43 protein-coding genes and 2 pseudogenes (2 of these 45 running past the window's edge) are annotated in these 57,671 nt (G+C 71.5%); 17 read left to right on the forward strand and 28 right to left on the reverse strand.

Annotated elements, in window-relative coordinates; translation table 11 throughout:
- Both IF12_RS0114735 and IF12_RS0114740 read left to right on the forward strand, forming a co-directional pair.
- On the forward strand, window positions 1-1,116 hold the end of the coding sequence (locus IF12_RS0114735) for a beta-galactosidase (protein ID WP_197034734.1). 1,470 nt of this gene lie to the left of the window's left edge; only the last 1,116 of its 2,586 coding nucleotides appear in the window; the start codon falls outside the window, past its left edge; its stop codon occupies window positions 1,114-1,116.
- Between the two features lie 24 nt (window positions 1,117-1,140).
- Window positions 1,141-2,364 carry an ROK family transcriptional regulator gene (locus IF12_RS0114740; protein ID WP_030159602.1) on the forward strand — a complete coding sequence of 408 codons (1,224 nt, stop codon included), beginning with the start codon at window positions 1,141-1,143 and terminating at the stop codon, window positions 2,362-2,364.
- 54 nt (window positions 2,365-2,418) lie between these two features.
- On the opposite strand, the gene IF12_RS0114745 is transcribed toward IF12_RS0114740, so the two are convergent.
- Window positions 2,419-3,147, reverse strand: coding sequence for an NUDIX domain-containing protein (locus tag IF12_RS0114745; protein ID WP_081913620.1), 729 nt, complete (start codon window positions 3,145-3,147; stop codon window positions 2,419-2,421).
- Window positions 3,148-3,347: 200 nt separating this feature from the next.
- Here IF12_RS0114745 and IF12_RS0114750 point away from each other — a divergent pair, with 200 nt between their 5' ends.
- Genes IF12_RS0114750 through IF12_RS23135 form a run of 3 tightly spaced genes read left to right on the forward strand, consistent with a single transcriptional unit; the run spans window position 3,348 to window position 6,315 of the window.
- Complete coding sequence (locus IF12_RS0114750) at window positions 3,348-4,226, forward strand: hypothetical protein (RefSeq protein WP_051704420.1); 879 nt, start codon at window positions 3,348-3,350, stop codon at window positions 4,224-4,226.
- A gap of 20 nt (window positions 4,227-4,246) precedes the next feature.
- Complete coding sequence (locus IF12_RS0114755; RefSeq protein ID WP_030159609.1) at window positions 4,247-5,887, forward strand: hypothetical protein; 1,641 nt, start codon at window positions 4,247-4,249, stop codon at window positions 5,885-5,887.
- 14 nt (window positions 5,888-5,901) lie between these two features.
- Window positions 5,902-6,315, forward strand: a complete 414-nt coding sequence (locus tag IF12_RS23135; RefSeq protein ID WP_035749169.1) for a hypothetical protein — start codon at window positions 5,902-5,904, stop codon at window positions 6,313-6,315.
- A 65-nt stretch (window positions 6,316-6,380) separates the two neighbouring features.
- On the opposite strand, the gene IF12_RS0114765 is transcribed toward IF12_RS23135, so the two are convergent.
- Entirely contained in the window at window positions 6,381-7,097 is a 717-nt protein-coding gene (locus tag IF12_RS0114765; RefSeq protein ID WP_030159612.1) for a hypothetical protein, read from the reverse strand.
- A gap of 49 nt (window positions 7,098-7,146) precedes the next feature.
- Window positions 7,147-8,058: a phosphotransferase gene (locus tag IF12_RS0114770; RefSeq protein WP_030159615.1), complete on the reverse strand. Its 912-nt coding sequence runs from the start codon at window positions 8,056-8,058 to the stop codon at window positions 7,147-7,149.
- A 159-nt stretch (window positions 8,059-8,217) separates the two neighbouring features.
- Here IF12_RS0114770 and IF12_RS27270 point away from each other — a divergent pair.
- Both IF12_RS27270 and IF12_RS0114780 read left to right on the forward strand, forming a co-directional pair.
- Window positions 8,218-9,762, forward strand: a pseudogene (locus IF12_RS27270) (pectate lyase); the annotation flags it as partial.
- Window positions 9,763-11,024: 1,262 nt separating this feature from the next.
- Window positions 11,025-11,645, forward strand: a complete 621-nt coding sequence (locus tag IF12_RS0114780; RefSeq protein WP_030159618.1) for a GyrI-like domain-containing protein — start codon at window positions 11,025-11,027, stop codon at window positions 11,643-11,645.
- On the opposite strand, the gene IF12_RS0114785 is transcribed toward IF12_RS0114780, so the two are convergent.
- Entirely contained in the window at window positions 11,639-15,700 is a 4,062-nt protein-coding gene (locus IF12_RS0114785; protein ID WP_030159620.1) for a bifunctional nitrate reductase/sulfite reductase flavoprotein subunit alpha, read from the reverse strand. The two genes, IF12_RS0114780 and IF12_RS0114785, sit on opposite strands and share 7 nt — an antisense overlap.
- Before the next feature lie 286 nt (window positions 15,701-15,986).
- Between IF12_RS0114785 and IF12_RS0114790 the strand changes: the two genes are divergently transcribed.
- The gene (locus IF12_RS0114790) at window positions 15,987-17,183 is read left to right on the forward strand and encodes a molybdopterin molybdotransferase MoeA (RefSeq protein ID WP_051704421.1); all 1,197 of its coding nucleotides are present in this window, start codon (window positions 15,987-15,989) and stop codon (window positions 17,181-17,183) included.
- Between the two features lie 13 nt (window positions 17,184-17,196).
- On the opposite strand, the gene IF12_RS26240 is transcribed toward IF12_RS0114790, so the two are convergent.
- Entirely contained in the window at window positions 17,197-17,973 is a 777-nt protein-coding gene (locus tag IF12_RS26240; protein WP_197034735.1) for a hypothetical protein, read from the reverse strand.
- Between the two features lie 20 nt (window positions 17,974-17,993).
- Window positions 17,994-18,635: a metalloregulator ArsR/SmtB family transcription factor gene (locus tag IF12_RS0114800; RefSeq protein ID WP_030159626.1), complete on the reverse strand. Its 642-nt coding sequence runs from the start codon at window positions 18,633-18,635 to the stop codon at window positions 17,994-17,996.
- 194 nt (window positions 18,636-18,829) lie between these two features.
- On the opposite strand from IF12_RS0114800, the gene IF12_RS0114805 reads away from it, so the two are divergent.
- The 7 genes from IF12_RS0114805 (at window position 18,830) to IF12_RS0114840 (ending at window position 27,360) form a co-directional block, all read left to right on the forward strand.
- On the forward strand, window positions 18,830-19,405 hold the full coding sequence (locus IF12_RS0114805) for a DUF2249 domain-containing protein (protein ID WP_035749269.1): 576 nt from the start codon (window positions 18,830-18,832) through the stop codon (window positions 19,403-19,405).
- Between the two features lie 38 nt (window positions 19,406-19,443).
- Entirely contained in the window at window positions 19,444-20,790 is a 1,347-nt protein-coding gene (gdhA, locus tag IF12_RS0114810; RefSeq protein WP_030159630.1) for an NADP-specific glutamate dehydrogenase, read from the forward strand.
- Between the two features lie 90 nt (window positions 20,791-20,880).
- Complete coding sequence (gene manD / locus IF12_RS0114815; protein ID WP_030159632.1) at window positions 20,881-22,119, forward strand: D-mannonate dehydratase ManD; 1,239 nt, start codon at window positions 20,881-20,883, stop codon at window positions 22,117-22,119.
- Window positions 22,120-22,349: 230 nt separating this feature from the next.
- Complete coding sequence (locus tag IF12_RS0114820) at window positions 22,350-23,420, forward strand: iron ABC transporter substrate-binding protein (RefSeq protein ID WP_030159634.1); 1,071 nt, start codon at window positions 22,350-22,352, stop codon at window positions 23,418-23,420.
- An 80-nt stretch (window positions 23,421-23,500) separates the two neighbouring features.
- Window positions 23,501-25,021: an iron ABC transporter permease gene (locus IF12_RS0114830; protein ID WP_133884307.1), complete on the forward strand. Its 1,521-nt coding sequence runs from the start codon at window positions 23,501-23,503 to the stop codon at window positions 25,019-25,021.
- Window positions 25,018-26,061: an ABC transporter ATP-binding protein gene (locus IF12_RS0114835; RefSeq protein WP_030159638.1), complete on the forward strand. Its 1,044-nt coding sequence runs from the start codon at window positions 25,018-25,020 to the stop codon at window positions 26,059-26,061. Before IF12_RS0114830 ends, IF12_RS0114835 begins: the two co-directional genes overlap by 4 nt.
- Window positions 26,062-26,142: 81 nt before the next feature.
- Window positions 26,143-27,360 (forward strand): GAF domain-containing protein, encoded by a 1,218-nt coding sequence (locus tag IF12_RS0114840; RefSeq protein ID WP_030159641.1) that lies wholly within the window; start codon window positions 26,143-26,145, stop codon window positions 27,358-27,360.
- Window positions 27,361-27,364: 4 nt separating this feature from the next.
- Here IF12_RS0114840 and IF12_RS0114845 read toward each other — a convergent pair whose 3' ends face one another.
- From IF12_RS0114845 to IF12_RS0114880, 8 genes are all read right to left on the reverse strand, one after another.
- A complete protein-coding gene (locus IF12_RS0114845; protein ID WP_030159643.1) occupies window positions 27,365-27,994 on the reverse strand; it encodes a response regulator transcription factor in 630 nt (209 codons plus the stop codon).
- 147 nt (window positions 27,995-28,141) lie between these two features.
- Window positions 28,142-28,678, reverse strand: coding sequence for a DoxX family membrane protein (locus IF12_RS0114850; RefSeq protein WP_051704422.1), 537 nt, complete (start codon window positions 28,676-28,678; stop codon window positions 28,142-28,144).
- Window positions 28,679-28,946: 268 nt separating this feature from the next.
- Window positions 28,947-30,209 carry an NAD(P)/FAD-dependent oxidoreductase gene (locus IF12_RS0114855; protein ID WP_030159647.1) on the reverse strand — a complete coding sequence of 421 codons (1,263 nt, stop codon included), beginning with the start codon at window positions 30,207-30,209 and terminating at the stop codon, window positions 28,947-28,949.
- Between the two features lie 116 nt (window positions 30,210-30,325).
- Window positions 30,326-31,258 (reverse strand): BadF/BadG/BcrA/BcrD ATPase family protein, encoded by a 933-nt coding sequence (locus tag IF12_RS0114860; RefSeq protein WP_030159649.1) that lies wholly within the window; start codon window positions 31,256-31,258, stop codon window positions 30,326-30,328.
- Between the two features lie 8 nt (window positions 31,259-31,266).
- Window positions 31,267-32,211 carry a hypothetical protein gene (locus tag IF12_RS0114865; RefSeq protein WP_030159651.1) on the reverse strand — a complete coding sequence of 315 codons (945 nt, stop codon included), beginning with the start codon at window positions 32,209-32,211 and terminating at the stop codon, window positions 31,267-31,269.
- Window positions 32,208-33,065 carry a carbohydrate ABC transporter permease gene (locus tag IF12_RS0114870; protein WP_051704423.1) on the reverse strand — a complete coding sequence of 286 codons (858 nt, stop codon included), beginning with the start codon at window positions 33,063-33,065 and terminating at the stop codon, window positions 32,208-32,210. Before IF12_RS0114870 ends, IF12_RS0114865 begins: the two co-directional genes overlap by 4 nt.
- A complete protein-coding gene (locus IF12_RS0114875; RefSeq protein ID WP_030159655.1) occupies window positions 33,062-34,036 on the reverse strand; it encodes a carbohydrate ABC transporter permease in 975 nt (324 codons plus the stop codon). The genes IF12_RS0114870 and IF12_RS0114875 overlap by 4 nt, the downstream gene beginning before the upstream one ends.
- A gap of 32 nt (window positions 34,037-34,068) precedes the next feature.
- Window positions 34,069-35,385 (reverse strand): ABC transporter substrate-binding protein, encoded by a 1,317-nt coding sequence (locus IF12_RS0114880; protein ID WP_030159656.1) that lies wholly within the window; start codon window positions 35,383-35,385, stop codon window positions 34,069-34,071.
- Between the two features lie 290 nt (window positions 35,386-35,675).
- Here IF12_RS0114880 and IF12_RS0114885 point away from each other — a divergent pair.
- A pseudogene (locus tag IF12_RS0114885) lies at window positions 35,676-36,653 on the forward strand (LacI family DNA-binding transcriptional regulator); the annotation flags it as partial.
- Between the two features lie 89 nt (window positions 36,654-36,742).
- Here the strand turns inward: IF12_RS0114885 and IF12_RS26670 are convergent.
- Window positions 36,743-37,114 carry a nuclear transport factor 2 family protein gene (locus IF12_RS26670; protein WP_081913621.1) on the reverse strand — a complete coding sequence of 124 codons (372 nt, stop codon included), beginning with the start codon at window positions 37,112-37,114 and terminating at the stop codon, window positions 36,743-36,745.
- Window positions 37,115-37,337: 223 nt separating this feature from the next.
- Complete coding sequence (locus IF12_RS0114890; protein WP_081913622.1) at window positions 37,338-38,432, reverse strand: non-reducing end alpha-L-arabinofuranosidase family hydrolase; 1,095 nt, start codon at window positions 38,430-38,432, stop codon at window positions 37,338-37,340.
- A gap of 179 nt (window positions 38,433-38,611) precedes the next feature.
- Between IF12_RS0114890 and IF12_RS0114895 the strand changes: the two genes are divergently transcribed.
- Window positions 38,612-39,637: a LacI family DNA-binding transcriptional regulator gene (locus tag IF12_RS0114895; RefSeq protein ID WP_030159662.1), complete on the forward strand. Its 1,026-nt coding sequence runs from the start codon at window positions 38,612-38,614 to the stop codon at window positions 39,635-39,637.
- Between the two features lie 3 nt (window positions 39,638-39,640).
- On the opposite strand, the gene IF12_RS0114900 is transcribed toward IF12_RS0114895, so the two are convergent.
- The 12 genes from IF12_RS0114900 to IF12_RS0114955 all read right to left on the reverse strand — a co-directional run.
- Window positions 39,641-40,804 carry an ROK family protein gene (locus tag IF12_RS0114900; protein ID WP_166659601.1) on the reverse strand — a complete coding sequence of 388 codons (1,164 nt, stop codon included), beginning with the start codon at window positions 40,802-40,804 and terminating at the stop codon, window positions 39,641-39,643.
- A gap of 165 nt (window positions 40,805-40,969) precedes the next feature.
- Entirely contained in the window at window positions 40,970-42,391 is a 1,422-nt protein-coding gene (locus IF12_RS0114905) for an RICIN domain-containing protein (RefSeq protein ID WP_030159665.1), read from the reverse strand.
- 118 nt (window positions 42,392-42,509) lie between these two features.
- Window positions 42,510-43,472, reverse strand: a complete 963-nt coding sequence (locus IF12_RS23145; RefSeq protein WP_197034737.1) for an RICIN domain-containing protein — start codon at window positions 43,470-43,472, stop codon at window positions 42,510-42,512.
- Between the two features lie 449 nt (window positions 43,473-43,921).
- Window positions 43,922-45,289: a glycoside hydrolase family 43 protein gene (locus IF12_RS0114915; RefSeq protein ID WP_030159666.1), complete on the reverse strand. Its 1,368-nt coding sequence runs from the start codon at window positions 45,287-45,289 to the stop codon at window positions 43,922-43,924.
- 30 nt (window positions 45,290-45,319) lie between these two features.
- Complete coding sequence (locus tag IF12_RS0114920; protein WP_030159667.1) at window positions 45,320-46,747, reverse strand: glycoside hydrolase family 43 protein; 1,428 nt, start codon at window positions 46,745-46,747, stop codon at window positions 45,320-45,322.
- Window positions 46,748-47,142: 395 nt separating this feature from the next.
- Window positions 47,143-47,397: a hypothetical protein gene (locus IF12_RS0114925; protein WP_030159668.1), complete on the reverse strand. Its 255-nt coding sequence runs from the start codon at window positions 47,395-47,397 to the stop codon at window positions 47,143-47,145.
- A gap of 162 nt (window positions 47,398-47,559) precedes the next feature.
- Entirely contained in the window at window positions 47,560-51,363 is a 3,804-nt protein-coding gene (locus IF12_RS0114930; protein ID WP_030159669.1) for a hypothetical protein, read from the reverse strand.
- A 161-nt stretch (window positions 51,364-51,524) separates the two neighbouring features.
- The gene (locus IF12_RS0114935; protein ID WP_030159670.1) at window positions 51,525-53,243 is read right to left on the reverse strand and encodes an ABC transporter ATP-binding protein; all 1,719 of its coding nucleotides are present in this window, start codon (window positions 53,241-53,243) and stop codon (window positions 51,525-51,527) included.
- Complete coding sequence (locus IF12_RS0114940) at window positions 53,240-55,828, reverse strand: ABC transporter ATP-binding protein/permease (protein ID WP_030159671.1); 2,589 nt, start codon at window positions 55,826-55,828, stop codon at window positions 53,240-53,242. Before IF12_RS0114940 ends, IF12_RS0114935 begins: the two co-directional genes overlap by 4 nt.
- The gene (locus IF12_RS0114945) at window positions 55,828-56,517 is read right to left on the reverse strand and encodes a TetR family transcriptional regulator (protein WP_030159673.1); all 690 of its coding nucleotides are present in this window, start codon (window positions 56,515-56,517) and stop codon (window positions 55,828-55,830) included. Before IF12_RS0114945 ends, IF12_RS0114940 begins: the two co-directional genes overlap by 1 nt.
- 97 nt (window positions 56,518-56,614) lie before the next feature.
- Window positions 56,615-57,214: a TetR/AcrR family transcriptional regulator gene (locus IF12_RS0114950; RefSeq protein WP_166659602.1), complete on the reverse strand. Its 600-nt coding sequence runs from the start codon at window positions 57,212-57,214 to the stop codon at window positions 56,615-56,617.
- Window positions 57,198-57,671, reverse strand: partial view of a PH domain-containing protein gene (locus tag IF12_RS0114955; RefSeq protein WP_051704425.1) — the 3' portion only. Its footprint extends 1,095 nt past the window's final position; 474 of the gene's 1,569 nt are visible here — the last part of the coding sequence; the start codon falls outside the window, past its right edge; the stop codon is at window positions 57,198-57,200. The genes IF12_RS0114950 and IF12_RS0114955 overlap by 17 nt, the downstream gene beginning before the upstream one ends.

Below are 57,671 nucleotides of genomic sequence, written 5' to 3' on the forward strand. Positions count from 1 at the left end.
CCGAGCGCGCCCGCCGCCACGGGCGAACCCGAAGCGCTCACCGGCGCGGTCCGGCTCGACCTGGCGACCCGCTCGGGGGAGGCGTCGAGCCACGAGCTGGCGCCGGTCTCGGAGGCCGTGGGCGTCCACCGGGGACGGACGCATTACGCGACTTCGCTTGAAGAAGAAAGAGAACTGCTCATCGAGGGCGCGGCCGACATCGTCGACCTCGCGTTCGACGGCCGCGCCCTGCCGAGCCTCGTGCCGTACGGGGCGAGCGTGCTCGTGCCGGTCGAAGGCGGCAGATTCGCGGCGACCGTGGAGACCTGGGGGCACGCGAACTTCGACGACGCCCGCCTCCCCGGCCTCGCGATCGGGTCGCTGCGGGGCCTCGGACGGGTCTGGTCGGTGACCGCCCGCGAGGACGTCACCGCACTGTGGACGGTCGAAGGAGACGAGCAGTGGGCGGGCGATCCGGCGCCGGTGCGCTCGCTCGGCGGCTGGAGCAGCACCAGGATCGGACGCCCGGCGACCTACCGGCGCGCGCTGCCGGTCGACGGCGTGCACCACCATGCGCTGCACCTGAACGGACTCGAGCGGCCGTGCGAAGTGAACGTCGACGGGTCCGCCCGGGTCGTGAGCCCGCACGACCCCTGGGTGCACCTGGCGCCCGGCGAGGGCCGGGACGTGGCCGTCACGCTGCCGCACTGGCCGATCACGCAGGGAGGTGCGGACCTCCTTCGGCTTGCGTCCGTGCGAGACTGGACGGTGGAACCCCAGCCCGACCACGCGATCATCGCTCTGGCCCAACGCGAGAGCGGCGGCGAGCGCGTCGAGCTGCCGGTCGAGGTCGCACCGGGCGAGGAGATCTGGCTCGACGTGGCCGTGCCCTCAGGCGGCCGCTCGCTGCGGTTCGAGGGCGCCCAGGTCCGCGTCAGCGCGTTCGCGGGCGGGGAACTGCTCGGACGCGTGTGGACCGACGACGCGGCCCGGCCGCGGTTCACCGGCGGCGACCCCGGCCGGCTGTGGCTGCCGGGCGCGTGGAACACCGGCGCGATCCGCCTGCTGGTCCGCGGGACCGCCGGCGGCGCGAGGCCGCGCCTGACGCGCGTGACCGCCGCGAGCACACCTGAATGACCCCGTAGCGAACCTGGAGCGGACATGTCCATCAACCGGCGCACCTCCCGTGACATCCGCAGCGAGTCGCGGCTCGACGTGCTGCACGCGCTGCTGCTGGCGGGGGAGGCGAGCCGGGGCGACCTCGCGGGCGTGACCGGGCTGAGCAGCGCGACCGTCGCGACGGTCGTCAGCGACCTGCTCGAAGGCGGGATCGTCACCGAGGCCGGGCTCACCAGCGGGCGCGTCGGCCGGCCCACGACCACGTTGCGCCTCAACGGGAACCGCGGCCGCATCGTGGGCATCGACGTGGCCGAGACCTACGTCCGGGCGGTCGTGTTCGACGCGGCGCTCGACGAGCGGGCCTCGGCCGAGGTCGCCACGGACGAGCACCACGAGGAGACCGACTACGTCATCGACGCGATCGTGCTCGCCCTCGACACCGCGCTGGGCCGCGCGGGCGCCACGCGCGAGGACGTGCTCGGCGTCGGCGTCTCGCTCCCCGGGGGGATGCAGCGCTGGGGCGCGGTGTCGGTGGTGGTGCCGAACGCGACCTGGAACCACATCGACCGGCTGCGCGAGCGCATCGACCTGCCGATCGTGGTGGACAACCCGCTCAAGGCGATCGCCACCGCCGAGCTGTGGTTCGGCGAGGGGCGGCGCAACGCCAGCATGATCACCGTCAACCTCGGCACCGGCGTGGGCGCGGGGATCGTCCTGGAGGGCACGATCCTGCGCGGCGCGACGAACTTCGCGGGCGAGTGGGGACACAGCCTCCTGTCCCTCGACGGGCGCGAATGCCGCTGCGGCAGACGCGGCTGCGTCGAGGCCTATGTGGGCGCGGCGGGCATCCAGCGGACGCTGGGAGCGATCTCCCCCGAGCACCCGCTGGCGGCGGTGCCGATGCAGCGCGAGTTCATCGGGGCGCTGGCGGCGGCGCTCGCGCCGCCGGCGGACCCGGCGGTGATCGAGACGATCGAGCAGACCGCGCGCTACCTCGGGTCGGCCATCGCCGACCTCGTCGCGATCGTCAACCCCGAGATGATCGCGCTGACGGGATGGACGGCGTGGGCGCTGGGCGATCACCTCGTGCCGGCCGTGCGCCGCCGGGTGCGCCAGGAGGCGCCCGGCGACTCGGCGGCCGACCTGGCGATCGCCGTGTCCACGGTGCGGGGCAACTCGGTCGCGACCGGGATCGCCACCATCGCCCTGGAGCGGTTCCTGGGCGACGTGGGCCTGGTGACGACGAGGGTCCCGACGGCGCTGTGACGGGCGGGCGCCGATCGATGCGGCGCCTGGGTGATCCCTTGGGGCCGTTGCGGATCAGCCGCGGGTGGGGGCCGCCTTGCGGTCCTGCGGGGCCGTCCGCGGGATCGGGAGCGGCACGTCCAGGCGGCCCTTCGCGTCCGCGCGGTAGAGCAGGGCCGGGCGGCCGGCGTCGCGCACGGCCGTGCGGCCGGTGGACTCCAGGAACCCGTTGATCTTGGTGATCTTCCGGTGGAAGTTCCCGGGGTCGAGCGTGGCGCCCCAGACCGCCTCGTAGACGTGCCGCAGCTCGCTGACGGTGAACTCCTCGCCGCAGAAGGCCGCGGCCGCTCCGGTGTGCTCCAACTGGTGGCGGGCGTGCTCGACCGCGCGCTCCAGGATCCGGTCGTGGTCGAACGCGAGCTTCTCCCCCAGCGCCCGGTCCACCGGGACCCACCGGGCCGCCGACGCGTCGCCGCCGGCGGCAGGCGCGGCCGCGTCGGGGACCATCGCCGAGAACGCGACGCCGACGATCCGGCCGCGCGGGTCGCGGTCGACCTCGGAGTAGACGCCGATCTGCTCCAGGCGCGCCCGGGAGGGGTCCAGCCCGGTCTCCTCCTGGAGTTCGCGCGCGGCGGCCTGGTCGACGGTCTCACCGGATTCGAGGAAGCCGCCGGGCAGCGCGAGCATCCCCTTGAACGGCGGTGTGCCGCGCTCGACGAGCAGGACCGCGAACCGGCCGTCCCGGATGGTCAGGATGACCACATCTGCGGCGATGGCGACGGGGGCGGCTTCGGGGACGATCAAGACTGCTCCTTATTGGCGACTTGACAAAAACTGCGGTCCGTGCGTACGCTGGGATCACGTTACAGTCAAACAAACAATATATGCTGATCCATCAGCATACGACATGACTTCTCGAATGCCCAGCGTTCGTCACATCCACACCACATCCCCCTTCCCTGCGGCAGCCGGAGTCTGCGTTGCTTCCACACACGAAAGGACCCGTGGCGGTCCTCGCCATGCCCCTGCCGGTCGAGTACCAGGCCGTCCTCGGCCTCCTGCCCGACCACCAGTTCACCGAGCGGACCGTGCGCGGCACGGTCTTCAAGACCACCGAGTTCCAAGGGCGCCACGGCGTCTGGACCCTCGCCCTGACCATGACCGGACGCAACAACGAGGCGGCGGCCGCCGCCGTCGAACGCGCCGTCGCCGAGTTCGAGCCGCAGGTGGTCCTCCTGGTCGGCGTCGCCGGAGGCCGCCGCGACTCACGCGTCGGCGACGTCATCGCCGCCACCGAGGTCTACGGCTACGAGTCCGGACAGGACACCGACGAGGCGTACCTGACCCGGATCAAGACCCTCCAGTCCACGCACCGGCTCGCGGAGCAGGCGCACCAGGTGGCGATCGAGGGCGCCTGGCTCGACCGGATCGGCGCCGGCGAGCGCCCGCGGGTCCACCACCGGCCGATCGCGGCCGGGTCCAAAGTGATCACCGGGGTGGACTCGGGGACCGCCGCGCTCATCGACCGGCACTGCGGCGACGCCCAGGGGATCGACATGGAGGGCTTCGGGGCGCTCGCTGCGGCCTGGCGCACCGGGGGCATGGACGCCATGGTCGTCCGCGGCGTCTCCGACCTCCTCTCGGACAAGACCAAGGCCGCGGACGAGGACCGGCAGCCGCGAGCGGCGAGGCACGCGGGGGCCTTCGCCCTGGCCCTGCTCGAACGGCTCGATCCGCGAGAGGAACCCGGCCGCGGCGACGCCGAGGCCGGCGGGACCACCTACATAGGGGCCATGGGGCAGGGAGCGGTCGCGACCATCGCCGCTTTCGGCGATCGCGCTCACGGCACGATCCACCTCAACCAGGCCCCGTCCGAGAAATGACCCATCGAAGGAACCGGACCATGCACGAGATACCGATTCAGACCCGGCAGCACGCGCCGCCGGGACCCCATGCGCCGCAGCCGGCGCCGCCGCAGGCCGTCCCGGCGAACACCACCACCCGGCACCTGTGCGCCGGAGCGTGGCTCGACAAGGAGTACCGGGACGCGATCCTCGACAAGATCTACCACCAGCCGATGCGCGCGGTCGCCCCGAACCACGGCGCCGACGGCGCGCGGGTCCTGGCACACGCCAGGTCGGCCCGCGCGACCTCGACCGCTCGGCACGTGGTCGCCGCGTCCACCGCGCTCCTGCTTTTCCTGGTGATCCCGTTCGTCCACATCCCCGTGGCGTTCGCGGGCCTGCTCCTGGTGTGGGGTCTGGTCGGAGCGGTCGCGCAGCGCGCGTTCGGCGCCGACCCCGACACCAGGGCCCGGCCGGTCCCGCTGATCATCGGCGCCGTGGTCCTGCTGCTGCTCTTCGCGATGGGACCGGCGTTCCAGGCGATGGAGTCGAGCGGGTCCGGATCCGACTCGGACCGGGAGGCCGCCGCGGGCAACGGCGCCGGCGTGGTGCTGATGGTCCTGGCCCTCGGCGTGCTCCTCGCCTCGAGCGTCGTCGCCGAGCTCACCCGGGCCCGCCGCGTCGCGAACCTCGTGAACGGCCAGAACGAGCCCGCCACCGACCGGCGCATCGAGTTCGTCCGCGGTCTTCAGGGCGGGTCCGACGTGGTCAACTACAGCCCGCACCGCGATCCCTTCGTGGGCGCCGGGGAGAGCATCGCCACCTGGCAGTTCGCGATGCCGCTGCGCACCGTCGGCGGCGACCGGCCGAAGGTGTGGCCCGGCTTCGACTCCGCGGGGCTCAACGCGCACGTCCGCGCCGCGGTCGCCGCGCTCGCCGAGGACCACGGGCACTCGCGGTTCCTGCCGGGCCTGGAGCTGTCCGACCAGCTCTACGTCTCCGGGACCGCCACGACGTGGCCGGTGCACACGCTCGCGGACCTCGCCCAGGCCGGGCTCCCCGCCGAGTTCCCCGTCGTGCAGGCCGACCCGACCGGGCCGATCCGCCACTACCTGCGGTGCCAGGCGACCTCGTGGGACGGGGAGACCGTGACGACCTTCTTCATCCACACCGCGGTGCAGGGGGACACGCTCTACATGGAGTTCCACAGCTACGCGCTGCCGCCCACCTCCGAGGCATACCACGTGTTCGGGCCCGCGGCGAACGCGCCGAACCCCGGGACCGGCCTCGCGGTGGCCAAGGGGATCACCAGGGCGCCGCTGGCGCTGGTCACCGGCCCGATCGGCGCGGTGAGGGCGATCAACTCGGCGATCCGGAACAAGCTCGCCGCCTCGGGCGGCACCGACGACACCGGCGCGCTGGTCAGCATCCGCGAACTCGGCAGCCGCGGGCGCGAGAGCTACTTCCAGAACCGCGACGCGGTGAAGTACACCGAGATCCTGGAGGCGCAACTGCTCAAGGCCGTCAAGGCCTTCCTCGACGGCAAGGTCGACATCCAGCAGCTCACCGGATTCGCGCAGACCATCATCAACAACGGCATCGTCAACTACGGGCAGGTCAACGCGGGCGCCATCGGCGAAGGCGCCCAGGCCACCATCGGAGCGGTGGGCGACCACAGCCGCGGAAGCGTGAACGCATGAGAAGGGAACGATTCATGTCCGGACAGGACGACACTCAGATCGACGCGAACCCCGGGGGCTACAGCGTCAGGGACGTGCACACCGGCGCGTTCGGCACCGGCTCCTCGGCGATCGTCGGCGCGATCGGCGAGCGCTCGCGCGGGTTCGTGACCACCGCCGGCGACGCGGCGGCGCAGCAGCGGCTCGCCGAGCTCCTCGACCTCCTCGAGACCCTGCGCGACGAGCTCGAGGTGCACCGCAGCCAGGTCGGCGAGCTGCACGACTCGCTCACCGACCGGGTGGACGAGATCCAGGAGGACCTGGAGGAGCGCAAGCCGCCAGGGCGGGTCCTGCGCAAGCTCGGCGACTTGGCGAAGGCCGTAGAACCCTTCCGGGCCATCGCCGAGATCGTGGAGAAGCTGGTGGCGATGGTCCGCGGGGACGGCTGACCGGCGCCTCCACGATGGGCGACGGCCGCGCCAGTGGGTGGCGCGGCCGTCGTTCGCCTTGTGCCCTACTCGATGTCGGTCCCTTCGGGAGGGTGCTCGGCGTAGACGCCGATCCCCTGCTCCGCGAGGTCCAGCAGGACGGCGGCGGCCTCTTCGGGGGTGCGGCCCTCGGGGGTGCGGCTCAGGTCCGCCGAGACGATCGTGGTGCCGTCGAGGACGCACAGGTAGAGGTAGGCGTCGCGGTCCGCGGCGGTGTAGAGGAACCCTTCCCCGGCGGGACCGGCGTAGTCCTCCACGGCGCCGTCGCCGGCGGACTCCCAGTTCCCGCGTTCCCAGGCGAGGCTCTCGGCCGCCGCGGCCGCGTCGGGCTCGGCCCACACGGTGACGCCCGCCTCGACGCCGTCGTCGGGGTCGCCGACCAGGAACTCGCAGTGGATCATCCCGGTCCCGTACAGGTCGAGGTACGACCAGTACGCGTCTTCGAGGGCGTACCCGTCGTTGACGGCCCCGCCGGCGAACGCCTCGAATCCGGTGACGTCGTAGGCGAAGCACGCGTAGTCCTCGGGCAGGGCCTCGGCGGTCGCGGTCGCGGTGGCCTCGGCGGGCGCGGCCGGGTCGGCGCCGTCCCGGGTCTCGCCGATCGGGTCGCCGCGTCCGACGAGGACGATCACGGTCGCGCTCACCGCGACGACGACGAGGCCGATCGCGATGAGCACGCGGACGGCGAGGCGGCTTCGATTCGTCTCGGGCGGGAGGTCGGCATCGGGCTCCGACGAGGACATGCGCATTCCCTTCGGGGGGTTGGGCGGGGGTTGCAATGGGCGGGACGGCTCAGGCGAGGGCGTTCGTGTTGCGCAGGTAGGCGCTCCAGCTGTGGCTTTCGTCCACATGGGTCAGACCGAGTCCGGCGGCGTCGTGTTCCAGGAAGAGCGCGGTGTCCACGAGGCCGGCCAGGTCGAGGGCGAGCGGCAGGAGTTCGCGCTCGGCCCCGGACAGGGGGCGGGTCCGCTCGTAGCCGGCCAGCGCTGCGTCGGCGACCGCGCGGGGCAGGCGGAGGTCCGGGCGGTCGAGGGCGGCGTACTGGAGTGCGCGGGCGAGGTCGATGACGAGCGGGCCGCGGTTGAGCTCATCGAAGTCGAGCACGGCGGTGACCTCGCCGTCGGCGACGAGGAGGTTGTGGCGGTGGAGGTCGTGGTGCAGCGGGCCCGAGGGCAGCAGGGCGAGGCGGTCGAGCTCGTCGGTGCGCTCGTCCAGGAAGCGCCGCGTGGCCTCGTGCCAGGCGTCGACGCCCGCGAGCGGGGGTCGGAGGTCCAGTGAGTCGCGCAGGAGTCCGTGGCGGTCGATCACCGGGACGCGGTCGTCGTCCCAGTCGGCGGTGAGCAGGTGCATCCGTGCGAGCAGTTCGCCGGCGCGCTCGGCGAGGGGCGGGGTCATCGCCTCGGGCACTTCGCCTGCGACCCAAGGGAAGACGGCGACGGGCCGTTCGGCGTCGAGGACCGGTTCGCCGCCGGCGGCGAGCGGCGGCGGGGTCGGGTAGCCGTGCTCGGCGAGGTGGGCGACGAGGCGCAGTTCGGCGCGGACCTTCTCGATCCCCGAGACCCGGTACTCGCGCACGACCATCGCGCCCCGGTCGGTGGGGACGCGGAAGTTGCCGTTGTCCCAGCCGCCTTCGAGGGGTTCGGGCCTGCCGAGGAGGCGCAGGCCGAACGCGGCGAGCGTCTCGGGAGAGGCGATGTGCTGCATACGTTCAGTATCGTTCGCGGGCCGTCGCCGGGCGCGGGCGGGAGGGCGGCGCGAAAAGTTTTTGGCAATCGGTTGCGCATTGCCCTTGACTCTGTGAAAGCCCTTGCCTTAGATTCATTGAAAAGCCTCAATGTCTCCCTCAGCGAGAGGTAGTAATCGATGAGACGTTCATTCAAACTTAGGCTCGGGGCGGCGGTGGCCACGTTCGCGCTAGTGGCGGCCGGCGCCTTCATGACCTTGACACACGCCTCCGCGCAGCAGACCGGTCCCACCGGTTACGCGACGCAGAACGGCGGCACCACCGGCGGTGCGGGCGGACAGGTCGTCCAGGCCTCCACCGGCACCCAGATCCACCAGGCCCTGTGCGGCAGGGCCAGCAACTCCACCCCGATCATCATCCAGGTCTCGGGGACGATCAACCACGGCAACACCAGCAAGGTCTCCGGCAGCTGCAACACCGCCGACGACGTCATCGAGATCAAGCAGGTCAGCAACGTCACGATCGTCGGTGTCGGCAGCGGCGCGGTCTTCGACCAGATCGGCATCCACCTCCGCGAGGCCAGCAACATCATCATCCAGAACGTGACCGTCAAGAACGTCAAGAAGTCGGGCTCGCCCACTTCCAACGGCGGCGACGCGATCGGCATGGAAGCCAACGTGCGCAACGTGTGGATCGACCACAACACGCTGGAGGCCTCGGGCGGTGAGAGCGACGGTTACGACGCGCTCATCGACATGAAGAACAACACCCAGTACGTGACCGTCTCCTACAACATCCTGCGCGGCTCCGACCGCGGCGGCTTGATCGGATCGGGCGACAGCGACACCGGCAACTCGTTCATCACGTTCCACCACAACCTGTACGACAACCTCAAGTCCCGCACGCCGCTGCTGCGCGCCGGCACCGCCCACACCTACAACAACCACTTCACGGGCGTCTGGGACTCCGGGATCAACTCGCGCCTCGGCGCGAAGGTCAAGGTGGACAACAACTACTTCGAGGACTCGAAGGACGTTCTGGGCACCTTCTACACCAACCAGACCGGCTACTGGCAGGTCAGCGGGAACATCTTCGACAACGTGACCTGGTCGAGCCCCAGCAGCGACACCAACCCGGCCGGTCCGAACCCGACCTCCACGACCACCGTCAGCATTCCGTACTCGTACTCGCTCGACGACGCCGGCTGCGTGCCGGACATCGTGGCGGAGACCGCCGGCGCCAACAAGGGCCTGAAGGTCTCCGACGGCAACTGCTCCTCGACGCAGCCGACCGACGGCCCGACCGAGGGCCCCACGGAGGACCCGACCGAGGACCCGACCGGTGACCCGGGCGACCCCGTCGGCGGCAACCTCAGCCTCGGCGCGGGCGCCGACGGCTCCTCCAAGGCCAGCAACACCAGCTACGGCGACGTGATCGACGGCAACCTGAGCAGCTACTGGTCCCCCAGCGGCACGACCGGGCGCATCTCGGTCAAGTGGAGCGCGGCCACGACGGTCGGCGCGATCGTCATCCGCGAGGAGTCGGGGGCCTCCGGCAACATCGGCTCCTGGCGCGTGGTGAACAACGACAACGGCGCGGTGCTGGCCACCGGCAACGGCGCGGGCACCATCACGTTCACGCCGACCTCGCTCAAGAAGGTCAACTTCGAGATCACCGGCGCGAACGGCACCCCGAGGGTCGCCGAGTTCGAGACGTACGCGAGCTCCGCCCCCGGCGGCGGCGGCCAGGTGCCCACCGACCCCGGCACCGGCGAACCGGGCCAGGGCGGCGACGAGCTGTACATCGCCCCGACCGGCAGCTCGGGCGCCTCGGGCACCGAGTCGGACCCGACCACGCTCGCCTCGGCGATCGACCGGATCGAGGCCGGCGGCACCATCTGGGCGAAGGGCGGGACCTACAGCATCTCGCAGACCGTCGACATCGCCCCGGGCAACAGCGGCCTCTCCGGCGACCGCACCGAGCTGTTCGCCCTCCCCGGCGAGACCCCGGTGTTCAACTTCTCGGCCCAGTCCGAGGACTCCGCCAACCGCGGCATCGAGCTCGGCGGCGACTGGTGGCACTTCAGGGGCATCATCGTCGAGCACGCCGGCGACAACGGCATCCTGGTCGGCGGCGACAACAACATCATCGAGCGGGTGATCACCCGCTTCAACCACGACACGGGCCTCCAGATCGCCCGGTACACCGCGGGCGCGCCGCGCAGCGAGTGGCCTTCGAACAACCTCATCCTCAGCTCGGTGTCGCACGACAACGCCGACTCCGACGGGGAGGACGCCGACGGCTTCGCCGCGAAGCTCACCTCCGGTGACGGCAACGTCTTCCGGTTCTGCGTGGCCCACAACAACATCGACGACGGGTGGGACCTCTACACGAAGTCCGACACCGGCGCGATCGGGGCGGTGACCATCGAGGACTCGCTGGCGTTCGACAACGGCACGCTCTCCAACGGCCAGCAGGCCGGCAACGGCGACCGCAACGGCTACAAGCTCGGCGGCGAGGACATCTCGGTCAACCACACGGTCGTCCGGTCCATCTCCTACGAGAACGGCAAGCACGGCTTCACCTACAACCGGAACCTCGGCTCGATGACGATCTCGAACAACCTGAGCATCGGCAGCGAGGAGCGGAACTTCAACTTCGACGGCGGCAGCTCGGTGTTCCGCAACAACACCTCCTGCAACAGCGGGTCGAACGACCGCATCATCGGCAACTCCGACAGCTCGAACCAGTTCTGGAACGGCTCGAACGGGTCCCGGTGCTCCCAGTACTCCGGCAACCTGAGCTGGAGCTTCGCCTCCAACGGAGCCCTCACCGTGACGATCGGCGGCACTGTGGTCGACCTCTGACCAGCCTGAAGTCGGCACGAGCGGGCCGCCCCGTCCGGATTCCGGACAGGGCGGTCCGCCGCGTGCGGGGGGATGTCCCAGGGCGGCGCTAGGCTCCGGTCGGACCGAGAGGGGACGCCATGGACAAGTACGACGTCAAGAAGGCGCGCAAGGCGCTCTACGGACCGTCCTCGAAGGACTTCGCGGTGGTCGAGGTGCCCCGCCTCGCCTACCTCGCCGTCGACGGCCGCGGCGACCCGAACACCGCCGCCGCCTACACCGAGGCCGTCGAGGCCCTGTACGGGGCCTCGTACGCGCTCAAGTTCGCCTCGAAGCGGGACCTCGGCCGCGACTACGTGGTCGGGCCCTTGGAAGGGCTGTGGCGAGCGGCGGACCCGGCCGCCTTCCTGGCCCGGCGCAAGGACGACTGGGAGTGGACCATGATGATCTGGCGCCCCGAGTGGACCACCGACGCGATGGTGGAGGCCGCACTCGCCCAGGCCGCGGCGAAGCGGCCGAACCCGGCGCTGGAGCGCTTGCGGACGCACGCCTTCACCGAGGGGGCCAGCGTCCAGATCCTCCACATCGGCTCCTACGACGACGAGACGCCGGTGCTGGAGCGCCTCCACCGGGAGTACATGCCCGCCAACGGCTTCACGTTCAACGGCGACCACCACGAGATCTACCTCGGCGACCCGCGCCGGACCGCTCCGGAGAAGCTCAGGACGGTCCTCAGGCAGCCGGTCGCGCAGGCTCAGTAGACGTCGCGGACGTAGCGCTTCTCGGCGGCCATGCGCTTGAGGTAGGCGGCGGCCCCGTCGCCGCCGAGGCCGCCGTGGGCGGCCACGATGTCGCGCAGCGCCCGGTCCACGTCCTTGGCCATGCGGGAGGCGTCGCCGCACACGTAGAAGTGCGCGCCGTTCTCCAGCCACGACCACACGTGGTGGCCGTGCTCGCGCATCCGGTCCTGCACGTAGACCTTGTCGCGCTGGTCGCGCGAGAACGCGGTGTCGAAGCGGCGCAGCACGCCTCCGGTCTGGAGCGCGGCCAGCTCCTCCTCGTAGTAGAAGTCGGTGGCCCGGCGCTGCTCGCCGAAGAACAGCCAGTTCGCGCCGCCGTGGCCGCGGGCGCGGCGGTCCTGGAGGAACCCGTAGAACGGGGCGACGCCCGTCCCGGGGCCGACCATGATCATCGGCGCCTCCGGGTCGGCCGGGGGCTTGAAGTGCGGGGAGGCCTGGACCTTCACCGGGACCGGGGTGCCGGGATCGGCGTCAGCGAGGAAGGCCGAGCAGACCCCGCGCCGGTCGCGCCCGAAGGGGCTCTCGTAGCGGATCACCGAGACGGTGAGCGAGACGCGCGCCGGGTCGGTGCGCGGGCTCGAGGAGATCGAGTACTGGCGCGGGCGCAGCGGCTTGAGCACCTCGGCCCACTCCTGGGCGCTCGCCTCCGGGCGGTGCTCGATGAGCAGGTCCGCCGCCTGGCGGCTCCAGGACCACTGGGCCAGCTCGCCCTGGTTGTCGGGGCGCAGCAGCTTGTGCAGGAGGCGGTCGCCGGTGCGCTCGGCCGCGAACTTGAGCAGGCCGCCGGTGAGCTTCGCGATGTCGAGGTGCTCGGCCAGCGCCTCGGCGAAGGGCACGGTGCCGTGGCCGTCGAGGACCACGGGTTCCCCCGGGTCGGCGCCGGTGAGGTCGAGCCATTCGGCGACGAGGTCGGGCGGGTTGACCGGGCGGACGCTCAGGGAGTCGCCGACGTTGTACGACAGGGGCGTGTCGGACAGGTCGAAGGTGAACTGGCGGACCTCTTTGGCGGCGCCGGGCAGACTCAGGAGGCGGTTGCCGACGAGCGGGGCGAGGACGTGGGCGGGGGCGGGCGGCGCCGGTGCGGGCGCTTCGGGTTCGGGTTCGCGCACCGTGGCGGGGCCCGCGGCGCGGGTGCCGGCGAAGGCGGTGAGGACCTGGTCGAGCCAGGCCGCGGCGGCGGTCTCGTAGTCGGGTTCGCAGTCGGTGCGGGCGACGAGGCGGTCGGCGCCGAGTTCTTCGAGGCGCTTGTCGAGGCGGCGGCCGTGGCCGCAGAAGTCGTCGTAGGAGGAGTCGCCGAAGGCGAGGACGGCGTACCGCAGGTCGTCGAGGCGGCCTTGGCCGGCGAGGCCGTCCCAGAAGCCGGAGCCGTTGTCGGGGGCGTCGCCGTCGCCGAAGGTGCTGGTGATGAGCAGGACGTCCCCGGCGGTGAGCTGGGCGGGGTCGGCCTCGTCCATGCCGCGGAGGGTCACGCGGTGGCCGGCGGCGGTGAGGCGCTGGGCGGCCTCGGCGGCGAAGCCTTCGGCGGTGCCGGTCTGGGAGGCCCAGAGCACGAGGACCTCGCGGCCCGGGGCGTCGGGTGCGGGGGCCCGGGTGGTCTGGATATCAGTGCGGGAGAACCATCCGGCGAGGAGGCCGTCGATCCACAGTGCGGTGTCGGGCCGCAGGGGCGCCGAGGGCGGCAGGACCGGGACGCCGGCGGCGCCGGACTCGAGGCCGGAGAGGAATCCCGAGAGGTAGCGGCGTTCGCTCTGGTCGAGTTCGGGCCGGTCGGCCCGGGTCAGGCCGAGCGCGGTCGCGAGCGGGCCGGAGTCGGCGGCCTCTTGCTCTACAGTGGCGGGTTCGATCTGCGGCGGGGTGATGACGACGGCCTGCGCGGACTTGGCGAGGGCGACCGCGCAGACCTTGAACTCGGGTTGGAACGAGAGGGGGTCGACCGCGTCGTTGGTGACGGCGTTGACGCTCAGGTACTCGCCGAAGAGATCGTTCCAGTGGAACGGGGCGAAGCAGCAGCCGGGCCGGACGCGGTCGGTGACGACCGCAGGCAGGAGCGCGCGGCCGCGCCGCGAGGCGATCTCGACCGCGTCGCCCTCCGCGACGCCGAGGCGGGCGGCGTCGTCGGGGTGGATCTCCACGAACGGCCCGGGGTTGAGCTTGTTGAGCTTGGGGACCTTCCCGGTCTTGGTGAGGGTGTGCCACTGGTGCTGGAGGCGGCCGGTGTTGAGGGTGAACGGGTAGTCGTCGTCGGGCATCTCCGCGGCCGGGATATGCGGCCTCGGGAAGAACACGCCGCGTCCCGAGGGGGTCGGGAAGACCGGGCGGCCCGATTCGTCGAGGTAGCGGATGGGGTTGCGGGCGGGGCCGCCAGGAGCGGCGGGCCACTGGACGGGGGTCTCGCGGAGGCGCTCGTAGGTGACGCCGCGCAGGTCGTAGCCGGTCTTGGGGTTGTAGGCGCGTTTGATCTCCTCGAAGACCTCCTCGGCGCTGTCGTAGTCGAACCCGCTGTAGCCCATGGCGGTCGCGACGCGGGCGATGATCCGCCAGTCGGCGGCGGCCTCGCCGGGCGGGTCGGCGGCGGGCTGGGCGAGGGTGAGGCTGCGCTCGGAGTTGATGAGCACGCCCTCGGTCTCGGTCCACAGTGCTCCGGGGAGGATGACGTCGGCGTAGCCGTTGGTCTCGGTGGCGGCGAAGACGTCCTGGGTCACCACGAACTCGGCGGACTCCAGGCCCTCGATGACGGACCTGCGGTTGGCGACGGAGGCGACGGGGTTGGTGCAGATGATCCAGCAGGCCTTGATGCGGCCCTCGGCGAGGTGCTCGAACATCTCCACGGTGCCCTTGCCGACGCCGTCCCCGCGGATCGACCCGGCCGGGAGGTCCCACAGGTCCTCGATGAAGGCGCGGTCGGCGTCGACGAGGACCGAGCGCTGCCCGGGCAGGCCCGGACCCATGTAGCCCATCTCCCTGCCGCCCATGGCGTTCGGCTGCCCGGTGAGGGAGAACGGCCCGCTGCCGGGGCGGCAGATCGCGCCGGTCGCCAAGTGCAGGTTGACGAGCGCGTTGGTGTTCCAGGTGCCGTGCGTGGACTGGTTGAGCCCCATGGTCCAGCACGACATCCACTCCCCCGCCTCGCCGATCAGCGCCGCCGCGGCCCGCAGGTCCGCCTCGGGGACGCCGGTGATCGCGGCGACGGCGGCCGGGGCGTAGTCGGCCAGGAGCGCCTCCATCGACTCCCAGCCCTCGGTGTGCGCCTCGATGAAGGCCTTGTCGATGTTCCCGTCCGCCACGAGCAGGTGCAGCAGGCCGTTGAGCAGGGCCAGGTCGGTGCCGGGGCGCACCGGCAGGAACAGGTCCGCCTTCTCGGCGGTCGCGGTGCGCCGCGGGTCGGCGACGATGAGCTTCGCGCCGGCCTTGACGCGCTCCATCATGCGCAGGAACAGGATCGGGTGGCAGTCGGCCATGTTCGAGCCGATCACGAAGAACACGTCGGCCCGCTCGAAGTCCTCATAGGAACCGGGCGGTCCGTCCGCGCCGAGCGAGAGCTTGTAGCCGGTGCCCGCGCTGGCCATGCACAGGCGCGAGTTCGACTCGATCTGGTTGGTGCGGACGAAGCCCTTCGCGAGCTTGTTCGCGAGGTACTGGGCTTCGAGGCTCATCTGGCCCGAGACGTACAGCGCGAACGCGTCGGGCCCGTGCTCGTCGATGATCGCCCGAAAGCGCCGCGCGGTCTCGGCGACCGCCTCGTCGAGGCTCGCCGCGACCGGTTCGGCGCCGCGCTCGGGCCGCATCAGCGCGGTTTCCAGCCGCCCGGGGGCCGAGAGCATGTCGGCGGTGGTCGCGCCCTTGGTGCACAAGCGCCCGAAGTTCGCCGGGTGCGCCTTGTCCCCCGAGGCCTTGGCGACCGAGCGCCGCCCGTCGGGGCCGCGCTTGATGTCGAGGAGCATCCCGCAGCCGACCCCGCAGTAGGAGCACACGGTCCGCACCTGCTCCGACTTCGACCGCGCACCGCCTGACGACATGACGTCCCCTCCCCTGACCGACCGGCCTCGACCGTAGAGAACGCCCGTGACGACCGCGTGTCGCGTGCGTGTCGAGTGCTGTTTCGCCGACCGCACCGCCAGGTGGGGGCGATGGTGCACCGCCGCGAAAGGGCCGCGTCGCGGTCTCGCGGCGGCGGGGCGGTTCGAGGGGGATGCTTCGCGGACGGCTCCGAAGGACCTCGCGAACGGGGGATCGCACAATCGGCCGGATGCTCGGTGCGACCGGCGATCCGCCGGCGAAACGCGCGGATGGCAGGGTACGGGCATGGTCTACGCCCCCGCAACAGACGAGCCGGTCACCGGCGTCCTCCAGGATCTGCCTTGGGACCTGGCGCGCGAACGCGCCCACGCCGCAGCGCCGCCGCTGGAGGCCGTCGAGGTCGCGCTCGGCGACGCTGCCGGGGCGAGCCTCGCGCGGGGCCTTGTGGCGACCGCGCCGCTGCCGGGCTTCGACACCGCGGCGATGGACGGCTTCGCCGTCACAGGGAGCGGCCCCTGGCGGGTCGTCGGCGAGTCGGTGCCGGGGAGGCCCTGGGCCGCAAGGAGACTCGAAGACGGTGCGGCGATCCGGATCGCGACCGGGGCCGTGGTCCCACGGGGCGCCCGGGCGGTGCTGCCGATCGAGCAGGCCGTCACGAACACCGGCGAACTCGACGGCCCCGAGCTGCCCGAAGGCAGGCACATCCGCAGGACCGGCGAGGACGCTCGGGCCGGGACCGAACTGGCCGCCGCGGGGACCCGCGTCGGCCCGGCCCTCATCGGCCTGGCCGCGACCTGCGGGTACGACACGCTCCGCGTCCACCGGCGCCCGGTGGTCCGGGTGATCGTCACCGGGGACGAACTCGTGCACGCCGGGGCCGCCGCACCGGGGCGGGTGCGCGACGCGCTCGGCCCGCTGCTGCGGCCGTTCCTCGCCGAGGCCGGCGCCGAAGTCGACGCGGTGGTCCACGCGCTCGACAGCCCGGCGACCGCGCTGGGCGACGCGGTCGCCGCCGCGAGCGGGGCGGAGGTGGTGGTCGTGGCCGGGTCGACCTCAGTCGGGACGACCGACGGCCTGCGACCGCTCCTCGCGGCCCAGGGCGCGGAGCTGATCGTCGACACCGTCGCGTGCCGCCCCGGGCACCCGCAACTGCTCGCCCGGCTCGACGGCGGCCCGTACGTGGTGGGCCTGCCGGGCAACCCGTTCGCCGCTTTGGTCGCCGCGTACACGCTGCTCGTCCCGCTCCTCGACGGTCTCGCGGGACGCCCGCTACGCAGGCTCCCTCAGGCGATGCTCGCCGAACCGGTCCAAGCGCCGCCCGGCAAGACGCGGATCGTGCCGGTCGTCTGGGAGGGCTCGGTCGTGCGCCCGTTGGGAGGCAGCCGTCCGGCCTTCCTCAACGGCGCCGCGTTGGGCGACGCCCTCGCGGTGGTCCCGCCGGGGACGGTGCCGGGAACGCCGGTCCCGGTGATCGCGCTCTGATCGGACTCTGGCGTCAGTTGCGCAGGTGGGAGAGAGCGACGCCGACGGGAACGCTGAGGACCAGCGCGATCAGCGCGATCCGGTAGGCGGTGCGGACGCGCCCCGGGGCGGCGCCTCGGGTGAGGGCCAGCGCGAGGCCCAGCGCGGCGATCAGCAGCGCCGCGCCGGCGTCGACCACGAGCGGGAGGCCGGTCAGCGTTCCGGCCAGGACCGCGGCGTTGCCGAGGGCCCAGGCGGCGGCCTGGACGCGAATCGCGTCGGGCCCGATCGGTTCGGTGCGCGGCCTGGCCTGGGCGGCGGCGATCGCGCAGGAGGACGCGCCGCACACCAGGACGAGGTAGGCCGCGGCCCAACTGCCCTTCGGGAGGTCGAGCGGTCCGGTGAAGGCCGCGACGAGGCCGCCGAGGAGGACGCAGACGACGCCGGCGATGAAGAGCGGGCCCGGCCCGCGCCGCGGAGCGGGCGGCTCGGATCTGGCCACGGTGAGCAGGGCCGCAGCGTCCTCGACGGCGTCGAGTCGGTGGCGGCGCGGCGGGATGGTCAGCAGGTCGCCGGCGGCGCCTTCGCTGATCTCGTCGCCGGCTTGGAGGCGCACCCGTCCGACCAGGACTTGCAGGGTGGCCTCGCCGGGGCTCTCGTGGTCGTCGAGGGCGCGCCCGGCGGCCAGTGCGAGCAGGGTCTGGCGCAGGGCGCGGTCGCCGCCGATGGTGCGGGCGCTGCGTCCGCTGGCGGCGGTGCGGGCGGCGGCGAGCTGCTCGTCGGCGAGGTCGGTCAGCGAGGATCGGTCCACAGTGCTCCTTCGGGGCGGGTTCAGGCGGTGGCGCGGGTCGGGCCGGTGACGGCGAGGCAGAGGCCGGGTTCGCGGAAGGGCTCCAGGCGGTCGACGGTGAGCGGCGAGCCCCAGCGTTCGAGGGCGCCGCGCATCAGGCCGAGGTGGACCTGGCACACGACCCGGTCGGTGGAGGCGAGTTCGAGGAAGGGGCAGTGCCGCAAGGCGATCCGGGTCGCGTCCCCTTCGTGCGGTTCAGGCGCGAAGCCGAGTTCGCCGAGCAGGGAGGTCAGGCGTTCGAGGCCTTCGGCGTCGGTCTCGTCGGGGGCCGATCGCAGGCCCCAGGCGCGCCCGGCCTCCACGGCGCGGTCGCCGGCGTCGGGCGCCGCGGCGAGGCCGCGGGCGAGGACTTCGGCGAGCAGGCGGTAGTGGCGGGGGCCGGTCGGGTCCATGCCGCGCGCGGCCCGGAACGCCAGCGCGGGCCGCCCAGGGGTGCGCTTGTCGGACCGGCCGCGTTCGACCTGGCCGGTGGCGACGAGTTTGTCGAGGTGGAAGCGGACGGTGTTGGGGTGGGCGCCGACGCGCGCGGCGATCTGGGCGATGCCCAGCGGTTCGGGTGAGGCCTTGAGGGTCCGCAGCACCGCCTCGCGGTGTCCGGTCGACCGGTTCGCTTCGTCGGTCACGTCGGTCCCGTTCTCTTCGTGGGTCGTGGCGGGTGCGCGAGGGCTTCCCACGGCGCGGGAGCGCGGTTCGGCGGTCGGCGCGGCCGTGCCTATAGTTTACACGAACGAAGGTTGTGAAAACTCGAGGCGGGAGTGCAGTGATGTCCTCACAGGAATCGGCCGAGCGGACGGCGCCGGAACTCGATGTGCGATCGATGCCCAAGCCGCAGAAGCACCCGGCGATCTTCGCCGCTTACGAGGCCCTGCCGGTCGGCGGCGCTTTCATCCTGGTCAACGACCACGATCCGCGGCATCTGCGGGACGAGTTCGAGGCGAGGCACCCCGGCGGCCACGGATGGGAGTACCTCATGCGCGAGCGGGGGAACTGGCGGGTGCGCCTCACGCGGCTGGCCTCGACGCCGCTCCCGCGGGTCCTGGCCGACGCCGGGGCGCTCGCGGCCGACGTGGGCGCGCCGGGCGTGGGCGGGGCGGTCTGGCGCCTCCAGGAGGGCGAGCGGGACCTGGACTCGAACGTCATCGCGATCCCGCCGGGGGGCGGGATCGGCGCGCACGCCGGGCCCGACGTCGACGTGCTCGTCCACGTGCTCGCCGGCGGCGGGCGGCTGGTCACCGAACGCGAATCGGTCGATCTCGCCCCCGGGGCCGTGGTGTGGCTCCCCCGCCTGTCCCGACGGGGGTTCGAGGCCGGGGCGGACGGGCTACGCTACCTGACCGTGCACCGACGCCGGCAAGCGTTGGCCATCGCGGACGCACCGCACCGGGACCGCTGAGGATGCCCGGGCCGCCGCCGAGGAGAGGAACCGATCAGATGTCTGGTCTCGACGAGAAGCTGCGCGACGTCCACGAGGAGGTCCTCCGCCGCAATCCCGGCGAGAGCGAGTTCCACCAGGCGGTGTACGAGGTCCTCGACTGCCTCGGCCCGGTCGTGGCCAAGCATCCGCAGTACGCCGACGCGGCCGTGATCCGCCGGCTGTGCGAGCCGGAGCGCCAGATCATCTTCCGCGTCCCGTGGATCGACGACGACGGCCAGGTGCAGATCAATCGCGGCTTCCGCATCGAGTTCAACTCGGCCCTCGGCCCGTACAAGGGCGGCCTGCGGTTCCATCCCACGGTGTACCAGGGGATCGTGAAGTTCCTCGGGTTCGAGCAGATCTTCAAGAACGCGCTGACGGGGCTGCCGATCGGCGGGGGCAAGGGCGGTTCGGACTTCGACCCCAAGGGCCGGTCCGAGGGCGAGGTGATGCGCTTCTGCCAGGCGTTCATGACCGAGCTGTACCGGCACATCGGCGAGTACACCGACGTGCCGGCCGGGGACACCGGGGTCGGCGGGCGCGAGATCGGGTACCTGTTCGGGCAGTACAAGCGGATCACCAACCGGTACGAGTCCGGGGTGCTGACGGGCAAGGGCCTGGGCTGGGGCGGGTCGCAGGTGCGCACCGAGGCGACCGGGTACGGGACGGCGTACTTCACCGAGGAGATTCTGCGGTCCAAAGGGGAGTCCTTCGACGGCAAGCGCGTCGTCGTCTCCGGGTCGGGGAACGTGGCGATCTACGCCGTCGAGAAGGTCCACGAGCTCGGCGGGACCGTCGTGGCCTGCTCCGACTCCTCGGGCCGGGTGCACGACGACAAGGGCATCGACCTGGACCTGCTCAAAGAGGTCAAGCTGACCCGGCGCGGGCGGCTCACCGAGTACGCCGAGCGGCGCGACGGCGCCCGCTACGACGAGGCCGGGAACGTCTGGGAGGTGCCGTGCGACATCGCGCTGCCGTGCGCGACGCAGAACGAGCTCAACGGCCACGACGCGGCCGTCCTGGTCCGCAACGGCTGCGAGATCGTGGCCGAGGGCGCGAACATGCCGTGCACCCCTGAGGCGGTGCGGCTCTTCGCCGAAGCGGGCGTGGTCTTCGCGCCGGGCAAGGCCGCCAACGCAGGCGGCGTCGCCACGAGCGCGCTGGAGATGCAGCAGAACGCCTCCCGTGACTCGTGGACCTTCGAGCACACCGAGGAGCGCCTGGCCCACATCATGCGCGGCATCCACGACCGGTGCCTCGAGACGGCCGAGGAGTACGGCACCCCGGGCAACTACGCGATGGGGGCCAACATCGCCGGGTTCACCCAGGTCGCCGACGCCATGCTCGCCCTCGGCGTCATCTGACACCCGCCCCTCCCGCCCCTCGCGTGCCGTCCTGTGCGAGTGTCGACGCACCGGCGCGCACCCCTGCACCCGAACTCCGAAAGGCCCGCAATGATCATCGACCGAGCCGAAGTCATCGTCACCAGCCCCGACCGGAACTTCGTGACGCTCAAGCTCACCACCGACGACGGCCTCACCGGTCTCGGCGACGCGACGCTCAACGGCCGCGAACTCGCCGTGGTCGCCTACCTCAAGGAGCATGTGGTGCCGCTGCTCCTGGGCCGGGACGCGCACCGGATCGAGGACACCTGGCAGTTCCTGTACCGCTCGGCGTACTGGCGGCGCGGGCCGGTGACCATGGCCGCGATCGCCGCGGTCGACATGGCGCTGTGGGACGTCAAGGGCAAGGCCGCCGGGCTCCCGGTGTACCAGCTGCTCGGCGGCGCCTCCCGCAACGGGCTCCTGGCCTACGGGCACGCCTCGGGCAAGACCGTTGAGGAGCTGTTCGACTCCATTCGCTCCCACCAGGAGCAGGGATACCGGGCCATCCGCGTCCAGACCGGTGTCCCAGGACTGAAGTCGATCTACGGCATCGCCTCGAACGCCACTTATGAAGCAATGGAAGGGGTCCGGTACGACCACGAGCCGGCCCAGCGCGGCGACCTGCCCAATGAGGAGGACTGGGACACCCGGTCCTACCTGCGGCACGTCCCGACCGTGTTCGAGGCCGTCCGCGGCGAGTTCGGCCCCGAGCTGCCGCTGCTGCACGACGCCCACCACCGGCTCACCCCGATCCAGGCCGCGCAACTGGGCAAGTCCCTCGAGCCGTACGACCTGTTCTGGCTCGAGGACGTCACGCCCGCCGAGAACCAGGAGGCGCTGCGCCTGGTGCGCGGGCACACCACGACCCCGCTGGCCATCGGCGAGATCTTCAATACCGTCTGGGACTACCAGCAGATCATCCGCGAGCAGCTCATCGACTACGTCCGCTCGGCCGTGACCCACACCGGGGGCATCTCGCACCTGAAGAAGGTCCTCGACTACGCCTCGCAGTACCAGATCAAGTCGGGGATGCACGGCCCCACGGACATCTCCCCGGTCGGCATGGCCGCCGCGATGCACCTGGGACTGTCGATCCACAACTTCGGCATCCAGGAGTACATGCGGCACGGCGCGAAGACCGACGAGGTCTTCCAGCAGTCGTTCACGTGGGCAGAGGGGATGCTCCACCCCGGCGACCGGCCGGGCCTGGGCGTGGACCTCGACGTGGACGAGGCCGGCAAGTACCCCTACGTGCGCGCCTACCTCCCCTTCAACCGCCTGGCCGACGGCACCGTCCACGACTGGTAGACCCTTCGACGCGTTCGGCGGCCCGCTTCGCGGCGGGCCGCCGAACGCCGATGCGCGGCGGGCGTCGCGCTGAAACCGGAGTCCACATGCAGCACTCTGCGGTGTCTTCGGCACGCTGCGTGAGCTGTTTCACTTGAAACTTCAACATAGGTTAGGCTACGCTAAGCCCCGACACGCGGCGTTCGACCACTTCGGCCGATCGCCGCCGACCCCCCGATGAGGAGTGAAGTGTGCGCCATCCCATCCGACGTGCCATCCCCCTGACCGTGGCCGCGGCCCTCGCCGCGACCGGCCTGGCCGCCTGCGGTTCCGGCGATGCCTCGGACGACGCGACCGGATCCGAGTCCGCGGCCGAGTCCGACCAGTCCATCACCGTCTACAGCGGACGCAGCGAGGACCTCGTGCAGCCGCTGCTCGACCAGTTCACCGACGAGACCGGCATCGAGATCGAAGTCCGGTACGACAACTCCGCCACCATGGCGACCCAGATCCTCGAAGAGGGCGACCGGTCCCCGGCCGACGTGTTCTTCTCCCAGGACGCCGGCGCCCTCGGCGCCGTCGCGAAGGAGGGCCTGTTCGCCGAACTGCCCGCCGAAGTCCTCGACCTCGTCCCGGCGCAGTACTCGGCCGGCACCGGCGAATGGGTCGGCGTCACCGCCCGCGCCCGGGTGCTCGTCTACAACGTCGACCTGGTCGACGAGGCCGACCTGCCCGAGTCCGTGTTCGACCTGACCGACCCCGAATGGAAGGGCGCGGTCGGCGTCGCCCCCACCAACGCCTCGTTCCAGGCCTTCGTCACCGCCATCCGCGTCGAGCACGGCGACGAGGCGGCCGAGGAGTTCCTGGCCGGACTGGTCGCCAACGACCCCGAGATCCGCGACGGCAACGGGGGCATCCTCGAAGAGGTCAACAACGGCGACCTCGCCACCGGCCTCATCAACCACTACTACGTCGGCGAGCTCGCCGCCGAGCAGGGCGTGGCGCTCGACGAGCTCGACGCCCGGCTCCACTTCTTCCCCGGCGGCGACACCGGCGGCCTGGTCAACGTGGCCGGCGTCGGCGTCCTGGAGCACGCCGCCGAGGACCCGGACGTGCGGGCCTTCGTCGACTTCCTGCTCTCGCAGTCGGCGCAGGAGGCCTTCGCGACCCAGACCTACGAGTACCCGCTCGTCGAGGGCGTCGCCGGCCCCGAGGGCCTGCCTACCCTCGACAGCCTGGAGGCCCCCGAGATCGACCTCAACGACCTCGACACGCTCGAAGCCACGATCGCCATGATCACCGCCTCGGGCCTGGTCCCCTGAGCCGCACGACTTCGACCACCGCAGGGCGAGACGGCATCCCCGGTCTCGCCCTGCGGCTGCGCCGTGCCTGGCACCGGACGGTGCCGCGGCCGATCCTCCTGTGCGGCGCGTTGATCGCCGCGGCGGTCGCGCTGATCCCCCTGGTGTACCTGGGAGTCCGGGTCGCCGAGGCCGGCGGCGAGCGGATCGCCGAAGAGCTGTTCACCGAACGCGTCGCGGTGCTGGCGGTCCGGAGCCTGGGCCTGGCCGCGGTCGTCACCGCCGCGTGCGTCCTGCTCGGGGTGGCCACGGCGTTCCTGGTGACCCGCACCGACCTGCCCGCGCGGCGGGCCTTCACCGTCCTGGCTGCGCTCCCGTTGGCCGTGCCGACCTACATCGCGGCGTTCACCTGGGTCTCCTCGATGCGGGAGTTCGAGGGGTTCTGGGCCGCGGCGCTGGTCCTCACCGCCTGCTCCTACCCCTACGTGTTCCTGCCGGTCGCCGCCGCGCTCACCGGCGCCGACGCCGCCGCCGAAGAGGTCTCCCGGTCGCTCGGGCGCGGCCCGTGGCGCACCTTCCGCGCGGTGACGCTGCGCCAGATCCGCCCGGCCGTCGCCGGCGGCGCGCTGCTGGTGGCCCTCTACGTGCTCTCGGACTTCGGCGCGGTCTCGATCCTGCGCACCGACACCTTCACCCGCGCGATCTTCGTCGCCTTCAACATGGGGTTCGACCGCACCGGCGCGCTCGTGCTCAGCTCGGTCCTGGTGGTGCTCACGGTCCTGCTGCTGACGGGCGAGTCGGCCACGCGCCGCCGCCACGAGCGCTACGCCCCGCTCGGCGGCGCCCGCCGCCGCGCGAACCCGATCGGCCTGGGCCCGTGGCGATGGGTCGCGGCCACCGGCCTGCTCGGGGTCGCCGCCGTCGCGCTCGGCGTGCCCGCGGTGAGCCTCACCGGCAGGCTCCTCGAAGGCACCTCGCGTCCTGAATGGATCGACCTCGTCACGGCCGCGGGGAACTCGCTGTGGCTCTCGGCGGCCGGGGCGGCGCTGACTTTGGCGCTGGCGCTGCCGCTGGGCCTGCTCGTCGCCAGGGCGCCCGGGCGACTGAGCGCCGTCTTGGAGCGGCTGAGCTATCTCGCGCACGCGCTGCCGGGCATCGTCGTCGGACTCTCCCTGGTGTTCTTCGGCATCAACGTGGCCTTCGCGCTGTACCAGACCGCGTGGCTCCTCGCGCTCGGCTACGCGGTGCTGTTCCTGCCGCTGGCGCTCACGGCGGTGATCGGCGCGGCCGCGCAATCCCCGCCGGCTCTCGAACAGGTCGCCGCGTCCTTGGGGCGCGGGCGATTGTCGGTGCTGCGCACCGTCACGCTCCCGCTCACGCTGCCGGGCATCGGCGCCGGCGCGGCGCTCGTCTTCCTCACCTGCATGAAGGAGCTGCCCGCGACGCTCCTGCTGCGGCCCACCGGGGTCGACACGCTCGCGACCGAGCTGTGGACCAAGACCACCGTGGCCGCCTACGCCGCGGCCGCCCCCAGCGCGGCCCTCCTGGTCGCGCTGTCGGCGATCCCGACCTGGCTGATCGCCTCGCGCACCGGCATCCTCGACAAGAACGGACCCGCATGAGCACGCTCGTGGTCGCCCAGGCCCGCAAACGATTCGGGAAGGTCGCCGCGCTCGGCGGCGTCGACCTCGACGTCCCCGGCGGCAGCCTGGTCGCCGTGCTGGGTCCCTCCGGCTGCGGTAAGACCACGCTGCTGCGCTGCATCGCCGGGTTCGAACGCCTCGACGCCGGGACCGTGGACCTGGCGGGCCGCAGGCTCGCGGGCCCGGGCGCGCACGTCGCGGCGCATCGGCGGGGCGTCGCGATCGTCCCGCAGGAGGGCGCGCTGTTCCCGCATCTGAGCGTCGCCGCCAACGTCGGGTACGGGCTCGGCCGCGCCGAGCGCGCCGCGGGCCGGATCGGCGAAGTGCTCGAACTCGTGGGTCTGGCCGGGCTGGGTTCGCGGATGCCCCATGAGCTCTCGGGCGGCCAGCAGCAGCGCGTGGCCGTCGCGCGGGCGCTCGCGCCGCGGCCGCCGCTGCTCCTGCTCGACGAGCCGTTCAGCGCGCTCGACGCCGGGCTGCGCGTGGGGCTGCGCGGCGACGTGCGCCGGGCGCTGCGAGAGGACGGCGCGACCGCGCTGCTGGTCACCCACGACCAGTCCGAGGCGCTGTCGATGGCCGACCAGGTCGCGGTCATGCGCGATGGGGTCGTGGTCCAGGCCGCCACGCCCGCCGAGCTGTACCGGCGGCCGGTCGACGCGTGGACGGCCGCGTTCGTCGGCGAGGCGGTCCTGCTGCCCGGCACCGCCGCCCAAGGCCGGGTCGAGTGCGCGCTCGGGGCACTGGCCGTGGAGGACGCGGCGGCCGAAGGCGAGTGCACCGTGTTCGTCCGACCCGAGCAGCTCGTCTTCACCGACGACGACGCGGCGCTGCCGTGCACCGTTGCGGCGCAGGAGTTCCACGGTCACGACCGCCTGATCACGCTGCACCTCGACGACGCGGTGACGGTGACCGCGCGCGCTCCGGGCGCCTTCGCCGTCAAGTCCGGCGACCGGCTGAAGGTCGCGGTGCGCGGGAGCGTCCGCGTCTGGCCGGGGCCGGCGGTGCCCGCCATCTCCTGAGCGAGGCCGTTGCGGTCCACCCGAACAGGGCAGTACGCGAACTTCTCTTGCATTGCGGTCCAAAGTCGATACGATCGGGGCATGTCAGACCCGCCGCCCCACCCGCACGGCCACCCGCACCGCCCGCAGATGCCGATCGACCAGCTGCTCGGCGAACTCGCCTCGCGGGTCGACGAGATCGTGCTCGACCGCGAGCGCCTGCGGGCCCTGCTCGACGCGGTGATCAGCATCGGCTCCGACCTCGAACTGGCGGCCATCCTCGACCGCATCGTCGCCGCCGCCTGCACGCTCGTGGACGCCCGGTACGGGGCGCTGGGGGTCCTCGACGACTCCGGCGGCCTGGCCGACTTCCGCACCCAGGGCCTGAGCGAGGCCGAGATCATCGCGCTCGGCGACCCGCCCACGGGCCGGGGCATCCTCGGGCACATCATCGACGTGCCCGAGCCGCTGCGCCTGGAGGACCTGACCGCGCACCCGGCGTCGATCGGGTTCCCGCCCGGGCACCCGCCGATGCGGACCTTCCTCGGCGTGCCGGTCAAAGTGGGCGAGAAGGCCTGGGGCAACCTCTATCTCACCGACAAGCGCGGCGGCCAGTTCACCGACGACGACAAGGACATCATCACCGCACTCGCCGCCGCGGCCGGCGTCGCGATCGACAACGCCCGCCTCTACGGCGAGCTGGCCGACTCCCAGGCCGAGCGCGAGCGCCTGGTCGTCTTCCGCGACCGGGACCGCATCGGCCGCGACCTGCACGACCTGGTCATCCAGCGGCTCTTCGCCACCGGGCTGCAATTGCAGAGCATCGTGCACCTCGTGGACGCCCCCGACGCCGCCGACCGGATCAACACGGCCGTGGACGAGATCGACGGCGCCATCTCGGACCTGCGGGCGGCGATCTTCAGCCTGCACACCGGCACCGAGCAGTTGTTCTCGGCGACCGTGAAGGGGCTCGCGGGCGTGGTCCGGCACCAGTTGGGCTTCATGCCGCGGGTGCGCTTCGAAGGGCCGGTCGACAGCGCGGTGCCCGAGACGGTGCGCATCGAGGTGCTGGCGATGCTGCGGGAGGCGCTCAGCAACGCCGCCCGCCACGCCCGGGCCGGCGAGGTGGTCGTGGCGATGGCGGTGGCCGACAGGCGCCTGGAGGTCACCGTCTCCGACGACGGGTGCGGGATTCCGGCGATGGCGCCGCGGCGCGGGCTGGCGAACCTCGCGGCCAGGGCCGAGGCGCTCGGCGGCAAGTTCGCGATCGGCGGGGTGGAGCCGTCGGGCACGCGGCTGCACTGGAGCATCCCGCTGTAGGCGGTCAGCCGAACAGGCGGGAGGCGAGCACCGCGGCCTGCGTGCGGCGCTGGAGGCCGAGCTTGGCGAGCACGCGGGTCACGTAGTTCTTGACCGTCTTCTCCGCCAGGTGCATTCGCTCGGCGATCTCCCGGTTGGTCAGGCCCTCGCCGATGTGGGCGAGGATGCGCCGCTCCTGATCGGACAGGAGCTCCAGCTCGGGGGCCTTCGGCGGCCCGGTGCGCAGGCGCTCGAGCACCGCGCCGATGACGCGGGTGTCGAGCAGCGACTCCCCCGCGGCGACCTTGCGGACGGCCTCGACCAGGTCGTTGCCGCGCACCTGCTTGAGCAGGAACCCGGCCGCGCCGGCCTCGATCGCGGCGAACAGCGTCGCGTCGTCCTCGTAGGAGGTGAGCATGACGACGGCGATCGAAGGGTCGATCTCCTTGACGCGGCGGCATACCTCGACGCCGTCGCCGTCGGCCAGGCGAGCGTCGAGCACCGCCACGTCCGGGCGCACGGCGGGGATGCGGCGGATCGCCTCGGCGGCCCCCGAGGCCTCGCCGACCACCTCGATGTCGCCGTCCCGCTCCAGCAGGCCGCACAGACCCCGCCTGACCACCTCGTGGTCGTCCAGCAGGAACACCTTGATCAATGCCGTATCCATTCTTCGAGTATGGGCGCGTCGGGCCACCGGGGCACCTCTCCGAGGTCCGCTCGGCGGGGGACCTTGGTCCCTTGGGACCCAGCCGACGCACGGAGGCGGGCCGCGACCAGAGGTCGCGGCCCGCGATGGGTGGGGCTACTTGAGCCAGGGCAGTCGCTTGACCAGCGCGGTCTCGCCCCAGGCCTTGCCCAGGCCGAGCGTGTTCTCGGCGCGGACGAGCGCCAGGCCGACGAGCAGCCCCGCGTAGACGAGGTGGTCGTCCATGAACGGGTTGTTCGCCGGGAGCAGCACCGCGGTCCACATGAGCACCAGCAGCAGTGCGCCCGCGGCGGCGGCGATCCTCATGCCGACGCCGAGGATCAGGGCGAGCCCGATGCCGGCCAGGCCGATCATGAAGAGCCAGTCGGCGAGGGCCGAGCCGGCCATGCCCTGGTAGAAGTCGGCGAGCGGGCCCTGCGTCCCGTGGGCGAGGAACCCGGCGGTCGGGCTCCCGCCCTCGATCCAGGCGCCCTCGCGCTCGGTGGCGAATCCGAGGCCGAAGGCCTTGTCGATGAAGGCCCACAGGAAGACCCAGCCGAGGGCCAGGCGCAGCGCGGCCCACACGTAGGCGGCGGCGCGGCCGGGGGCGGCGACGGGGCGGGCGGCCCGGTCGGCTTCAACAGAGGTGGTCATCGCACTGCACTTCCTTAATGAGAGATGTCTTTCGGGTTCGGCCACCGCTCTCGGTGACACCACTAGCAAACCGCGGATCGGGGGCCGGGAGGAGAGGTCGGAAGCCGCGTCCTGGAGGGACGAAGGTCCCGAGTGTCTGGAGGCGGATCGGCGTCGACCGAGCCGTGAATGCGCTGGTCTTGTTGCGCCGCAAGGTTTCCGGGCATGGAAAAGCGGCCGCCCCGCCCCCGGGAGGCGGCCGCCGGAGGAGGCGGCGCCATGTGCCGCCTCACTCCTTCACGGTGCCGGCCAGCACCCTCGACAACCCCTTGTATCCGAGGCCGGCCGGCCCTCCCGGGAGCCCGCCGTGGAACGGCCGACCGGCACGGAACTGCCGGGGCAGGTAGACCCCCAGTGCTCTCCTGCCCAGCCGCCAGATCGGCGAGACTCCGATGAGGTGGTCGTCGTCGCCGCCCACCGGCACCGGGTCGCCGGTGAGGGTGAGCGGCACGTGCGTGAACATCGCGTCGTCGGACATCTCCATGACGCACAGGCCGACCGGGTCGAACCGCCGAGGGCGTTCGACCGCCGCCGGATCGATCCGGTGCGCGATGTCGTCGGCCACGGCGTCGGCCTGGAGCATGGACAGGAACCCCAGTTTCAGCGGGAAGTCCCCGGCGTCGCCGGGCGCGTAGACCGCGTCGGTGCGGCGGACCCTGCGCGTCTCGGCGTCGGTGAGCACGAATCCGCGCCGGTCCTGCGGCAGGCCTTCGTAATCGACGGCCGGGCCGTGCGGGGCGGCGGCCACGAGGAGGTCGAACACCCGCGCCGTCCCGTCGGCGAACCGCACCAGGCCCGGCTCGACCCGCTCGACCGCCGCCGAGCGGCACCCGACGACCCCGCGGTCGGCGAACTCGCCGTCGACCACCCGGTCGAGCCCGGTGCCGAAGGCCTGCAAGTAGGTGCCCTCGTGCGTCGCGAAGGTGACGCAGATGCGGTCGCGCACGCGGGCACGGCGCAGCCACTTCTCCAGCATGAACGCGAGCTCGTACAGCGGGCCGGCGCACAGGTTCCCCGGCGGCACCAGGAACAGCACGTGCTGCGGCGAGCCGTCGACCGCCGCGTCCCTGACGCGCTTGAGGCCCCGGCCCAGTTCCCGCATCCGGTCGAGGGACCCGATCAGATGGGCGTGCTCGGCCAGGCCGGGCACCTCCTCGGGCCGCGGCCTCGCCCCGGTGGCGAGCACGAGGTAGTCGTAGTCGATCAGGTGCCCGTCGGCGAGCGCGATCCGCTTCGGATCGGTCTCGACCCACGCGACCGCGCCGCGGCGCACGGCGATGCCGCGGCGGGTCGCGGGCGGCCCGACCGGCAGGCGCAGGTCGTCCTCGGCCCCGCCGAAGGGCACGTAGATGGTGCCGGGGGTGAACACGAAGTCGGGCCGGTCGGCCACGAGCGTCAGGTCGATCCGGTCCCCCAGCCGCTCGCGCAGGCTGAAGGCGGTCTCGAGGCCGGCGAAGCCACCGCCGACGATGACGACTCGGGGCGTGTTCATGGGGTCCTCCTGGAAGCGTGTGGTCACACCTCCATGGGACTCCGATCGCCGGGCGCGCGGTAGTGACCAAGTGCCCGTCGCGAAGGGACCCGGGGGTTCGCGACCGCAGCGGGCGGTCAGCTCGCGGAGACGTTCAGCGTCCGCGCGACGGCGATGTGCGCGGCGAGCGCGCTGCCCGGGTCCACTCGCGGCAGTTCGTGGGCGCCGTCGAGCGGGGCGGCGTCGCCGATCCCGACGTCGGCGTCCGGCAGGAGCGCCCGCGTCTCGTCGACGAACGCCGCGGCGAGGCCCTCGGCGCCGAACATGCCGCCGATGCCGCGCACTCGCGGCGCCGCGGCCTCGGCCTCGCCGGTGCGGCGCAGGCCCGCGACCGCCGACAGGGCGAGTTCGCGCCCGGCCCGTTCGAGGATCGCGGCGGCCACGGCGTCGCCGTCCGCGGCGGCCTCGGCGACGGTCCGCGCGTACGCGGCGGTGCGGCTGACGCGGTCGGGGTCGGTCTGGAGTTCGAGGTAGGCGCGCTCCAGGTCGGGGAAGTCGGCTGCGAGGAGCGCGGTCAGCGCGGTCGCCTCGCCGCGGCCATCGTGGGCGCGCATCACGGCGTCGAACGCCGCGCGGCCGATCCAGAATCCGCTGCCGGCGTCGCCGATGAGGTGGCCCCAGCCGTCGACGCGGGCGACCTCGGTGCGGCCCACGGCGAGGGTGACCACGCCGGTGCCGGCCGCCACGACCGCACCCCGGCCGTCCCCGAGGGTGCCGAGGAAGGCGGTGATCGAGTCGTGGGCGAGGTGCACCGCGCTCACGCCGTGCGCTCGGGTCGCTTCGAGCAGGAGGCCGGACTCGTCGCCGCCGGATTCGAGGCCGGAGACGCCGAGGGCGACCTGCTCGAAGGCGCGGCCGTCGGCGGCGGCTTGGGCGACGATGGCGATGAGCTGGGGCGGGAGCGGGCGGTCGGTGCGGATGCCGGGCACCGTCCACTCGCTGCTGCGGCCGTTCTCGGTGTGGCGGAGCTTGACGGTCGACTGGCCGGCGTCGATCGCCAAAGTCCGCATCGGACCGGTCACCGGGCGGTCTTCCCGGTGTAGTACTCGGTGAGGAGGCCGCCGGCGGGTTTGCCGTAGGGGCAGTAGTCGTCGTTGCCGGCGGCGTCCGCTTCGGCGTAGAGGAGCGGCGGCCAGTCCCAGAGCATGAAGCCGCGCATCCAGGGCCTGGCGTCGCAGGCCGCGAACATCGCGCGGTAGTAGCGCAGCTGCTCCTCGCCGGAGGGCGCCCCGGGGAGGCTCCAGTCGTTGGGCAGGTCGGGCGAGCCGGTGCGCGAGGGGCACCCGGCCTCCATGAAGAAGAACGGCTTGCCCGAGGCCTTCACGACCGGCTCGATGCGGTCGAGTTCGGCCTCCAGCCGGTCGATCGGGTAGTAGCCGCTGGAGGTGACCACGTCGACGGCGTCCCACCAGCGGACGTGGTCCTCCTGGTACTTGTCGCAGTTGTAGGTGACCAGTCCCGAGTAGACCTCGCGCACCGCCGCGATGAGCGAGCGCCAGTCCTTTTCGCGGGCGTCGGCGCGCACCATCTCGCAGCCGACGCAGAGCATCTCGCAGCCCTCGGCCTCGGCGATGCGGGCGCTGTGGAGGATGAACTCGCGATAGGAGGCGAACCACTCGCCCCAGCTCGGCTCGCCCGGGACGTCCCAGTCGAAGAAGCCGATGTAGGCGCGCCAGGTGCCGTCGGCGACGTTCACGACGGGTTTGAGGCAGACCTTGAGCCCGAGGGACTTCGCCTCGCGGATGGCCCACCGGATCTCGTCGTCGGTCACCGTGGGCGCCTCGCCGAGCGGGACTTCCGTGGACTGCGCGGTCTTCTGCACCGAGGCGTAGGCCAGCGCGGTCCAGTTCACGCCGTGCTCGGCCATCGCCCGCATGGAGGCGGCGGCCTCGGGGACCGCCCAGGTCCCCCGTACTCCGGTCCAGCCCCAGGTCATGCCCGCGACGTAGGGGAAGAGTGTCATTTCACGGCTCCTGAAGTGAGTCCCTTGTAGATCCACCGCTGCAACAGCAGGAAGGCGATCAGGGTCGGGATGATGACGATGAGCGTGCCGGCCGAGATGACCTCCCAGTGCGCGCCGAACGGTCCCTTGAAGCGGAACAGGGAGGTGGAGATCATGCCCTCGGACGGCAGGTAGAGGAACGGCGCGTAGAACTCGTTGTAGATCGCGATGCCCTTGATGATCACGACCGTGGCGATCGCGGGTTTGAGCAGGGGCAGCACGATCCGCCAGTAGATCGTCCAGCGGTTCGCGCCGTCGATCATCGCGGCCTCGTCGAGCGAGGCCGGGATGGCCTGCATGAACTGGACGAACAGGTAGATGGCGATGATGTCGGTGCCCATGAACAGCAGGATGAGCGCGGCCTTGGTGTCGTACAGCCCCAGGCCGTTGATGACCTGGAAGGTGGCGACCTGGCTGGTCACGCTCGGGACGAGCGCGGCCACGAGGAACAGGCCGAACACGAGCCGCTTGCCGCGGAACTCGAAGCGGTCGAGGCCGTAGGCGGCGAGGGTGCCGATGAGGATGGTGCCCGCGAGCGACACGGCGAGCACGACGGCGGTGTTGAAGAACCCTTCGAGCATCCCGCCGCGGTCGAACGCGATCGCGAAGTTCTCGAAGTTCAGCCAGTTCGAGGGCGGCGTGAGCGGCCCGGTGGCGCCGTACTCCTGCGTGGACTTGAAGCTGGCGAACAGGACCGTGGCGAGCGGCAGGACGGTGACGGCCGAGGCGATCAGGAGGCTGAGGTACTTGGCGGTGCTCGCCGAGGCCTTGCGCGCGCGGATCGCGGCGGTGCGCGAGCCGGTGGTCAGGGTCATGTCAGATCCACCTTCTCGTCGGGGAAGAGCCTGCGCTGAATCCAGGTCACCAGCAGGACGATGACCAGTAGGACGATGGCCATGGCGGAGGCGGTGCCGACCTGCCGGAAGTTGAACGCCGTCTGGATCGTCTGGATGACGAACGTCGAGGTGCCGTTCGCGCCGCCGGTCATGATGAACGGGATCTCGAAGACGCTGAGCGAGCCGGCGATCGCGAGGATGAACGACAGGCCGATGACCCGGCGGATGCCGGGGAAGACGATGGCCCAGAACTGCTGCCACCGGTTGGCGCCGTCGAGTTCGGAGGCCTCGTAGAGCTCGCTGGGCAGCGACTGGATCGCGCCGAGGAACAGCACGAAGTTCAGGCCCGTGTAGCGCCAGACGCTGGTGCCGGCGAGCGACCAGTTGGCGATGTCGGGGTCGCCGATCCAGTGCGGGGGCTCGCTGAGGCCGAACCACGAGAGCACGGTGTCGAGCGTGCCTCCAGGCTGGAACAGGTACAGGAACACGAAGCCGATCGCGACGCCGTTGATCAGGTACGGGAAGAAGAGGATGCCGCGGAAGAGGTTGCGGAACCTGGTGCTGTAGCTCAGGAGCGTCGCGAAGTAGAGCGCGATGCCCATCTGGATGAAGGAGGCCCCGAAGTAGTACAGGCTCACGGCGAACACCGAGAAGATCCTCGGGTCGGTGAAGACCTGCACGTAGTTGTCGAGGCCGACGAAGTTCTTGGTCTGGTCGAGGCCGTCCCAGTCGGTGAAGCTGTAGTAGAGCAGGTTCACCGCGGGCCAGTAGGTCAGCAGGAGCATGAGCCCCACCGCCACCGCGACGAACAGGTACGGGGTGAGCCGCCGCAGGAGCCGCCGGTCGGTGACCCCGGAGGGCCGCGCGGGGCGGCCCTCCGGGGTCGATCGTCCGTCGGAGCGGTCGGCGGGGGCGTCGGCCATCGAGGGGCCGGGTGCCGTGTTCGCCATGTGTCGTCTCCGTCGTCGCGTCGCCCGTGCGGTTACCCGGCCAGCCGTTCGACCGAGTCGCCCCAGCGCTCGTTGAGCTCGGCGAAGAAGCTCGCCTTGTCGCCGTCGGCGGCGCCGCGGGCGACGTCGACGAGCTGCTGGCGGTAGATCGGACCCCACAGGTCGATCTGCGCGTCGCTGGAGACCTCGTTGAGCAGGCCCTCCTCGCCGTCGGGGGCCGCGTTCGTCTCCAGCAGCTCCACGCCGGCCTCGTCGAATCCGGCGAGGTTGACCGGGAGCTCCTTCTCGGCGAGGGTGGAGATCATCCCCTCGGTCTCGGTGAATCCGGAGTCCTCGATGAACCACTTGATCCACGCGTAGGAGGCGGCCTTGGACTCCGAGTGCCTGCTGATGCCGAGGTTGTAGTCGCCGCCGACGATCGAGTACTGCGTGCCGTCGACGTTCGCGGGGAACGCCATGTAGCCGATGTCGTCGGCGGAGGCGCCGTTCTCCTCGGCGGCGGCCTGGATCTGGGAGATCGCCCAGGAGCCGAGGGTCATGGTGGCGATCTTGCCGGTCGCGATGTCGACCTTGGACTGCTCCCAGTTGGTGGTGAGCGGGTCGGCCTCGGTGAGTCCGGCCGCGACCGCGTCGTAGAGGAGCGAGTCGATCGCGTAGACGTCGGAGCCCTCGGTCCACGGCGCCGGGTCCTTCGCCATCTCGGAGGGGGCGTCGGGGTTGGCGGTGACCGCGCCGACGTTGCTGAAGGACTGAGTGAGGGGCCAGCCGTCCTTGTAGTTGGTGTACATCGGAATCGCGTCGGTGTTGTCGCCGATGAGCTCCAGGGCGGCCAGGAACTCCTCGGGCGAGGCGGGCACCTCGGTCACGCCGGCCTCTTCGAAGACCTTCTTGTTGTAGAGGACGCCGTTCGCGTTCCCGCCGATGGCGAGTCCGTACTGCGTCCCCTCGTAGGAGTGGGTGTTGAGGAAGCGGTACTGGTCGGCGAGGTCGGCCTTCTCCCCGAGGGGTTCGAGGAACTGGTCGAACTGGTTCGGCTGCACCGCGCTGGGGATGCCGATGACGTCGCCGTAGCTGGTGGTGCTCAGGCGCGTCTTCATCTCGCCTTCGTAGTCGGTGATGGCCTCGACTTCGACCGAGACGTCCGGGTAGATCTTCGTGAACGCCTCGATGTACTCGTCGAACGCACCGCTCTCGACGAGGTCGGTGCGCCAGGTGATGATCTTGATGTCACCTTCCACCTCGCCGTCGATCGTGTTGGAGGGGTCGTCGGCGCCGCCGTTCGAGCAACCGCTGAGCGCGATCGCCGCGGCGGCGATGGTCGCGACACCGGCCAATGCCTTCTTTGCCATGTTGCTGACTCCTTGTCAGGTTCACCGTTGAACTGGACTCCGCGCGGCCGTTCATACGGAGCCATTCGGAAACGGTAGGTGATGAACCGGTTCAGCACAAGACCCATGTCAACGCTGTCTTGTTATGAAATGGTGATGATCCCCGACTACAAATGGGCATTGAGCTGCGGTTTCAATTATCTGTAGATGGAAGAATATCGCTGGATGTCGAGAAAATGTCCTACGTCGGACATGGGAACGGGACCCGCGACGCGATGCGGTAGTGTCCACTGTGAGAAGGGGGACCGGAGATGACGGTGCAGCAGCGGGCGACGCTCGAGGACGTGGCGCGACTGGCGGGCGTCAGCTCCAAGACCGTCTCGCGGGTCTACACCGATCGCGGGGTCGTCGCCCCCGCGACGGTCGAGCGGGTCCTGATCGCGGCGAAGCGGCTGCGGTTCCGGCCGAACTCCCTGGCCCGCACCCTGCGCCGCGGCGGGGCGACGAACACCATCGGCTTCATCATGGGCGACCTGGAGAACCCGTTCTACCACGGCGTGGCCGCGGGGATCGAGGAGGAGCTGGGCCGCAACGGGCACACCCTCGTGGTCGCCACCACCGGCGACATGCCCGACGGCGAGGAGCGCGTCGTGGACACGCTGCTCGCGCAGCGCATCGGCGCGCTGCTGCTCATCCCGGTCGCCGAGGACCAGTCCTATCTGGAGGGCGAGCGGCACCTGGGCACCCCGGTCGTCGCGATCGACCGCCCGGCCCGCAACCTCGTCGCCGACGCGATCGTGCTCGACAACCGCCAGGGGGCGGCCGCGGCCGCCAGGAGGCTGCTCGAACTCGGGCACCGCCGGATCGGCTACGCGTGCAATCCGGCGGCGGTCTACACGCAGGACGAGCGGGTCCGCGGCTACCGGGAGACCCTGGCCGCGTACGGCGTGGGCGACACGCGGCGGTGGGAGCGGCTGGTGGACGACCGCGCGGCGCCGCCCGAGCGGATCATCGCCGAACTGCTCGGCGGCGAGGACGCGCCGACGGCCGTCATCACCGGGAACAACCGCATGACGGTCGGCGCGCTGCGGGTCCTGCGCGACCTCGACGAGGCCGCCGTGCCGGCCCTGATCGGCTTCGACGACTTCGACACCGCGGACGTGCTCGGGGTGAGCGTGATCGCGTACGACCCGATCGACCTCGGCCGCCGTGCGGCGCGGCTCGCACTCGACCGCATCGGCGAGCCGGTCGGGCTCACCAAGCAGATCGAACTGCCCACGAGGCTCATCGAACGCGGCTCGGGAGAGCGGCCCCCGCCGAGCGCGTTACCGGAGCTGAACCCGTTAAGCCGCAAGTCCCCCGCAACAGATAGGACCGCTCAGTCCGCGTCGGGGATCGGCGTCTGCTGGTACAGGGCCAGCCGCCAGCCGGCGGCGGTGCGCACGTACGTCGAGGACATCAGTGCGACGAACGGAGCGGCGCCCTCACGGGCGGCCCGACCGGTGTAGGTGAGAGCGGCGGCGTCGTCGCCGAGCGGTATGCGGCGCGCGTCGGTGATCTCGTAGCTCGCCCAAGGCGGCGCGTCGCCGAGCGAGGAGACGACTGCCGAGCGGTCCATGGCGACGCCGTGGGCCAAAACCATGCGGCCGTCCGCGGTCATGATCGACCCGTAGAAGTCCGCGCCGGTGCCCTCGCACAGCGAACGCCAGCCGTCGTGCTCGATCCGCAACAACTCGTCGAAGTCGGTCATGGCCCCCAACGTATCGCCAGCGGAGCGCAGGCGGGCCTGGTACGCCTATGAATGCCTGATCCGGTCTCCCGTGGTCGTGAGTGTCCATGTTGGAGGCGGGACCGGACCGGGCGGTGCGGGAGCGCTGCGCCCGACCCGGTCCGGTCCCTGATCGGTCAGGTCCGGGAGTCCTCGCGGAGGTCGGCGAGACCTGAGTTGGTGCCGACGGTCGCGGGCGACGGGGTCAGCACGCGGCGCCGCCTTGGAGGGTGAGCAGGCCGAGGCGGTACGGGAGCTGCGAGTAGCTGCCGCCGGAGTTCGGGTCGCGGCCCTGGTAGAGCAGCTGGAGGTCGCCGGTGTCGAGCGGCATCGTCTGGTCGGCGCCCGACCGCAGCAGCTCGCCGTGGCTGATGTCCGTCGTCCAGGCCCCGCCCGGGAAGGTCACGTTCGCGGCGCCGGCGAACGGCGCGTTCTGGCTCGTCGCCTGCGGGCTCCACTGTCCCTCGATGCCGTCCGCGGTGTAGGAGCGGTAGTAGCGGGCGCCGTCCGAGCCGATCGACTCCCAGATGAGCAGGTAGGTCCCGGTGTCGTCGAGCTTGTAGACCGCGCCGCCCTCGAAGAGGTTGTTCTTGGTGTCCTGCAAGACGATCTGCGTGTTCGTGAAGCCGTTCGGGAACTGCCCCAGGGTCGTCTCCGCCCGGTAGACGTGCCCGTTGTCGTCGGCCGAGAACAGGTGGCACTTCGCGTCGTCGCAGATGACCCAGTAGTCGAGCCAGTGGCCGTCGCCGATGTTGTCGCGGACGATGTCGGGCATCGACTCCTGGAAGTTCCGCGGCGCCGACCAGCTGCCGGGGTCGTTGATGTCCGACGTGGTCGAATACGAGGGCAGGCCGGTCTGGTAGACGAGGTACCACAGCCCGTCGGGCTCGAAGTAGAACACGTGCGGGGCAGCGGCGTACCGGGAGCCGATGTTCGGGTTCGTGTCGAGGAAGGTGTGCGGCGCGGCCGAGGCCTGGCTCCAGTCGTCGAAGCCGGTGTAGGCCAGACTCCAGTTCCCGGCGGTGTTCGCGACGGTGAAGAACACGTGCCACTTCCCGCTCGAATCCTGGACCACCGTCGGGTCCTTGGCCGAGACCACGTTGTGGGAGGCGTCCGGCTTGGGGCCGATGAGCTCCCCCGAGGACTCCCACTGGTAGCTCGTCGGAAGCGCCTGGGCCTCAATTTTGTCCACCTCCTCCGCGGCCTGGGCGGAGGCGGTGAGCGTGCCGGCGGCGAGGGACGCCACCGCGGCGAGCGCCGCGAGCGTCCCGAGGGACCTGGTGCCGAGTGTTCGTCTCATGGAGGGCCTTTCCTTCGATTCCTTCGGTGCTGTTATCGCTCACAGCCGTGAGCGCGTCTCGAAACGTTCGGATTGGGATTCGAAACTTAGATACCTGAAACTATAGATATCCATCAATACCAAGTCAACGTTCCGGACGAACTTGGAACGGGTGGGGCGCTTGTCGTTAGACTGCCGCGATGAGCCCCACCCCTGCCCCCGCTCCCGAAGGTCCCTTGACGATCGCGCAGCTCGCGGCCCTCGCGGGAGTCTCCACCGCCACCGTCTCCAAGGTCGTCAACGGCCGCTCCGACGTCGCCGCCGCGACCCGCGAGCAGGTCGAGGACCTCATCCGGAGCCACGGCTACCGGCGCCAGCGCCGCCCCACGAAGTCGTCGGCGCTCATCGACGTGCTCTTCCACGAGCTGCGCGGCCTCTACGCGATCGAGATCCTCAACGGCGTCGAGGAGGTGGCCCGCGAGCACCGGCTCGGCGTGGTCGTCTCCGAGCTCGGCGGTCGCCACACGCCCGGGCAGGGCTGGATCGAGGACGTGCTCGCCCGCCGCCCGGTCGGCGTGGTCTCCGTGTTCTCCGGGCTCACGGTCGAGCAGAGCGAGCGGCTCTACAGCCGCGACATCCCGCTGGTGCTGCTGGACCCGACCGGCGACCCCGACCACGACGCGCCCTCGGTGGGCGCGAGCAGTTGGAACGGCGGGCTCACGGCGGCGCGGCACCTCGTGGGCCTGGGGCACCGGCGCATCGCGGTCATCACCGGGCCCGACCACATGGAGGCCAGCCGGGCCCGGCTCGACGGCTTCCGCGCCGGTCTGGAGCTCGCGGGCGCCGCCCTGCATCCGGAGCTCGAACGCCACGGGGACTTCATGATCGAGGGCGGGCGCGAGCACGCCCGGGCGCTCCTGCGCCTAGACGACCCGCCGACGGCCGTCTTCGCGTGCAACGACGGCACGGCGGTGGGGGTCTACCACGCCGCGGCGGAGCTGGGCGTGCGCATCCCCGAGGACCTCAGCGTCGTCGGCTTCGACGACCTCCCCGACGCGAAGTGGATGATCCCGCCGCTCACCACGATCCGCCAGCCCCTCAAGGAGATGGGGTCCGCCGCCGCGGACATGGTCGTCGCGCTCGCCTCGGGCGAGCCGCTCGCGCAGCAGCGGCGGGAGCTCGCCACGGCGCTGGTCGTGCGCCGGAGCACCGGCGCTCCGGAGTAGGCGTCAGGGGCGCGAGCGCGAGCCGATGGACTTGATGCCGTTGAGGTGCCCTTCCAGGGCGAGGGCCGCCGCGCCGAGGAGGACCATGTTGCGGCTCTGCTCGTCGAGTTTGACGCGGAGCGCGCCGAGGGCCGATTCGAGCACGTGGTCGCCGAGGCGGGCCTCGAGTTCGGGGAGCAGCGCCTCGCCCAGGACGCTGGAGACCCATCCGGTGAACACCACCAGGTCGGGGTTGACGAGGTTGACGAGGTTGGCGACGCCGATCGCCATATAGCGGGCGGTCGCCTCGACCGTCCGGACCGCGGGCTCCTCGCCGGCCTTCCAGGCGTCGACGAGGGCCTCGATCCCGCTCTCCTGCGTGTCCCATTCGTGCGCGCCGCCGGAGGCCGCGGCCCACTCGCGGAGAATCGCGGGGGCGCCGATGCGGGCCTCGATGCAGCCGCGGCGCCCGCATCGACACACCGGGCCGTCGGCGTCGATGACGGTGTGGCCCCACTCCCCCGCCGAGTTGGTGGCGCCGCGGTAGAGCTTCCCGTCGAAGGCGAGCCCGACGCCGACGCCGGTGCCGAGGACGACGACGGCGAGCCGCTCGACGCCGCGGCCGTCGCCGAACCACAGCTCGCCCGCGGTCACGGTCTTCAGCGAGTTGTCCAGGTAGATGGGCGCTTCGAGGCCGAGCCGTTCGGCCAGCAACTGCTTGAAGGCCACATCGCGCCAGTTCCAGTTGGGGGTGAACACGGAGATGCCCCCGGCGACGTCGACCTGGCCGGGCAGGCTCACGCCGAGGCCGAGGATCTCGCGTCCGGCGAGGCGCCCGCGCAGGTCCGCCATCCCCGAGGCGATGTGGTCCAGCAGCTTCTCGGGGGTGTCCTCGGCCAGGTCCACCTGCTCCTCGATGCGGTGCAGCACTTGCAGTGCGAGGTCGTAGGCCTCGAACTTGACGTAGGTGGTGGCGACGTCCACGCCGATGAGGACCCCGCCTTCGGTGTTGGGCGCCAGCAGCATTCGCGGCCTGCCGCCGCCGGAGTCCTCCCATCCGGCCTCGACCACCACGCCGAGGTCGATCAGCTCCGCGACCAGGTTCGAGACGGTGGCGACGCTGAGGCCGGTCTTCACCGCCAGGTGCGGCCGGGAGGAGGGGTGGTCCGCGAGGAGATGCCTGAGCATCGAAAAACAGTTTCGAAGGCGGATGCCGCGGGAGGAGGACTGCATGGAAGGAAGCCTACGCGGACCGCACCCCTTTGCACATGGGTTGAACGAAGCATCGGGCGCGGTGAGTCGGGGCCGGTGGCGTCCGCGGTCGGGTGCGGGCGCCACCGGTCCAGGGGATGCTTACACGGTCCAGTGCTGGTTGGCGCCGCCGACGCAGTCGTACTGCTGCAAACGGGCGCCGTTCGCGGTCGAGGAGCTGATCACGTCGAGGCACTTGCCCGAGTGCCGGGCCACGATCTCCACGTAGTTGCCGGTGGTGCGCAACTGCCACTGCTGATTGGTGCCGCCGTTGCAGGACCACAGGAGGACCCGGGCGTTGTTCGCCGTCGAGGCGGCGTCCACGTCGAGGCACTTGCCGGAGGCCTGCGAGACGATCCGGTGGTAGCCGCCCCCGGCGTCGATGAGCTCCCACTGCTGGTTGGAGCCGCCGTGGCAGTCGTACTGGATGATCTCCGTCCCGTCGGCCGAGGAGCCGTTCACCACGTCCACGCACTTGCCGGAGTTGCGGCCGCGGATGTCCGTGGCGTCGCTGCCGCTGCCGGTGACCTCGCCGGTCGCGGTGTCGATGGTGACCTGGGAGTGCCAGTCCATGGCGAGCGTCGAGTTCGACGGGAACCACAGCGGCAGCCACACGTAGCCCGACTCGTTCGGCGTGCCGCCCCAGGCGCCGGCCCACCGGTCGCCCATGTACAGATAGGACGTGGTCTGGGAGCCGGCGATCTCGAGCACGTAGGTCGACTGGGAGCCGTAGGTGGTGGCGTCGCCGAGGTTCTGCCAGCCGCTCCACGAGCCCGACGGGAAGTTCGTGGTCGTGGCGTACTTCGTCTGGTTCGGGTTCCAGCCGGTGGCCCCGGAGGTGACCAGGAAGTAGGTGCCGCCGCGCTTGAAGACCGCCGGGGCCTCGCGGTGGTCGCCCACGAACTGGTGCACGAGCGTCTCGACGCGGAGGTAGTCGTCCGAGAGGCGGTAGATGTGCAGGTCGTAGTTCTCCCGGGCCGCCGAGATGAGGTAGGCGGCGCCGTCGGTGTCGACGAAGACGGTGGAGTCGCGCGACATGTGGCCGAGCGGCCGGAACGAGCCCTGGTAGGTGTAATCGCCGTCGATCGTGTCCGAGACGGCCACGGCCACTTCGGCGTCGCCGTAGTCGGAGCCGTTCTCCTTGTGGGCCCACAGGACGTAGTGGTCGTACTCGGCGTTGTAGACGACCTTGGGACGCTCGATGTTCGCCGGGTTCAGGTCGGGATGGGAAGTGCGGGTGAGGATGTCGTTGACGTGGGTCCAGTTGACGAGGTCGGTCGAGCGGTACATGGAGACCGCCTGGAACAGCGAGCCGCCGCTCACGCGCTGCTCGCCGACCATGTAGTAGTAGTTCCCCTCCTTGATGACCCCGCCGCCGTGGGCGTGCATCAGGGAGCCGTTCGTCGTCGTGATCTGGCTGCCGTTGACGAAGGTCTGCGGCGCCGCCTGCGCGGGCGCGACGCCCAGCGCGAGCAGCAGCGACGCCACGGCTCCGAGGAGCGCGGCCTTCCATGCCGTTCTCATGAGGCTCGTACCTTTCCGGTGTGTCGGTTTCGGTCGTGCGAGGGGATCGGAGTGGTTTGAGGGCCGGTGCCGCCCGGGGTCTCGGTCCGGACGGCACCGGCGGGCTTGCGGCTGCGGGTCACGCGCTCCAGTGCTGGTTGGTGCCGCCGACGCAGTCGTACTGCTGCAAGCGGGTCCCGTTCGCGGTCGAGGAGCTGATCACGTCGAGGCACTTGCCGGAGTGCCGGGCCACGATCTCCACGTAGTTGCCGGTGGTGCGCAGTTGCCACTGCTGGTTGGTGCCGCCGTTGCACGTCCACAACAGGATTCGCGCGTTGTTCGCGGTCGAGGCGGCGTCCACGTCGAGGCACTTGCCGGAGGCCTCTGAGACGATCCGGTAGTAGCCGCCGCCCGCGTTCGCGAGTTCCCACTGCTGGTTGGAGCCGCCATGGCAGTCGTACTGGATGATCTCCGCGCCGTTGGCCGAGGAGCCGCCGACCACGTCGACGCACTTGCCCGAGTTGCGGTTGCGGAGGTCTACTGTGGTGCTGCCGCCGCCTCCGATGTCGTCGCCCCAGGCGTACTGGAGGCGGTCGGCGCCGGAGTTGTTGCGCACCGTCAGGTTCAGATTGGCGCCGCTGCCGCTGAGGGCGTACATCGAGTACCAGTCATAGCCGATGCTGCCGGGCTTGCCGCCGATCGCGGGCCAGTAGGTGCCGCCCATGCCGTTGGCGCGCATGACGTCGGTGACGGCGCGGATGTGGTTGACGAAGTTGTCGCCGGTGGTGGCGCTGGCGTAGTTCAGCCCGTTGTCCATGGGGGCGCCGAACTCGGTGACGACCGCGCGCGAGGCGCAGTTGCCCAGGCGGGTCTGGACGTGGCTGCGCCATCCGGCGTAGTCGTTCTCGCCGTAGAAGAACGCGTAGTGGTGGAAGGACAGGAGCGTGCCGTTGAAGCGGGCGTCGTCGCAGATCGGGCGCAGGTCCTGGCTGTAGCCGGTGCCGCCGATGAGGACCCGCCCGGCCGGGGCCGAGAAGTAGACCCGGCTGTTGGAGCCGTACTGGCTGGTGACGGTGGACCACATGGTGTTGAAGGCGGCCATGTTGGTGATGCGCCCGCCCGAGGCCGCGCCGTCCTCCCAGTAGGCGAGGATGACCTTGAAGCCGCGGTCGGTCGCGGCGTCGATGGGTGTTGATCGGGAGGCGGACGGTGTTGGCGCCGACGGTCGAGGCCATGTCGTCGTAGATGGCGTTGGCCTTGGCCCGCACGGTCTCATAACTGTCGGAGGCGCTCAGGCCGTGGAGCACGAGGGGGCCGGTGCTGAAGTTGTCCCCCAGCACCGCCCAGTTCAGGCCCCTGAAGTCGCTGGTGGCGGCGTTCGCGGGCGCGGCGCCCGTCAGCACCGTCGCGGGTACCAGTGCCAGCGAGGCGAGGACGGTGAGCAGGAGGCGGCGCAGGCGGCGCCGGGTCGGTTCGGTGTGTCGTTCGGATCGCATGTTCTCGTCCAGTCTCGTGCGGCGGTGCACGTGGGAGCGGGTGGATTGCGGTGGGTCAGGAGGTGATCCGGAAGGTCGCGTCGGCCCTCCCTCCGGCGTCGGCGATCGGGTCGACGCGGAGGGCGTAGCCGGAGTGGCGCACGTACCGGTCCGGCAGGTTGTGGGAGCGGAACGAGGCCCATGCGGCGTCGGCCAGGCCCGCGGTGCGGTGGAACGTGGCGTCCTGCGCGAACTGCGAGGTGCCGTCGTTCGCGTCGAGGCGCACCGCGTAGTTCGCGTGCCGCAGGTAGCGTCCGGGGAAGTTGACCGATTCGAAGGAGACGCCCGCGGCGTCGGCGAGCCCGGCGACGAGCCGCCAGCGCTGGTCGGCGGGCGGCTCCATCGGGTAGGGGTCGATCCTGGCGAGGTTGCCGGCGTGGCGCACGAAGCGGTCGGGGAAGTTGTGGGACTTGAGCCGGATCCATTGGGGCGCGCCCCAGCGCTGGACCATCGCGTCGCGTTCGGCGGCGGTGACGGGGATGATCCCGGCGTGTTTGGCGCTGATCGGCGCGGTGTAGTCGCGCAGGTTGAGAGCTGTCCACGAGTCACTGTCGATATTGGATGACCGCCAGGCGTAGAACACGGCGTTCGACGGGGCGAAGGAGTCGCCCCAGAGCCAGAAGGTGTCGCCCGCGTTGGACTTGACGAGGATGGGCGCTTCGATGGCGCCGCCTTGGCGCAGCCCACCGGTGATGGTGGTGTAGCTGCCCGGTGCGCCGGTCGTGGAGCGGGCGACGTAGAGGTTGCCGTTGTCGAGGTGCTTGTAGGCGAGGTAGAAGTTGCCGCCATGGGCGAGGACGTCGCCGTCGAGGATGTTGGCGCCGGCGTCGAAGTAGACCTGCGGGCCGCCCATGTCGGTGAAGTCGGCGGTGTAGTTGACCATGAGGACGTCGCGGGTGCCGTTGTGGGCGGAGTAGACCACGCCGTAGCGGTTTCGGGACGGGTCCCAGAAGGCCGTGGGGGCCCAGGTGTGGGTCGGCATGTCGTGCAGGCGGACTCGGCGGTAGCCGGTGAAGCCCGTGAGGTCGGCCGAGTCCCACACGTGCAGGTACTGGTTGTTGAGGTTGAACACGCGCCCGCGCAGGTCGGTGGCGAGGACGGTGAAGCCGCCGGTCTGCTTGCGGATGATGAACGGGTCGCGCAGTCCCCGGGTTCCGGCGGTGGGGGTGGCGACCGGGGCGTTCTGGTTCAGCGGGGTCCAGTCCAGGCCGTCGTCGCTGACGGCCAGGTGCAGGGCGTAGCTGTCGTCGGTCTCGTCGGGGGACTCCTTGAAGTACGCCATCGCGTAGGCGGCGGTGGACTGCGCGGAGGCCGGTCCTGCGGGGAGGGCCGCGGCGGTGGCGGAGGCGAGCGCCGCGGCGAGCATGGTCCTGCGGGATGCCATGGGGGGCCTTTCGGTGTGAGGGGAGGGCGCTCAGGAGACGAGTCGGAAGGTGGCGTCGGCGCGGGCGGTGTCGTCGCCGACGGGGTCGAGTCGCAGCTCGTAGTTGTAGTGGCGGAGGTAGCGGCCTGAGTGGTTGTAGGACTGGAAGGAGCTCCACGAGGAGTTGGCGAGGCCGGCGACCTGGCGGAACGTGGCGTCCTGCGCGAAGGAGGAGGAGCCGTCGTCGGCGGCCAGTGCGAAGTCGAAGTTGCTGTGGCGCAGGAAGTGTCCGGGGTAGTTCACCGATTCGAAGGAGACGGTGCCGGTGCCGGCGAGGCCGGGGAGGACGCGGAAGTGGGCGTCCTGGGCCGGGCTCGGGTTGGGGTCGATGCGCACGTCCATGTTGTAGTGGCGCACGTAGCGGTCCTGGAAGTTGTAGGACTGGAGGCGCTGGTACTGGGCCGTGCCCCAGCGGCCGAGGACGCGGCCGCGTTCGGCGGCGGTGAGGTTGAGGATGAAGCCGTGGCGCTTGTGGGTGCCGCCGAGGTTGTAGCCGGAGACGGTGCGGTAGGAGGAGGCGGTGCCGGGGGCGGTGGTGGCGACGGGCATGTAGCCGCGGCCGGTGGCGTACTGGTCGAGCCACAGGGCCCATTCGTTGCGGTCGTTGAACTTCGCCCACATGGGGCCTTCGACCTGGGTGCTGACGGTGCCGAGGTGGGAGAGGTCGCCGATCGCGTTCCAGCCGCCGATGATCGAGTTGGAGCCTTCGAGGGTGATGTTGCCTTCCTTGGAGGCCCGGTAGTAGCGGTAGGGGCCGGCGTTGGCCTCGATGATCTGGGTGTCGATGAGGCCCTGGTTGCCGGGGCGGTCGATGTAGACCTGCGGGGCGGTGATCGAGCGGAAGTCGCTGGTGCGCGAGTACCAGATGCGGGCCTTCCTGATGCCGTTGAGGGTGGAGTTGGTGGCCCAGTAGAGGACGTAGTTGCCGGCGGAGGAGTCCCAGATCGCTTCGGGGGCCCAGGCGTTGCCCGCGGCGCTGATGGACCCGGCGACGTTGAGCAGGCGCGGGGTGCCCCAGTTGACGAGGTCGGTGGACTCCCACACGACGAGATCGAGGCTGCCGCGGTTGGAGGCGTCGTCCCAGGAGGTGCCGGAGGCGATGCGCAGGTCGGTGGCGACGATCCAGTAGCGGTCGCCTTGGGGCGAGCGCACCAAGATGGGGTCGCGGACGCCGCGGGTGCCGATGGCCGAGCGCAGGACCACGCCCCCGCCGTTGAGGTCGGTCCAGTTGAGGCCGTTGTCGCTGTGGGAGAGGTAGATCTGCTCGCCGTCGGAGGACTCGCCGGTGAAGTGGACCAGCAGGTAGCTGGCGTAGGCGGTCTGCGCGGCGGCGGGCAGGGGCAGGGAGGCGAGCAGCGGGGCTCCGGCGAGCGAGGCGGCGCCGAGGAGGAGGCCCCTGCGTGAGAGCTGTCGGGACATGTGCGTGTGCCTTTCTGGAGGCGTGGATCGAGTTAGCGATCACATAGGGATATCGAGGCGGTTATCCGGCTTGTCGCGATGGGGTGTCGTCCGGCGGTTGCGATCAGGTTCGGTTGTGGCACAAGACCATTGGGTACCGACCGACAACGGGGAGGGCCTGCGCGAGAAGATCGCCCGGCGCACCGCCCACAGTGCCGGTTCCTCTCAAGGTAACGACAACCCATAGAGAAAGTCAAGTGTTTCAATATCTTCTTCCGCTGCGGCCGCACTGGACGGGCGCGCCCTCCCGTTCTCCTGGATCGCCTGCGTCCCGTCCTGAGCTCGCACGAGCCCCGGCCGCGAAGCGCGGCCGGGGTGCTGCCGGTCAGTCGGTCAGGTCCGTGGCCGTCCCGCGGCTATCGCGGGTCCTTGTTGTTGCTGCGCCACTGGGCGACGCGGTAGACGACCGCGGCCACCACCGCGCCCCCGCCGACGACGAGCACTGTCGAGCCCTTGCCGGAGCTGCGGCGCGCCTCCAGCTCTGACACCTGACCGTGGTCGTTTGTTTCGGGTGCGGCGGCCACCGGAGCGGCGAAGAGGAGGACGGCGAAGGCCGCCGCGATGACGGCGGCCGCCGTCCGGCGGGCGACCGAGGCGAATCGATTGCGCATTGTGGAACCTTTCAGGGATTGGGTGAGGGGCGCGAATGCGCCTGACAGGTGCAGACTGCCAGCTCATAGGTCTGAAAGGAAGGATTGAAGACGAGTCCGGATGAAGACTGGACGAAGCGGCGCCGCACCGGATGGAGTCCGGACGGCGCTACGCCGTGGGCATCAGCACGGCGGCCGGTAACGCAGGCTCGGCAGGTGCACACGCCACTCGTCCTCGCTGATGCCCGCCCCCGCCGCGGCGCAGATGACCGCGGCCGCCGCGTCCGGATCGGTCAGCCACCACCGGGCCACCGCATCGCCGCCGGCCCCCGCGAGCATGGTGCCGTCGGCGCTGAAGTCGACCGTGGTGAGCGGGGGCGTCACGCCCGTCACCATCGCGTGGCGCTGCGGGTTCTCGGGGTCGGCGAGGTCCCAGAGGAGGGCGCTGCCGTCGGCGCTCGCCCCGGCCAGGAGGGAGTCGTCCGGGCTGAACGCCACCGTCGCCATCCAGACGTTGTTGCCGCGGAGCACCACCGGTGCCGCACCGTCGAGATCCGCGGCGTCCCAGAGGTACACGTTGCCGTCGTGGCTCGCCGCGGCGATGCGGGTGCCGTCGTGGCTGAACTCCAGGTGCTCGACCGGCTGGGTCGATCCTTCCAGCGGCGCGGTGATCTCGACCAGTTCGTTCGAGGAGGTCGCATCCCAGACCCGCACCGACGTGTCGAAACCGCCGGTGACGAGCACCTCGCCGTCCGGTGCGAACGCGAGCGCACCCAACCACTGGTCGGCGACCTGCTGCACCAGCACCGCATCGGTGCTCTGGTCGAGATCCCACAGTGCGACGGAACCGTCCTCGCCCACGGCGGCGAGCCGGTCGCCGACCGGCGAGAAGACGACTTGGTAGGGCATGGTGTCGAACCCGGACAACGCGGTCGGCTCCGAGTCCAGGCCCTCCAGGTCCCACAGCCAGATCGTGCCCTTCCTGCCGCCGCCGGCCAGGAGGGTCCCGTCGTGGTTGACCGACAGGCTGCCGATGAGGCCGTCGTCCGGATCGGGGGATTCCAACTGCCGCAGCAGTGTCGGGGAGCCGCCGTGTTCGGTGACCTCCCACATCCAGATCGAGCGGTTGCTGGTGGCGGCGACGAACGTGGACGCGTCCGGGAAGAACTCGATGTTGCGGATCGGACCGGTGGCGGCGTTGAGCGTCGTCCCCGGCAGTTGCCAGCGCTCGACCCTGCCGTCGCCGTATCCGGCGAACACCGCCCCGTCGAGCGGGTTGACCGTCAGATGCTGGCCGTTGCCGCTGCTCGGGAGGTGCGAGGGCTTGGCGCCGGTGTCGAGGTTCCACATCCACAGGCCGTCCTGGGCCGAGGCCACGAGGAACGGGCTGCCGGGCAGGAACGCGACCCCGGTCGCCCATCCGGCTTCGGGTCCTTCGAGGATCCGCGGCGGCGAAGGTTCGCCTTCGAGGTCCCAGAGCGCTACCGGGCCGGTCGAGGTCCCGGCGGCGAGCAGCGCACCGTCGGAGCTGAAGGCGACGTCGAGGTGCCGGTCGTATCCGGCGTCAAGGACGGTCGGCGGTGTGGACGCGTCGGCGTCGGCGAGGTCGTGCAGGGCGACTTCGCCGTTCGCGGTCGCGGCCGCCAGTCGGGAGCCGTCGGAGCTGAAGGCGAGGCTGCCGATGTCGGCGCCGGTGCCTTCCAGGAGCAGGGGCGTTCCGGAGAGGTCGAGGTCCTTCCACAGCCAGATCCGCGTGTCGGGACCGGCGGCGGCGACGATCCCGGCCTGCTCGTGGACTGCGACGGCGTTGTAGCCGCTGGTCGAGCCGACCGCCGACGAGGTGAGGCGCGGTGCTTCCGTCGTGGAGACCTCGTGGAGGTGCACTTCGCCGCTTCGCGTGGCGCTGTAGAGCTTGCCGTCGGAGGCGAACGCGACGGTCAGGATCGCGCCGTCGACGCCGGGCAGCGAGGTGGCGAGGAGTTCGGGGTCGTAAGGGTCGGCGGTGTTCCACAGTAGGACGGTCCCGTCCGTGGTCGAGTCCACTGCGGCCGCGGCGAGATCGCCCTCGGGGCCGACCGCCATCCGCAGCACGCTGTCCGCGGCGGGGACCGGCAGGCGCGTGACCGGGGGAATGCCGGTCGCGGAGAGCAGCGCGGACCGCGCGTCGGAGGTGGGGTGGGTCCGGTACGCCGCGACCGCGAGCTGGGCTGCCAAGGCGGGGTCGGCCTCGCGAAGCCGCTCGGCCCGCGCGGCGATCATCCGGGACTCGGCCTGGACGCGTTCGGCTTCGGCGGCGAGCGCGGTGCGCTCGGCGGCGGCGTTCTGGTCCACCACCGTCAGCAGGCTCGCGGCGAGGCCGAGGACCAGACCCGTCACCAGTGCGGTGACGGCGATCTTCCCCCGGCGCGCCCGATTGGCCTTGAGGCGGCTCGCATCGAGGAAGTCGCGCTGCCTCGTCGACAGGTCGGGGTGGGGCCCGAGGGCCTCTTCGAGCGCGGCGATGAGCGCCCGCGGGGCCAGCAGGCGCGCGCGGACGCGCCCGCTCTGGTCCCAGCGTTCGACGAGCCGCTCCATTTCGCTGCGGGCCGCGAGTCGCCGCCGGTCCCGCTCGATCCAGTCGCGCAGCCGCGGCCACGCGTGCAGCACCGCGTCGTGCGCGAGCGACACCTCGTCCCCGTCGCGCACCAGGATCCGCGCCTCGGTCAAGCGGTCGAGCACGGCGTCGGTCGAGGCGTGCCTCGCGCGCAGCGCATCGATGTCGTCGTTCGAGAGCCAGTGGCGGGTGAGCGGGAAGCCGTCCTGGACGCTGACCATGCGGGTCAGAAGCTCCCTCGCGGCCTGCAAGCCGGTGTCGTCGAGGTCCTTGATGGCCTCGTCGGCGGTGCGCTCGACGATGTGGTTGAGGCCGCCGACCTCGGTGTAGTCCGCGGCGGTCATCGCGCGCCGCGATCCGCGCGACCACAGGTCGTGCAGTGCGAGCGCGAGCAGCGGCAGTGCGCTGACCGTCTCCCGGTCGGTCTTCAGGATGTCGTTGAGCAGCAGCGAGACCAGTGCCGGCTCGACGGTCACGTTCACGGCGCGGGCCGGCTCGGCGATGACCGCTCTGAACTGGTCCGGGTTCATCGGGGTCAGCTCGACCCTGCGGCGCAGGCCGATGCCGCCGAGGTAGTCGTCGGCGAGCACTTTCGGGTGGAAGTCCGCGCTGACGACGAGGACCGCGACCAGCGAGGGCTCCGCATCGGCGGTCGCCGCTTGCAGCCGCTCGAGGAACTCGGCCGCCGCGAGGGGGTCGTGGGCCTCGGTCCAGATCTCCTCCAACTGGTCGACCACCAGCAGGCATCGCTCCTGGCCTCTGGCGTCGAGGGCCGTCTCCAGTTCGGCGATCGGGTCGGAGCCGGGGGTCATGTACCGGACCTGCCATGGGCCGGGTTCCGAGAGCTCGGCGGCGAGCACCGGCAAGGCGACGTTGACCAGGGAGGACTTGCCGCTGCCGGAAGGGCCTTCGACCAGCATGGAATGCGATCGGTCCGCGATGCAGGCCCCGACCACCTCGCGCAGTCGCTTGAGCGCCTCGTCCTGCCCGAAGAACCACTTGAGCTCGTCCTTCTCGAACGGGCGCAGGCCCGGATACGGAACGGTCTCACTGCCGCTTCGCTGGCGGGGCGCCCCTTTGGCTCTGAGCACCGCCGCGATCCAGGCGTCCACGACCGGAGGGTCGTCGATGCCGTATCCGACGCGCAGCACCTTCCTGAACGCCTCGAAGTCGTCCGTGGCGTACGGCAGATGCCTGCCGCGGGCGTAGTCGTTCAGCCGTGACCTGGATACGCTGATCTTGTCGATGCGCGCGGTGTCGGAGACCCGCTTCGCGACCGCCTCGTAGGACAGTCCGGACTGCTCGTGGAGTGCTTCGAACGCGGCGGCGAACTCGGCCTGCGTCTGGATTGCTTCAAGATCGATATCGGGCGCGAGCCGGGGCGGTTCGGTCATGGGTCTCCCATGGTCGGGGGTCGGCGTCCGCAGGACGCCAGTATCCACCCCTCATGTCCACTTGGGAACGAACCTGTCCGGTACCCGACACCGGGCGTTCTGCCGCTCGCCTTGCCGATCCGGCGGGCGCCGGCCCTTGTTTCGGGGCCGGCGTTGCGGGTTCAGGTTTTGGTGCCTAGGCGCCAGTCTGCGGCGGCGTCCTGGCGGCGCCAGAACTCGGCGAACCTGCCTCCAGCGTCGAGCAGCTCGTCGACCGGCCCGTCCTCCACGATGCGGCCCTCCTCGATGAAGACCACCCGGTCGACGTGGCGGATGCTCGCGAGGCGGTGCGCGACGATGACCCGCGTCCGGCCCAGGCGGTCGGCGGCCACCGCGGCGGCGACCGCGGCCTCGTTCTCGGTGTCGAGCGCGCTCGTGGCCTCGTCGACCAGCAGCAGCGGGGCCGGTTTGAGCAGCGCCCGGGCGATCGAGACGCGTTGGCGCTCACCGCCGGAGAGGGCGGTGCCGGCCTCGCCGACGCGGGTGTCCCAGCCGTCGGGCAGGCGCCGCACGATCGTGTCCACGCGGGCGAGCCGGGCCGCCTCGTCGACGTCCCCGGCGTCCGTCAGAAGGTTCTCGCGGATCGTGCCGTCGAACAGGTACGGGTGCTGGAAGACCATGCTCACCAGCGAGCGCCGGTCGTCCGCGGTGAGCTCGGCGGTGTCCTCGCCGTTGACGAGGATGCGGCCGGAGGTCGGCTCGTGCAGCCCCGCGAGCAGCGCGAGCACTGTGGACTTCCCGGAGCCGGACGGGCCGACGATCGCCGTGGCCGTCCCCGCCTCCAGCGTCAGGTCGAAGCCGTCGAGCACCGGCGGATCGGCCGGCGCGTAGCGGAAACCGACGCCCCGCAGCTCGACGCGGGCGGAGCCGGTCGCCGCGGCGCGCGCCGTCCCCGATCCGGTCCGCGGCGCCTGGAGCACCGTGCGGATGCGGCGCAGCGCGCCGACCGTGGACTCCACGCCGCCGCTGAGTTCGGCGAGAGCGGTGAACGGTTCGAGGTAGCGGACGATGACGACGATGAGCGCGACCGCCTCCGGCGCCGTCAGGTCCCCGTTCGCGGCGAGGGCGACCGTGGTGCCCGCCAACAGGAGCAGGGCCAGCTGGCTCGCGACGCTGAAGAGGATCTGCCCGGGCACCTGCATCGTCAGCAGCCGCACGGTCGCGCCGTGCTGGCGGTCCAGCGCCGCGCCCACCTCGCTGCGCTCGGGGTCGACGCGGCGGGCGGCGCGGAGCGCGTGCTGGGTGCGGGCGAACTCCACGAGCCGCTCGGTCAGCGCGCTGTTGGCCCGGGCCGCGGCGCGATCGGCCGCGCGCCCGATGCGCCCGGAGGCCCAGTAGGCCCCCAGCAGCACCGGGATGCCGACGAGGGCCGCGAGGGCGAGCTGCCACGAGACGGCCAGCAGCGCGAGCGCGATGGCCACGGGCAGCGCGACGGCGCTGAGCAGCGGCGTGACGAGGTAGATCACCAGGCCCACCAGGTCCGGACCGGTCGAGGCGATCGCCTGCCGGGCGGTGGCGGTGTTCGCGGCGTCGAACCAGGTCAGCCGCGTCCGCGCCACCTGGTCGGCGACCTGGTGCTGGCCGGTGTCCAGCAGCGCGAACCCGAGGTCGAACCCGATCGCGGTCACGGCCCAGTCGACCGCCCAGCCCGCCGCGATGGCCGCGGCCAGCAGCGCCATCCACGGCCAGGCGCGTTCGGGGTCGGGCCCGAACAGCGCCGCGACGAGCGGGACGAGGAGCACGGCCGAGACCGCGCGCAGCGCGACGCTCAGCAGGGTCAGGCCCAAGTGCGCGGTGACGCGGCCGCGCTGGGGCAGCAGCGTGAGCAGGGTGCGGATCATCGGTGCTCCTCAGTGGTCGCGAGCGCGGGCGCGGACGAGCCGTCGGCGTCCCACAACCGGCGGTAGTCGCCGCCGCCGGCCAGCAGCTCGGTGTGGGTGCCGGTCTCGGCGATCCTGCCGCGGTCGAGCACGACGATCCGGTCGGCGCCGGTGACGGTGCGCAGCCGGTGCGCGATGACCAGGACGGTGCGCCCGGCGGTGAGCCGGCTCAGCGCCCGCTGCACGTGGTACTCGGACTCGGGGTCGGCGAACGCGGTGGCCTCGTCGAGGACGAGCACGGGCGTCTCGGCGAGCATCGCCCGAGCGATCGTCAGCCGCTGCCGCTCACCGCCGGACAGCGCCGCGTCGGGGCCGAGGACGGTGCCGTAGCCGTTCGGCAGGCGCGTGATGCGCTCGTGGATCTGCGCGTCCCGCGCGGCCCGCTCGACCTGCTCGTCGGTCGCGTCGGGCACGGCGAGCGCGATGTTGTCGCGGACGGTGCCGTGCACGAGGTGGACCTGCTGGAACACGAAGCCCACCTGCGTGTACAGCTCGTCGGGGGTGAGTTCGCGAAGGTCGCGCCCGTTGATGCGGATGGCGCCGGCGCCGACGTCGTGGAAGCGGGCGAGCAGGGCCGCGAGGGTCGACTTGCCGGACCCGGAGGGCCCGACGAGCGCGGTGACCGTGCCCGGTTCCAAAGTGAGCGTGATGTCCTGGAGCACCGGGACGTTCGGGCGGTAGGAGAAGCCGACGCGGTCGAACTCCACAGTGCCTGCTGAAACTTCACCTTTTGAGACCTCGGTGCCGTTCTGAGCGCGAGGGGCCGTCTCCAGTTCTCGCTCTTCGAGGGTCACCTGGAGGCGCCGCGCCGCGAGCAGGCCCGAGCGCAGGCCCGACAGCCCGTAGCCGATGCCGAGCAGCCGGGCCCCGAAGGTGGTGCCGAGCAGCAGGAACGGCAGCAGTGCGACCGGGTCCATGGAACCGGTCGTCACCAGCAGGGTCCCGAAGGCGACGATCAGGAGCAGGAACGTGGCGGGCCTGGTCGCGAGGTCCATGATGGTCTTCTGGCGGGTGAACGGGCGCTGCCAGGCGTTGAGGAAGGCGATGTACTCCCCCAGGCGGGCGCGGAAGGTCGAGGACGCCGCGCCGCCGAAGACGCGGATCACCGGCTGCCCCTCCAGGTAGCCGCCGGCCTCGCCGTTCATCCGCTCGGCCCAGCGCAGCGCCTGGGAGGTCTTCGCCCGCGACTGCACCGCCATCACCGACATCGACAGGACGTAGACGAGGATCGGGACGAACAGCACGAGCGCGATCCGCCAGTCCACCGCGAACAGGTAGACGAGCACGGCCACGGGCGCGACCACGGCGGCGACGGCGTCGGGCACGGCATGGGTGACGAGATAGTGCAGCGCGAGCGTGTCGTCCTGCACGAGCTGCTTGACCTGGCCGGAGGTCCGGGCGTCGAACCACCCGAGCGGCAGCCGCGCGAGCTTGTCGAGCATCCGGCGGCGCACGTCCTGCTCGAACCGGGCGTCGACCGCGTGGAGCCACAGCAGCATGAGCGAGGAGAGCAGCGCCCCGGCGCCCATGAGCCCCACCGCCCACGCGCCGAGCGCCCACAGCCGCTCCTCCCCCGCGATGACGCGGCGGGCGAGTTCGACGAGCAGGAAGAACGGCGCGAGCTGGACCAGGGTGACGAGCCCTTGGACGACGCCCGCGGCGATGAGCGCCGAGCGAAGCGGGGCCAGGAGGCGCCCGCCCGCCTGCGAGCGCCACGCGACCTGCCGGTCCCGCGGCGGTTCGGGAGCCTCCGGAGGTGCGGCGGCGGGAGCTTCCTCGGGCTCGGGCTCCTCGGACTGGGCGCGGAGCTTGCCCATGGCACGGCCGTACATCCAGTAGGCCTGCTGGTGCAGTTCGGTCTTGGGGAAGCCGAACTCGTCCCGCAGGCGGGTGCGGACGTGTTTGAGCGTTCCCGATTCGGTTGCGGCCCAGGCATACCAGTCGGACCAGTCGCGGTCCTCGATGGCGGCGGCGAGGGACTGCGGACCGCGGCGCGGCACCCAGTGGGTGCGCAGGCGCGGGTGGCCCGGGACGGGGATCGCCCAGTCGTCCTCGTCGTGCTCCTCCAGGTACAGCTCCACGGGCACCTCGGGCGGGACCGTGCGGAGGATGGCGCTGATCGCCGGGATCGAGGCCGAGTCGCCGACGAGCAGGTACCCGGCGGGCAGCTCCTCGGGCAGTTCGAACTTCGAGGAGCCGAGCGAGGTCAGCGCGATCCGGTCCCCCGGCCGGGCGGCGACCGCCCACGCGCACGCCGGGCCGGCCGGCTCGTGCAGGACCACGTCGACGGCGAACGTCCCGGCGGCCTCGTCGGCGGCGCTGATCGTGTAGGCCCGCTGGTGCTCGACGTCCTTCCCGTCCGGGTCGGGGAACCAGAACCGCAGCCAGGCGGTCGGCGCCGCTTCGGCGTCCCCGAAGAGCGTGGGCGAGGAGAGGTGGACGCGCAGGAAGTTCGGGGCAAGCCGCTCCGTCCCGGTCACGGTCGCCTCGTGGTCGCGCGCGCCGAAGCCGCGCATCACGGCGCCTTGGAAGCCTCGCTTGGCCATCAGTGGTCCTCCCCTTCGGACGCGAGGTCCCCGATGACCGCCGCGACCGACCGGCCGGGCGGGGCGGCGCCCACGAGGCCGCGCACGGCCGCGGTGAGCACCAGTCGCACGTACTGCGTCGAGTCGACCTCGGGGAGGCTGCGGTACGCCGATCCGAGTTCGGCGTCGGCGGCGAGGTCGCCGGCGACGCGTTCGCGCTGGCCGCCGATCTCGTCGTTGCGGTCGCGCTGGGCGTCTTCGGCGGCGGCGTAGCCGATGGCGATCGAGGCGACCGCCCCGGAGACCATGATCGCGGCGTCCGCGCCGTACCCGCGCCGCGCCAGCGCGCGGACCTCGTCGGACAGCAGGCGCCGCCCGGCCGTGCCGCGCGGGAAGAGGACCTGGAGGTAGGAGGCGAGGCCGGGCCGGGCGAGCGCGTGCTCCCGCAGTTGGAGCCCGAAGTCGCGCAGGTGCGCCACGACGCCCTGGTCGGGGTCGTCGCGCAGTTGCAGGTCGTCGAGCAGGCTCTCGCCGACGAGCCGTTCGAGTTCCCACTTGCCCTCGACGTGCCGGTAGAGCGCCGCCGGGGTGACGCCGAGGGCGCTCGCGACCGCGTTCATGCTCAGCTCCCGCATTCCGACGGCCCGTCCCGCGCGCACGATGTCGGTCCGCTCGATCTGCCTGGGGCGACCGCCGATCCGTCCCGCCATGCTCGGTTCCCCTCAAAGTTAATACCAGTAACTAAGGGAACCCTAACTTCTAGGGGGGTGGAAGACAAGCGTGATCCAGGACTCAGCGCCGTCGGCTTCAGTCGACGAGCCCGCGGAAGATGAGCGTGACGATCTCCGGGAGCACCTCGGTGAGGTCGGCGTCGAGGTCGCGCTGGACCTCGGTGGTGGCCATGTAGAGCAGGGCGTCGACGAGGCCGGCCGCGACGTGCAGCGGCATGGGCCGGAAGACGCCCTGGTCCATGCCGGCCTTGAGGACGCCGCGCAGCAGCGCGGTGTCCTCATCGGTTCCGGTGAGGTAGAGCGGGACGCCGTCCTCGCCGCGGTGCGAGATCACGATCTCGGTGCCGGCCGCGATGTCGGCCCGGTGGCCGTCGACGTACGCGAGGTGGGCCTCGACGTAGGCGCGCAGCCGCGCCTCGGGCTCCTCGTGGGCGGCCACGGCCTTCTCCAGCAGCTCCTCCAGCGCGGTGAAGACGCGGTCGACCACGTGCAGCAGCAGGTGGTCCTTCGACGCGAAGTAGTACACGATCGCGCTCTTGGCGACCCCCGCGCGGCGGGCGATCGCCGCGAGCGAGGCGCGCGGGTAGCCGAGGTCGTTCACGGTGTCGATCGCGGCCTGCACGATCTGGGCGCGGCGCGCGTTCTCCGTGAACGTCGGATCAGTCAATGCGGACATGCCCTCCATCATCCCCGAGGCCCTCGGCGAACTCGTCGATCAGGCCCGGCGCCGCCTGCGCCGCGAAGCCGACCGCCTCCCCCGCGGCGACGTCGGGGGCCTCGTAGGCGCTCCACCCGGCCGCGGTCATCGCCGACACCGTGCTCAGCCCGAGCCGCCGTTGCAGGATCGACTGGCGCACCGCGATCGTGCTCACCGCGTCGCAGCGCAGCGCGGAGGTCGTGCGGCTCATCAGGCCCGAACGCACCACGAGGTACTCGCCGGCGATCGCGTGCCCGAGCGCCAGGTAGGCGAACACGGCGCCCGACAGCGCGAGGGGCCACAGCCCGAACGCGGCCCACAGGACCCACGGCGACGCGCTCCCCGAGGCGACCGGCACCGCGACGGCGGCAGGGGGGACCATGCCGATCGCGGTCGCCCACCACAGGCGGCGGCGCAGCGCGGCGCGCGGGTGGCG

The organism is Glycomyces sp. NRRL B-16210 (assembly GCF_000719515.1).
GTDB lineage: Bacteria > Actinomycetota > Actinomycetes > Mycobacteriales > Micromonosporaceae > Glycomyces.

Excerpts from the sequence above, each read along its gene's own strand:
- IF12_RS0114755 (WP_030159609.1), top strand. The coding sequence starts at position 4,247 with ATGCACGAGATACCGATTCAGACCCGGCAGCACGCGCCGCCGGGACCC.
- IF12_RS0114945 (WP_030159673.1), bottom strand. The coding sequence starts at position 56,517 with ATGGCGGGACGGATCGGCGGTCGCCCCAGGCAGATCGAGCGGACCGAC.
- IF12_RS0114770 (WP_030159615.1), bottom strand. The coding sequence starts at position 8,058 with ATGCAGCACATCGCCTCTCCCGAGACGCTCGCCGCGTTCGGCCTGCGC.
- IF12_RS0114905 (WP_030159665.1), bottom strand. The coding sequence starts at position 42,391 with ATGAGAACGGCATGGAAGGCCGCGCTCCTCGGAGCCGTGGCGTCGCTG.
- IF12_RS0114930 (WP_030159669.1), bottom strand. The coding sequence starts at position 51,363 with ATGACCGAACCGCCCCGGCTCGCGCCCGATATCGATCTTGAAGCAATC.
- IF12_RS0114875 (WP_030159655.1), bottom strand. The coding sequence starts at position 34,036 with ATGGCGAACACGGCACCCGGCCCCTCGATGGCCGACGCCCCCGCCGAC.
- IF12_RS0114890 (WP_081913622.1), bottom strand. The coding sequence starts at position 38,432 with ATGAGACGAACACTCGGCACCAGGTCCCTCGGGACGCTCGCGGCGCTC.
- IF12_RS0114780 (WP_030159618.1), top strand. The coding sequence starts at position 11,025 with ATGGACAAGTACGACGTCAAGAAGGCGCGCAAGGCGCTCTACGGACCG.
- IF12_RS0114805 (WP_035749269.1), top strand. The coding sequence starts at position 18,830 with ATGCCCAAGCCGCAGAAGCACCCGGCGATCTTCGCCGCTTACGAGGCC.
- IF12_RS23145 (WP_197034737.1), bottom strand. The coding sequence starts at position 43,472 with ATGGCCGCCTTCAACACCATGTGGTCCACCGTCACCAGCCAGTACGGC.
- IF12_RS0114865 (WP_030159651.1), bottom strand. The coding sequence starts at position 32,211 with ATGACACTCTTCCCCTACGTCGCGGGCATGACCTGGGGCTGGACCGGA.
- IF12_RS0114850 (WP_051704422.1), bottom strand. The coding sequence starts at position 28,678 with ATGACCACCTCTGTTGAAGCCGACCGGGCCGCCCGCCCCGTCGCCGCC.
- IF12_RS0114840 (WP_030159641.1), top strand. The coding sequence starts at position 26,143 with ATGTCAGACCCGCCGCCCCACCCGCACGGCCACCCGCACCGCCCGCAG.
- IF12_RS0114855 (WP_030159647.1), bottom strand. The coding sequence starts at position 30,209 with ATGAACACGCCCCGAGTCGTCATCGTCGGCGGTGGCTTCGCCGGCCTC.
- IF12_RS0114940 (WP_030159671.1), bottom strand. The coding sequence starts at position 55,828 with ATGGCCAAGCGAGGCTTCCAAGGCGCCGTGATGCGCGGCTTCGGCGCG.
- IF12_RS0114740 (WP_030159602.1), top strand. The coding sequence starts at position 1,141 with ATGTCCATCAACCGGCGCACCTCCCGTGACATCCGCAGCGAGTCGCGG.
- IF12_RS0114950 (WP_166659602.1), bottom strand. The coding sequence starts at position 57,214 with ATGTCCGCATTGACTGATCCGACGTTCACGGAGAACGCGCGCCGCGCC.
- gdhA (WP_030159630.1), top strand. The coding sequence starts at position 19,444 with ATGTCTGGTCTCGACGAGAAGCTGCGCGACGTCCACGAGGAGGTCCTC.
- IF12_RS0114835 (WP_030159638.1), top strand. The coding sequence starts at position 25,018 with ATGAGCACGCTCGTGGTCGCCCAGGCCCGCAAACGATTCGGGAAGGTC.
- manD (WP_030159632.1), top strand. The coding sequence starts at position 20,881 with ATGATCATCGACCGAGCCGAAGTCATCGTCACCAGCCCCGACCGGAAC.
- IF12_RS0114790 (WP_051704421.1), top strand. The coding sequence starts at position 15,987 with ATGGTCTACGCCCCCGCAACAGACGAGCCGGTCACCGGCGTCCTCCAG.
- IF12_RS23135 (WP_035749169.1), top strand. The coding sequence starts at position 5,902 with ATGTCCGGACAGGACGACACTCAGATCGACGCGAACCCCGGGGGCTAC.
- IF12_RS0114860 (WP_030159649.1), bottom strand. The coding sequence starts at position 31,258 with ATGCGGACTTTGGCGATCGACGCCGGCCAGTCGACCGTCAAGCTCCGC.
- IF12_RS0114895 (WP_030159662.1), top strand. The coding sequence starts at position 38,612 with ATGAGCCCCACCCCTGCCCCCGCTCCCGAAGGTCCCTTGACGATCGCG.
- IF12_RS0114900 (WP_166659601.1), bottom strand. The coding sequence starts at position 40,804 with ATGCTCAGGCATCTCCTCGCGGACCACCCCTCCTCCCGGCCGCACCTG.
- IF12_RS26670 (WP_081913621.1), bottom strand. The coding sequence starts at position 37,114 with ATGACCGACTTCGACGAGTTGTTGCGGATCGAGCACGACGGCTGGCGT.
- IF12_RS0114765 (WP_030159612.1), bottom strand. The coding sequence starts at position 7,097 with ATGTCCTCGTCGGAGCCCGATGCCGACCTCCCGCCCGAGACGAATCGA.
- IF12_RS0114925 (WP_030159668.1), bottom strand. The coding sequence starts at position 47,397 with ATGCGCAATCGATTCGCCTCGGTCGCCCGCCGGACGGCGGCCGCCGTC.
- IF12_RS0114785 (WP_030159620.1), bottom strand. The coding sequence starts at position 15,700 with ATGTCGTCAGGCGGTGCGCGGTCGAAGTCGGAGCAGGTGCGGACCGTG.
- IF12_RS0114920 (WP_030159667.1), bottom strand. The coding sequence starts at position 46,747 with ATGTCCCGACAGCTCTCACGCAGGGGCCTCCTCCTCGGCGCCGCCTCG.
- IF12_RS0114935 (WP_030159670.1), bottom strand. The coding sequence starts at position 53,243 with ATGATCCGCACCCTGCTCACGCTGCTGCCCCAGCGCGGCCGCGTCACC.
- IF12_RS0114880 (WP_030159656.1), bottom strand. The coding sequence starts at position 35,385 with ATGGCAAAGAAGGCATTGGCCGGTGTCGCGACCATCGCCGCCGCGGCG.
- IF12_RS0114915 (WP_030159666.1), bottom strand. The coding sequence starts at position 45,289 with ATGGCATCCCGCAGGACCATGCTCGCCGCGGCGCTCGCCTCCGCCACC.
- IF12_RS0114870 (WP_051704423.1), bottom strand. The coding sequence starts at position 33,065 with ATGACCCTGACCACCGGCTCGCGCACCGCCGCGATCCGCGCGCGCAAG.